The organism is Sporosalibacterium faouarense, from assembly GCF_016765695.1.
GTDB classification, from domain to species: Bacteria; Bacillota; Clostridia; order Tissierellales; family VENL01; genus Sporosalibacterium; species Sporosalibacterium faouarense.
On the sequence record NZ_JAETGO010000086.1, the window covers coordinates 1 to 52,178 of the forward strand.

Genomic DNA, 52,178 nt, shown 5'->3' on the forward strand with positions numbered 1-52,178 from the left:
ATTGAAAAATTGAAATATAAATCCAATATTTCTTCTTCTAAAAATAGATAATTCTTTTTCTGGCAGGTCTACTATATTTCTATCATTTATATAGACTCTACCATTGCTAGGTGTATCAAGTCCTGCTAATAAATGCAGTAGCGTACTTTTACCAGAGCCACTGGGACCTACTACAGCAACAAACTCACCTTTTTCTATTTTTAGTTCTGCATCCTTTAATGCATGTACCTGAGTATCACCTTCTCCATATTTTTTATTTAACTCATAGACTTCTAAAATACTCAATACAATCCCCCCTATTTTATGTATAATATTTCCATTAGGTTTATTATATCAGAGATTTTTTTGAAAATTGTAAATATTAAATTTATTTAATGTTTATATATTCTTATATTTAATATAGATAATTAAAAGAAAATAATAATATTTAACCATATTTACAATAAAAATTATACCTAAAAAACTTAAATTTTATAATTATATGCCAGTAAATCTACTTTCTAAACTAACTAGATAAAAATATTATGATATAACGTTTTATTTCTAACTCACTACGAAGTGTCCGCATCCTCCAACACATGTGCTAGAGCAACTATCCATACACTCGGCATCACAAGTATCTTTGCATGTACCAATACAAAGTGAATCGCATCCTCCCATACACTGCTCAGGACATATATAGCCTTTTACATCATTTCTTGATTTGCTTTCTTTTCTGTTTAAAAATTGTCTCATTAATAATTCAACCCCTTTAATTTAATTAGAATTTATCTGAAATAATATTTAAGATATTTACTGGCATATAATAACCACAATTTATTAGTAAAAACAGCAATGATATATTAGCCTTTTAAAATTATTTTATTTGTATTAAAATCTATTTCCCATACTCCATTTTTTACTTTTTTCCAAGAATATTTTTCTGACTTTTCTCTCCACCAAGTTGATAAATTTTCTTTATTTTTAGTGTACTCTTCTTCTACTTTCTTCCTAAGCTTGTCCCTTTCCTTTTCATTTAACCCTTCATTCTCAAGTGTCAATGCAACTTCTTCTAACGCTATCTTTCTTTCAAACAATCTTAATATCTCGTATTTTTCTTCTTCTAATACTTCACCTACCAATTCTTTTTCCATTTCTATGCCTCCTTTTTGTTTCTTATAATCTTTTCTAATGGATCTAAATAATCAATTTTAGGAATTTTATCTACAGAAGATAAAAGTCTTCTCTCTATTAATCTCTGTTGCAATTCTCTAGTTATATTTCTTTCTATATGACTTATCACACATTGTATTTTAGAAGGTGTGTTTATTTCTTTAGTTAACTTCTCATTAAGAAATTTACATCTCATACAATGATAAGCATCACACTCTGAACAAATTGGAGCATTAGATAATTTGAATAAGTGGTCATTTTTTACCTTAATTCCAGTTTCTAAATCTCCAATATTGTTTTCAGGTTCATCAAAGTAAAAAGCTGGACATATGTATAACTTACCATTTGGTGCAAGAGCAATACTATTTACTCCTGCTTCACATCCATAGTGTTCATTTAAATTCAGCCTGTCAGTCAAGATATTAATTGATAGGTATGTTCCATTTTCATAAGACTCAATAACTAGCTGCGAAACTTGTCTGAGCTGATCTTCATATTCATTAATATCTTCTAACTCCCACTTTTCTACGTCCTGTAAAACAATGTTTATTCTTTTTTTACGATTAAGTTCTTCAATAAACTTATATATTTTAACAATATTTTTTTTAGAAATAAGTATTGTTGCAATATCACTACTGTTACTCGTGTCGGCAACTTCATTATTGTATATGGTGATATTATTTTTTGAAGAAGTTTTATCTTTAGAGTCTAATATAAATATATTATTAGGATAGTTTTCTTCTAAATTTCCATCTTGATTTCCTAAAAAAACAGGAGTATAGTGATTATCTCTAGCAAACTTAAGTCCTTTCTCAATTAATTTTTTACTCATACTTTCCTTAGTTTTAAAATTGTTTCTATAATTACAATGTGGCGTGATGCTATTCCCAGTAATAAACTGTAAATAATGCACTCCTAGTTTTTCTTCTCTTATCTCTCGTCTAGGAGATTTTTTACCAGTAGCTTCTTCGTATTTTTGCCAAAAATATTCACACGCTCTAACATTGGCTTTATGCATTTTACATAAATAAGTAGCTCTTTGATATACAGTATCTGTTTCAGCTACATCATAGTTAAATCCAGAGCACCATGCACAACCTGTTCCAACTTCACAGTTTATACACTCTTGACTACTTTGATTCTCAAGGTTCAGTCCCCAAAATCGTCTCTGCAAATCTTCGTTTATACCATGGTCTACATCTCCGATGCATAATCCCACTTTATTCATCAAAGTAAAATCTAAGAATCTAATACATGGGTAATATCTACCCTCGCAATCAACTGCTAGCATGTGACCTGCTCCACAAAAATTATCTTTCTTTAATTCTTTATCAAGAGGAAAACCAATTCTAGGATTAAAAAAACGAACCGAATAGTCGTTCCATAATTCATTATCTATTACATAATCTGCTAACTCCATTAACTGATTTTCAAATATTTCATCGTCTCCTTCTTCCCATATATCTTCAAAGACAACATTAGCAGATACCCATTTAATTCCTAAATTCCATAAACTAATTATGCTATCTTTTAAATGTGGCAAATCATCATGGGCAAAAGTGGCTTTTGTTTGAACATCTCCAAATTGTTCCATCCATAAAGGTACATTTTTAACTACATCATCATATGAACCTTTACCATTTGGATATACTCTTTGTAAATCATGCTTAACTCTATTCCCATCTACACTTATATTGACACTTATATGACCTTTATTCTTCCTAATGTATTTTTGTACCTTAGGTGTATTATAAAGTAACCCATTTGTAGAAAATGAAAATCTATAATTATTAAAACTAGGGTGGTCTAGAATCAACATTTGTTGTTTGATGTAATCACTTACTTTATCTATTAAATCAATTTCTAGAAATGGCTCTCCTCCTATAAAATCCCATACGATTGCATTATCTCTAAATTCTTCTCTGTCATTCAGAATATAATCAACCGCCTTTTTGGCCACTTCAAATGTCATTCTTTTTCTTTTATTCTTGTGCTCCATATAACAGTATTTACAAGCTAAATTACAGTCTTCTGTAACACAAAATGTTACACTCCTTGTTTTTTTTCCATTACCATTCCATTGAGGTGATAAATTCCCCATATTAGTACTATTTACTCCCATTGGTTACTCCCCCTTAATTGATTTTTATTAATTAAACCTAAAGCTTTAAAGTGATTTCTAATTGGTTCCGATTTTAAATTTGGATATATTTCCATTAATCTACAAATATGTCCAGTAATATATGCAGCTGCAAAGCTATTTCCCTTAACTAATTTATTTCTTAATAGTTCTTGACCATTAATATTGGCTAGATATATAGGTGCATAAAACACTTTATTTCTATAAAAGAATTTTTCTTTGTCGTGAAGATTTATTGCACCAGCTACTCTTATCACATTTTTGTCATTAGATGGATAACTATCATTCCCATTATTGCTCAGTGCGGTAACTACTATTATTCCTTTCCTTCTAGCCTTTTTCATCAATCTCTTTAATTTAAATTTATATCGTAATTTTTCTGTACCCAAACTAAGATGTATTATATCTGGATCTAATTTCATAGCTCTAATAAAAGAGCTAATTAGAATCCTTCCATCAGACAGTAATCTCTCATTAAGAATATTCATACTTATAAAATTGACACTTTTACATAAATCTTTAATGATCATGGCAATTATAGTACCATGTTCTGATGTTGTCTTTCTATCTTTTGATTCAATAATATTTGACCTACTATCTAATTTATACATTAAGTGTGATTCTACACTATCACCTAAGTCGCAAAACTCTGTATTAATCCCACTATCAATCAAAACTACCTTTATATTTTTTTTACTATGCTGTTTCATTTTTATCCGACCTATTCTCAGTATTATTTATGCTTAAATCAGATTCATATAGTCTCTGATATAAGTCGCAATGTTCCAACAAGTAATAATGATCCCCTTTATCTACTAGTCTTCCATTATTCATTACACATATTTCATCTGCATCTATTACAGTTGATAATCTATGTGCAATTATTACGACTGTTCTATTTAAAGATAAATTTTTAATTGCTTTCTTTATAAAATATTGCGACTCATTGTCCAAACTGGAAGTTGCTTCATCAAATAGAATAATTCTAGAATCCTTAAGTAACCCTCTTGCTATAGCTATCCTTTGTTTCTGCCCTCCAGAAAGATTAACACCATTTTCTCCTATAATTGTTTCATATTTATTGGGAAGGGCCATTATAAAATCATGTATGTATGCACATTTACACGCCTGAATTATTTCATTTTCACTTGCCTCCTTCTTAACCAACAAGAGATTTTCCTTAATTGACATATTAAATAGAAAAGGTTCTTGTCTTACAATAGAAATACAATCTCTTAAACTTTTTTCACTAAATTCATTTATTTCAATATCATTAACTAGAATTCTCCCTTGTTGAACTGGATAAAGTTTAAGTAATAAATTAAAAATAGTACTTTTCCCAGCCCCACTTCTACCTACAATGGCAATTGTCTCATTATGCTGTATGTGAAGACTAAAGTCATTGATTACCTTTTTCTCATTATTATAGGCAAAGCTAATATAATTAAATTTTATATCTCCCTTCTTCACATATACTTCTTTGTTTCCAAACCGCTCTGGTTTATATAAAACATCGTCTAATAAATCGAATATCCTCTCTAATGATGATAACAATCGTTGTAATATAGAGTTTAGTTGAGTTATATTTTTTAAGGAATTCGCAAATCTTGTTCCATATGATACTAAAATTACAAATTCTTCAATTGTTAACTCTCCTCTTGCCACTAAATTACCACTGACTAATAATAAAGCAATTGCTGACAAGAAAGACGAAAATCTAGCAAAAGAATTGGAAATCTCTGAAATCACATTAACACGTATAGTTTTTTCCTTAAGAGTGTGAGAAATATTATGGAATTTCTTTAATGCTTGTCCCTTTATGCCTAAACTTTTCAATTCTCTTATAGCAAACAATGACTGTTGCATAGTACTAAAATATAAATCACTTATTTCACGTAGTTCTTTATTTTTTTTTCTTAGTATTTTACCAAAATAATTAAAAATCAAATAAGATAAAGGAAATATAACAATTGATGTTAATGCAACTATTGCATTTATTTTAAGTATAATTATCCCTATAATGATTACATTTATTAAATCTATAATAGTATTTAAAAATTGATTCGTAATAATATTTGATATGACTCCAGTATCTCCATTAATTCTAGAAAGAAAATCTCCTATCCTCATCTCATCAAATGCTTTTACTGGAAGATTAATTACTTTCCTAAATAATTCAATCCTAATGTCATTAATTAAATTATTATTTACATTTGCAAATGTGCACTTTCTAATAAAATTTATTGCAATTTCTAAAATCTTTATTCCACTAAAAATTGCAATTATAGTAATTAAATAATCATATTTTTTATCCAAGAAACTTGTGGTAATCCTACCAATAATAAGAGGTTGAATAAGCCCAAGAGACATTCCTAAAATTATACATATAACTAAAAACGTAAACTTCCAAATATATGGCTTAACATATAATACAGAACGGATTATTAATTTCTTATCTCGCTTATTAAAAGCATTAAATTTCATATAATGATCTCCTTAATGTAACCCTCATTCTTGTTATAAAATTTTATTTACTCACTATTAAGTGTCTATCAGCTAAGAACCTATTAAAAGTTACTGACTCCTTTTTATTCTAAGTGTTTTGCATTATTATACAGTTACGTATAGGCGGCCTTTCATCTTCGCTCGCAAAAGAAAATACAGTAAATAGACAAAGTATCCAGATTATTATAATTGCAACTGAATACTTAAAAATTTTTTGAAAATAAAATTTTTTCACTATTCCCATCCCTTCCGTCAATTATTTTTACTATCTGGGTAAATTTAACTTACAATAATATTTTACATTCTATAACTTGTATGTTCAATAAGAAATCTTCGACTTATTCTCGATTATTTCTTTTGTATTCGACAAATATTTTACAATTGTCAAAAAAACATTTGCCTTCGTACTAAAAATTTGATATTATTTTAGGTAAATACGATTTACTTCATAGGAGAGATAAATTTATGAAAAAACTCACTTTGGGTGAAAAAGTAAGAAATGCTAGGTTAGAAAAAAACCTTACACAACAAGAGGTAGTAGAGGGTTTTATAACTCGAAATATGCTAAGTCAAATTGAGAATAATGTCGCTCGCCCTTCTTTTAAGACAATAGAATTTCTTTCAAAGCGATTAAATAAACCTCTATCATATTTTCTAGATGATTTATATGAGGATAAACTCCACAATGAAAAAAGTTGTAGATTAGCTTTTCAACACTCCTGTTTTTTAATAAAAAATGAAGAATATAAAAAATGTACTGATTACATAAATAAATTAATAGAGACTAATCAATGTGATTATGATGTTTATTATGCTAGACTATTATACAATCTTGCTAATTGTTATATAAACGTGGACAGTATCTCTACTTCATATAAATTATTAAAAGAATCCATAAATTTATTAATTAATTATGAAGACCATTACTATATGTCCAAATCATATTATGACCTTAGCTTTATATACCATACACGAAAACAATTTTCATATTCTGAGGATTGTCTAAACGAAGCAATATCTTTTTTAGATAAATCGCATGTAAATGATACGTTGCTTGAACTGAAACTATACTATAGTCTTGGATATGCATTATTCGAAGAACATAAGTATCATGAAGCGATTATTCAACTTCAACACTCACTTAAACTCTCTCAAAATTCCAAGTGTTACTACAATAATGGTAAAACTAATATGCTGTTAGGACTTATTTACAAACAGCTAAGAGATTTTAAAAATGCAATATATCATACTAAAAGGGCAATTCACTTTTTTAAATTTACTGAAGACTATTTCTTAATGGCTTCATGCCAAAAAAATCTAGGAAATATACTAATCTTAGACAATCAGCTTGAATCAGCTAATAATATTTTACATGAAGCTTTAGAGTATTTTTTAAAAAAAGATATACTAGATAAAGCTAGTGCAATAAAATCAGACTTGCTTAGTATTTTATTGAAAAAAGAAAAATTTGAAGATGCAATAAAATTCTTTAACACAATAGATATTACAACCCTTAGCCACTCTGATAAAAGCAGTTTGCTAAATAATGTTGGGAAATGTTATTTAGAGTTAAATGATTTTAATAAAGCTAATGCTTTCCTTGATCAAGCTTTTAAATTGGCAAAAGATACTAAAGATAACCACATAATATATAGTGTATATAATAATCTGGCAGATTATCATTCTAAAACCAATGATTTTCAAAGTGCTTATTCTTACTCAAGCAAAGCACAAGAGATTCTAAAACATATTTATAATTAATTTAATCATCAAATTTGTAATTAAAATAGTGGCGTATTAGTCACTTTTTTTATAAATTATTATTTATACTATCATTCTACCTTAATAATCAATCTAACATTTAAAGATTCATCTTTGTTAATACCTAATAAATTATATACTTAGATTTATATAAGATTATATATTTGAATAACAAATAAAACCCAGGCATAAACCTGAGTTCTATTAAGATCACTCTCTATTTATTTACTTAATTGAATCTATAATACTAATATCTACTATACGAAAGGAATCATCCTATTAAGAATACCATCTTCGGGAATTAAGTCTTGGATATCATATATTGGAATTAGGAAATATGGAAATCCAACATAGTATGGAGAAATTTCAACTTGTTGGAAGTATATTACTAAACCCTTATCTGCAATATAATAATCCTGATTTGGTTTTATTCCTTTAAACTCACCTAATAGTGGTATATCTCTTTCCTTAATTTGCTTTGCTATCATATCAGATAATACCTTTACATAGTCACTACCTTTTTTAAATAGTTCACTCAATTGATAGATTTCTCCAGTTCTAGTATCGGCAGTAAGAGATTTAACAATAGTTACTGGATGAGCACCGTGGAAATCCCCTAATCCGTTCAAAGTTAAACTTAGAACATTTCTTTGGTTATTTTTTATTTCATAAGACCCTGTTATATAAGTTATCATATCTGGCTGTCTAAGTTCTGCAATAAGCTTATACATCATATTTTGAATATTATAGTTGATGTGCTTTTGAACACTTGGATCTTCTAATCCATATACAAATGGATAATACATATTAACTGTTGGTGTAAAATAAGAATTGGTTTTAATATATACTGGCAATGTCAACATTTACTAACCTCCTTTATAAAAGCTTACTTATTAATAAATTATGCTTATTATCAAAAGAGGTTCAAAAAATCATTCTATATCTTTGCTCGTTCTAAGAAAATCTTATATATAATTAGATTCAAAGCGAGTACATATATTAATCCAATAAAGTAATATTGATTATAAGATAATAGTAATACATCACTGCCCCTTATTATACTACTTATAGCTTTAGCTGGCCAAAATCCAGGAGCAAAAGAAAATAGAAGTTCCTTCTTATCAATGAAGAATAAAGCTATTATTGGAAATATAATTATTGCTCCAGTTCCCTTCATTATTGCAAATCCCTCAATCTTATTTTTCGCCAATGCATTAATCAGTAAACCCGACATAGGCGATGCCAGTGAAGCTAATAGAGAAATTGCAATTATGGCTCCAGCTGAGAAACTCCAAATATCCGAGAACCACATTACAAATGCACATGCAACCCATGATAATATTAATCCCATTATAAGTCTAAAGGATAGAAACTGATGTATGGTTAAAGGAGTAACTTTTATAGATGTTAGTATTTTATCGTCCCTATCATCTAAAATCGAAAATCCAATTAGCGCTCCAAAGATTATAGGTGTCATCAATGTTAACACAACGACTATTATATCTGCATATTGTTCAATATTAAATCCACTATTCTTCGCAATATATGGCAAAAGAAATCTTCCTATTATGGCTAATATTATGGGGTAAAACAACATAAATTTCATTAGTGGATCTCTACTCCATTTTTTGAATTCACTTAATACAAAACTACTATTCATAATTAAACCCCACTTTCTTTAACAGCAAATTTATCGAACTTTTTCGATACAAAATAGTAAATTACTACTGATCCTAAAATCATGTAAGCTGTAGAGAGTAAAATACTCCAAATGTCAATCCCACCTGCCGATGACTTTAACAACACCATAGCACTTTTGCTTGGTATTATATAAAGGATTTTTCCTATTAACTCGCTCTTGATTATTCCAACTTCCTGTAATAAAACAGGGATCATAAATACAAAGCTATACTTTAACATTCCCATTAATAACCCTGTAAAATCCTTTGAATAATAAGTCAATATAAACCCTATTAAAGAGTGAAAAAAGCCAATTAATATCACTGCAGAAAAAATCCCTAAAACATTGATATCAATTTCTTTAAATATTCTAGCATAAGCATATAGAATTCCTAAAGTAATAATGTTTGATACAACATTTGAAAACACTTTTGCAAGTATATATTCATTTTTATTAATTGGTGATATCAATAATGATTTAAGAGTCCCTTCCTGTTTTTCAAAAAACATAGAAACTCCAACTAAAAGCATTGACATTGATGTTGCATCTAAAAATATTAGCAAAGGAAAAATATTACTTACATTTTCAATTTCAGTAAAATGTAGTACTCCTATCCAAATAATCGAAACTAATAAACTAGCTCCTAAGATATTATACTTTTTCATTCTTTGTATTTCACCAGTCAATAAGACAAGAAAATTATTCATCTTTTCCCACTCCTGTCACATTAATAAAGATATCATCAAGGGTAGTCTCCTTGCTATGAATAGTAATTATCTTTTTTTCTTTAATGATATTCAAAAATTCTTCATCTGCTCCTAAACTATCTAAATCAAATGATGCCTTTTCTGTACTTCCATCCTCTGCATATTCTAAATCTACAACTCTTTGACCATGCTTTAACTTAAGGTTCTTAGGTGAATCAATTTCTGCTATCTGACCATCGGCCAAGAAAGCTACTCTATCACATAATTCATCTACATCATTCATGAGGTGAGTTGTTAATAATACAGTTCCTCCATTATCCTTAAAATCTTTTATTATATCCTTAACCACCCTTGCATTCTTAGGGTCTAATCCGCTTGTGGGTTCATCTAAGAAAAGAACCTTAGGATTATTAAGAAGAGCCCTAACGAAGTTTAACCTTACCTTCATACCCTTTGAATACTCATTAACCTGTTTATCTTTATCCTCATAAAGTCCTACTTTTTTTAACAGTTCATCAGTATCAGCGTTAGATTTATATAGTTTTTTAAAGAAAGTTAGATTTTCGTTTGCTGTTAACTTTGAGAAATGTACTGGCATTTCAAAGCCAACTCCTATCTCTTGATAAAACTCTTTTTTGTATTCTTTTAAATCTTTATCCTTATACTTTATTTCTCCACTGTAATTATCAAGTAGCTTTGTCAAAATCTTTTGTGTTGTACTCTTTCCAACTCCACTAGGACCTAATAATCCAAAAATTTCTCCTTCCTTGATTTCAAATGTTAATCCCTTTAGAGTATCTACTTTGTTCTTTGGATATCTAAAAGTTAAATCCTTGACCTTAAACATTTTTTTACCCCCTTCATTTTGAGATGATTCATTAATTTACTGGTTTAGTTAAGAAATCTACTCTTTAATTTAAACTAATACAAAAAGATACCAAGTAAAATTAAAATTATTCCTAAAATAGTTGTTCCAATGCTAATCTGAGTAATAATTCTCCTATCCTCAACTAATGCTTTTGTAACAAAACTTCTAAACTTATTATAATTAAATAAAATTTGTGACACCTTTATAAGTGTGAGAGTTATTAATATACTTAATATTATTGATAAATGTACCTCAGTAGTTATTTCTTTATACCATGTAACTATAACTATAAAGATTGAGAATATCCCAACTCCCCATATCCATTTAGGTTTTTCCTCTGAATATGCCTTATTAAGTTCGAAATTGCTCCACTTTTCTGGTATTAAATGTATTAGTAACCTTACTCCAATCATTATTACCCCCCATACAATACTTAATATTTTAAAGTAATTCATTTTTAAATTCCCCCTCTCTAGTTTTATTACTCCTACATTGATACACCTTAGATTTACTTACTCAGAAACTAAGTTTCTTCAACGTTTTTTTATTCCGTTTCCAATGATATATAAAATCTTATCAGCTTTATCAAGAAATGCATCTATTCCTACTAATTCACCTCCTATACTTAATCCCTTAATAAAATCGTCAACCATTGCTATATTCATATTAAAAAACATAAAAGCCGCAGTTTCTATATCAACATCCTCACTTATATCTCCCTTTTCTTGACCTTTCTTTAAAATTTGATAGAAAAAATCATTTGATTTTCCTTCTAACTCTCCTAAAAATTCTTTCTTTACCTCATCACTTTCTTTTAAGAATTTATTTCCTATTGCAGCTAGTTTTGGATTATCCTTAGCAAACTTTATCCCTGATATATACAGTTCACCAATAATCTCTAGTGTTCCAAGATTATCTAAATTCCCCATGACATAATAAAGATATTTAAGCTTTTTATCACCAATAATATTTAGTATATATTTATAAAAGTCCTTAATATCACTAAAATACTGATAAAAACTTCCCCTAGGTATACCTGCATTTTTAATAATTTTAGATACACTAGAATTTTTTATTGATTGTTGAGAAAATTCATCTATAGCAGCATTAAGAATTCTTTCCCTTTTTTCTTCTGGTAAATTAAAAAATGTTTCTGTAGGCAATTGTATCGATCCCTTTCTTTTACATTTTATATTCTGTATTTTTAAAGTCCCTTTTATAATTAATTTCTATCATTAACTTATTGAATCATATTTCTTCACTTTAGTTAAACTTTTAAACAATAATATGACATCGGTGTCATATTGTATGTTTTTATTATATGACACCGGTGTCATATAGTCAATACTTTTTTTATTTATTAATTTTACTACTATGTATAATATAAAAGCTATTGCCTATATAGTCTATTTTTTCAACATCTATACCTACTTGCTTCAAGCTATCTTTAACTTTATCCACTTCTTTTCTTATCTGGATAGGCGGTCCCATTTCTTCTTCTACTTTATTCCAATCTAAAATTATCAGTCGTCCTTGGTCTCTTAATATTCTTTTACTTTCATTTAAAAATTTTTTTGGATCATCTAATTCATGAAATACAGTAGAAGTAAATACTATATCTGTAGAATTATCTGGTATTTTAAAGTTATTTTCATTTGATAAAATCGTTTCAACATTCTTTATTTCTTCTTCTTCTAACCTTCTATCTGTTTCATCTATCATTTCTTTACTTATATCTATAGCATATACTTTATTATTCTCAGCAATTGACTTTGCCATTGGAATAGTAAAATATCCTATACCACAACCTATATCTGCAATATCAACACCTTCTTTAATTCCTATTCTATTAATCACCTCTTCTGGTGGTAGTACCTTCCTTCTCAATGGATTATCTAATTTTTTCATGTTTTTTGGTTTAAATTTCTTCCCCATTATAATTCACTCCTTGTATTATGCTTATTTCATAACTTTTTTCTTTTCACAGATAATATACCCTTATAAGTTATAAAAATTAAACATATATTTTATTAATCACCAAGAAATTGAATATTTATAAGATAGCCATATTTTATATGATTAAATGCCAAATATGAGGAACATATCTTTAGCAAATAAATTTATCTTTTAATATTAGCAGTAACTTTCTTTTACTCTTTAAAATAGTATAAATTAGAAAATCTAAAAAATATGAAAGGAGTGATAGATATGCTTTACTGTTATGGCGAAAAATCAACTCTTAGGATGCTAGATGAAATCGTTTTTTGGAAACGCCAAGAGGAGGAACATACTGTTGTAATTCGTAATTTAACTAGAGATTTAGAGGAAGAATACATTATCTCCTTAGAGAGTTGGGAGCAGGCCTTTGCTCAATCCGAAGGTTTGGCTGCCAGATATGTGGAAGCGATAATAAGGGCCCATTATAACATAGACTCTAATCTCAGAGGACAGATTTATCAGTTCATAAACTTTTCTTTAAATCAAAGTAAGAAATTCATTCAATTTTTAAATACCTTAACCAAAGAAAGTACTGCAATTAAAAATAACCAAACTGCAATTGTTGTAATAAATCACATTCGTAGAGAGTCAGATTATTTCATTGGAATTACTAAGGCTTTCTTAGAAATATAAAAAATTCTTTTACTATTAATTTAAAATAAAAAAACCCTATCTAGGGTTTTTATCTTTTAAACCTAATATACATTTATATAGCTTCTTCAATCCTTCTGATAACTACTTAGCAATTGCTGATAAATTACTATAATTACTTTTTTTACTTCCTATTTCAACTTTTGATTTATCATTCATATTTTTCATAATCTTTAATATTACTTGATCAGTGATACTCATACCCTCTACAGATAGAACCCTTAAATTTCTTATGGTCTCTTCAGCTGAGTCTCCAACAATACCATTCCTTGAAGGAATTACACTATCACTCAAAGCCAACAGGGCAGATTGAATAGCTGTAGATGCAGATGTTGCTAGCTTTAATGCACATCCTGGCTTTGCTCCATCGCATATCATACCACTTGTATTTCCTATCATATTCATTATAACACCATCAATTTGACTTTCATCAGCTCCCATAAGCCATGCAATAGCTACTGCTGCTCCTGTTCCAGCGGCTACTCCACAACCACATATTGCTGACAACCTATCAATATAATACTTAATATAGCTATTAATTATATGACTTATAGCTAATGCTCTAGCTAATTTTTCATCTGTTACATGGTATTTCTTTCTATAGGCTGCTATTGGTAAAATTGTTGTTAACCCATTATTTCCACTTCCATTACTACTCATCACTGGCATACTGACTCCAGACATTCTTGCATCAGATGCAGCAGCAGTTAACATCATTGCACAATTCATAAGGTCATATGATAAAATTCCATCCTTCATATTTTTATAAAAGCTATACCCTACTCCCATTCCTGCTTTTTCTTTAAGACCAGCTTGAGCTATTTTCTCATTCATTTCTAAACCCTCTAACATAAATTCTATTTTTTCAAAAGGTATGCCTTCTATGGTATTAATAATTTGTCCAATTTCTAAATTATATAACTGATCATTATCGCAACTACAATCTACTTCATCTTTCATTTCAAGAATCACATCACCGTATTTTTCTATATAAAAAAATTTATTATGTTTTTCTTTAATTATAGTTCTTGCAATTCCTTTATTAGTTTTAATTTTAACTTCAATATATATTTTTTCATTAGTATTTTTAATATCTAATTTTAGTTTGCCACTTTCTAAAAGTTTCTCTGCTCTATACACATCATTTTCTTCTATCCCATCTAAAATCCTTAATTCTTTTCTGCTTTCTCCACCTACTATTCCAAGTGCTGAAGCTATATGAAGACCTACTTTGTCAGTACTAGGTATTCCTACTGATAATCCATTCTTATAAATATTAGGACTAACAAATATCTCAATTTTATCGATTACATCATCAACCACTAATTCCCTACATTTAGCACAAGCTAAAGCTACTGCTACCGGCTCTGTACATCCCATTGCTGGCACAACCTCAGACTTTAAAGTTTGAATAATTAAATTTTCTAATCCCATCTATTACACCCCTTTAAATTATCACTATAAATTAATAATGCAAATTCAGTGCCAATCTAGGATGCAGTACCTTACACAAACAAATTTTGCTTTTCTCAAAATGAGACAAATGAAATATAAACAAAGTCTCAAAATGAGAAATTAGTATCATTTTGAGACTTTGTTTATTTAATCCCATATTCTTTAATTTTTCTATATAGAGTTGCTCTACCTATACCTAATGCATTAGATGCTTTTTCCATAGATTTCTTGGTATCTCCATAATATTTTAACGCCTTTTCTATTTCATGTTTTTCCAGCTCTTTAATAGACTTAATTTGCGTAATAGACTTATCAATTTTTAATGAATTATCTTTTCTTAAACGATTAGGTAAATGCTCTTCTTTTATAATATTTTCATTACACATACTAACAGCATATTCCATCGTATTCTCCAGCTCTCTTACATTTCCTGGCCAATCATACTCTTTTAACCTAAATAATAATGCCTCATCTATATCATCAATTTCTTTCTCTAATTTATTACTACATTTCTTTAGCAAATATTTTACAAGCACATCTATATCATCTTTTCTATCTTTTAAAGGAGGTATATTAAGAGGTATGACATTAAGTCTATAAAACAAATCTTCTCTAAACTCACCATCTGATACTTTTTGCTCCAAATCCTTATTGGTAGCAGCAACAACTCTCACATCAACTGGTATAAAGTCTTTTCCTCCCACCTTTTCTATTGCTTTATCTTGAAGTACTCTTAAAAGCTTAGCTTGAAGATGAATAGGCATATCTCCAATTTCGTCAAGAAAAATTGTCCCTTCATTGGCGAGCTCAAATTTACCTGCCTTGCCTCCACGTTTAGCTCCTGTAAATGCGCCGTCTTCATAACCAAATAGTTCACTCTCTAATAACTGTTCAGGAATAGCGGCACAGTTTATAGGAATGAAAGGCTTATTTGATCTATTACTGTGATAATGGATTGCCCTTGCAAATAATTCCTTTCCAGTACCACTCTCTCCTTGAATAAAAACAGTAGAAGTAGATTTAGCAGCCTTCTCTGCTTCTATCTTTACTTTCTCTATACATTTACTATTCCCTATTATACTATCTAAGCTTGTAATAATTGTACTATTGGTAATATTATTAACAGTATTAAGTACATCAGAGATATTATTAAACATAAATACTATCCCTAGATTTTCTTCTCCTACTCTTATAGGACTTGTATTAAAAACTCCTCTAAAGGAGTGATTTAAGCTTTTATATGTAAATTCCCTATTCTTTACTCCTTTTTTATCTCTAATTAAAGAACTTAAATTATAATTTCCTATTAAGTTTTTTATGTTAGTATTTGAAATTTCACTATCTTCTATGGCAAAAAGCTCCAAAGCCTTCTTATTTAGTCTTAATATATCTCCTTTACAGTTAACTGCAATAATTCCTGTATCTACTGAATTTAATACAACTTCTATTTCTTTAGCTAAAAGCTTAATTTTTTCAGTATTCTCTCTCTCTAATAATTTTGACGATATTAAATCAGCCATTCTATTTAAAAACTTCATGAGATTACTTTTATTATTAATAATAGCTTGACGTTGTTTCTCTTCAAAAGCTATTAATCCAATTACTCCAGCTATTTTCCCACTTGCATTTATTGGACAACATACTTCTGCATATTCTTTGCAATTAGTCATTCCTTTACATTTCAGGCAGGCAGAGTGACTTCCTGGATCTTCGATGATAAAGCTCTCTCCCCTACGAAGAGCAAATCCGAATGCGGAATCTTCACTTACAGCTTCTCCTACCCTATTTTTATACTTTCCAGTTCCCGCTATTCTTCTAAATTTATCATCTACTATAGTTACATCAACCATAATTACGCTAGAAATAGCTTCAGATATATTCTGTACACTAGATTCTATTTTGATTAAATCCATTATTATCATCCTCTTTTCTGCGAAACTTCTTTACTCATCTTTATTTTAACATTTTTCTAACATAAATAAAATAACACAAAAAATAAAAGTCTCCCTACCTAATAAAGTAGAAAGACTTTTACTAATAAATATATTATTTCCCAGATATAGTAACTCCAGATACTGATATCCAAGGCAATATAGCAGTTCCAAAGTCAACATATTCTTTAGATATTCCATTTATATTTTTAAATACATCGCATAGATTACTAGAAATCATAGTTTCAGTAATAGGATACTTGATTTCTCCATTTTCAATATAAAAACTATTCTTGGCAACTCCAGAAAAATCTCCATAAGGACTTGGGTTCCCACCAGAAAATCTAGATACTAGTAGACCTTTATCTATATTTTTAATTAACTCTTTTAGTTCTTCATCACCAGTATCAACTATGTAAGCACCACCAACATTTTTTGACCTAGTTAAATTAGTTTTATTAGCACCATATTGACTAAGTAAGAAACTCTTAAGAACACCATTCTTTATTAAAGTTAAGTTTTCAGCTTCAAAACCATCTGGTGTAATGAAGTATCCCTTGCTTATTCCCTCATCTACTGGATTAGTCCTTAATGTCAGCTTATTACTTGCAACTTGTTCGTTTATTTTATCCTTAAATCTACTTGTTCCTGAAATAAGTGCTGAATCACTTAGGAAAATCCCATTATAGTAGGATATAAATCCTTCTAGGCAATCTGGCGTTATTATTATATCTCCAACAAACTTACCTTCTAACGGTTTAGCATTTAGCTGTTCTACAGATTCTTCTAACAAATAAGCAATAGAACTACAATCCATTAACTCTCTTTCCAAATCTTTTAATGAAAAGGCAGTATAATTGAATGAAGTTGTCTTTTCACCATCCTTAGAAGAGAACATTGTTGTAAAGTCATAGGTTCCAGTAGTTGATCTAAAATCCACTTCATTTGAGTTCATTAAATATCTTTCTATTCTATTAAACTCTATAATCACCTGTTCAAGATTAACCTTTGGAAATTTAGTTTTTACTTTCTCTATAAAATTCTTTAATTGTGTATACATTTTATCTAAATCAATTTCCTTATCTCCTGATTTAAAGGTTTTAGCTTCTTGGTGATCTGCAATATCATAAGCTTCATCTATTTCAGATGTTTCCAATATTTTCAAAACATTTTCTATTGCTTTATCAATTGACTCAGTGTCAACTTTGCTTATTGAAATCTCACCCTTACGATTATCCTTTATGGCTATAACTTTTAAATTAGTATCTAAAGTAGTTCTTAATAACGAAACTTCTCCACCATCAACGTTAAGCTCATACTTTTTACTATTAGTTAACCAGGTTTGAGATTTATCAACTCCTGCTTCTGACAGGGAGTTAATGCAATATCTTAGTGTATCCTTTACATTCATATTATCTACCCCCCAGATTAATTTTACTCTTAATTGCTGGTCCTCCCATACCTACAGTTATCATCTGCTTTTTGCCACAGAATCCCCCTGCTGACCAGTTCATTTCATCAGAAACCATGGATACACTTTCCAATACGTCAAAGGCTATTCCTGAAATTGTTGTATCCTTTATTGCTCTACCTATCTTACCATTCTTTATTTCATATCCAAGGGTTACTCCAAACATAAATTCACTTGTTGTATCCGCTTGACCATTACTAGGTTGAATTAGATAATATCCATCTTCAATTGAGGATATCATTTCATCGATACTACTTTTGCCAGGTACAATTGCTGTATTTCTCATTCGTATAAGTGGCTCATCAAAGTATTGATAAGCCCTTGCATTTCCAGTTGGAGAAACATTAAAGTGTTGGGCCGATTCTTTATTATGCATAAAGCTTTTTAAAACACCATCTTCTATAATTACAACATCCTTTGCATCAGTTCCTTCGTCATCAATATAGACTGGTACAGGGCACATTTTTCCATCGTACTCATTTGCATAATCAACCAAGCTTATTAATGGACTGGCAACTTTCTTCCCTAAGTAATCTCCTGCTACTGAGCCTCCAAGAACTAAATCTGCTTCTACTGTGTGTCCAATAGCTTCATGGGCTAAAATTCCTGCAAGCTTAGCATCAAGTATGCATTCCTTAACTCCAGCTTCAGCATATATAGCCTCTGCTTTTTTTAGTAGATGATTATATGTTTTATCAATCTCTTCATATAGATTTCTAGGAGAATCAAAATTATCTTCAAATTGTCCTAATCCTCCAAATGGAACAGTTATTCTTACTGGTTCTCCATTTTTTTCTAAGATCAAAGCTATATAAACTATTGACCTAGGTAACATAGAGAATAAAGAAGCTCCGTCAGAGGTTAAAATCTTTTTCTCCATATCTAGACACTGCATATGAACTTCTCTATTACTAAGCTTAGGATATTTATTTACTATGTAAGAATCTACCTCTTTAATATATTCCATAATTTGTTTCTGAGTAAATTTAGTTTTTTTAGTTGTTAAATCCATTTCAAAGCTTGGATTTGATGGTTGAAATGTTGATTTTGTTTTATTCTCCTTTGACTGTAAAAAATTAGCGTTATAGCTAGCCTGCTCTATTGATTTTTTTATACCATCGGAATTAAAACTTGGAATAGATGAAAAACCCCAGTAACCTTTGTTATTTACTCTAACACTTACTCCCCCTGTAGATTTCTTAGTATTTCTAACTAAATTCCCTTTAATTAATGAAATATTAAGTTCTCTATTTTCTTGTACTCTTAGTTCTGTATATTGCTTAAATAAATCAGAATGCACCTTTAAATTGTGATTTTTTAACACCTACATTCCCCCTTTCTATATGTACAATTATACCATTTCATGCATATTAAGTAAATTGATGGTAATATATGTATGATTGAATACATTTTCTCACACCAAAAAAAAGAACCTACTTTGATAGGCAATTGTAAGTCCCCATTTACCTATCAAAATAAGTTCTGTTATTCTTTATCAAATTCATTTTTAGCAATTTCATATAAAAATTCTCCTAGCATATAAAACTCCTAATTTAGAATATTGTAAGTCTATAATTAAAAGTAATGAAAGGTAATATTGCAAAAACAAAAATAAGTATAATCAAAGGATGTGTATTAATAGTTACCTTACACTTTCTTATCCCTTAATTATACTTATTTACTATAGACTTTAAAAAGTCAGACTTTATATTTTCCCCTGATCTTTTAAGTGCAAATAAAAACAATATACAGAAATTGAAAGTAATACAATACTAAATAAATAGAAACTAGGATTGTACTTCGCTGAGTGTGTGCTTTTTAACCCGTATAGATATATTATCATCCAAAAGGAGCAACACAAAGATATAATAGAACTTAAAAGATTCATGGTAACTCCCCCCCATGATTACATCATAATTTGTCCCAATTATAACATATAATACAGTGGCTCACAACCATAATATACCATATTGCGTAAACTCATTTATGTTATTTTTCTAATTCTATTCTTGAAAAACTATCCAAAACTAATAATGCTCTTAATGTTAATACTCCTATCCATTCATTCCAAGCATTATCCATATCAGAGTTATAAAATTTGCTTCCCCAAGATGGAAGTATTGCATTCTTTTCTTCTAATATTTCAATCAAATAATTAAGGTTTTCCTCAATATATATATCATCAATCCCAAAAGTATTTTCAGGATCTTTTATAAAATCAAGAGGTCTTGCTACATATTGATTTGACCATTCTTTGGAATCTAAACTAACTAGTTCACCTAAAGCTATTTTTAGCTTATCATAAAATCTTGCTGATAATTCTAATGGCAGAATTTTATATAACCTAATATAGCAGTATATTTCATGGAAGGATTGAAATTGATCTTTTTGATTTAAATAATCAATTGAATAATCAACTAATTTATCTGCGTTTAATTTAGCTAAATGCTCTCTATAATTATATAAATATCCAATGATTTCTGCCGAAGGGTTTCCCCAGTGATTATCAATGGGACATTCTCCAGTATCCTCATTAACATGCCACCACGGCGTATGAGGATAGTCATTTACTTTTTGGGGAATAGCCAACCATCCATTTCTTTCTGAAATAAATACTTTTTCCAAATAATCTAATCCTTTTATTATCATCTCCTTAGCTTCAATATTATCATCAAATTTTATTAAATGTTGAAATGCAATTGATGTTGCCATTGGTGATGAACTTGGTAATCTAAAGTCTGGTTCTAAATTATTTCCAAATCCTCCATCTTCATTCTGAAATTTCTTAAGCTCATTGATTATCTTATCTTCGTCTTTTTTAAAGAAATGACTTTGAAAAACAAAAAAATCTATAGGTCTTCCCTTTTCTTTGATTACGTTACTAGCTTTTAAAAAAGTTTCTTTACTAAGTATTTGCATTTAATCACCCCAACCTTAATTATTAGAACTAGTAAACTTACTCATCATTCTTAGCACTATAATTCTCACTTAATTATATCACATTTATTATGGTAAAATTTTCTTTAAATCATTAGTCTAGAATTTTAAAAATTAAAATAAAATTTTACTAGAAATGTATTGAACTACTGTTTTTTTTACTGTATAATTTTTATGTTCTCAGACTAATTTTAGGAGGGATGTAAAGGAAGAAACTATAATTTGCCCTTAATTTAAAATTTAATTTTTGACGAGGTGAATATGATAAAATTTAATTTTGTTGACAACGTTAATGATATTGCGCCTTATAAGGCACAAATGTGGGAATTGTTATGCCTATGTGACAAGGATTTTTATCCAAGCTTGTCATCTAGAGAAAACAATGACGTGGGTCCAGTGAATTATTTTGAAGGTCTTTTTCTAGATAACGCAAAGTTCTTACTAGCATTTGCTGAAGAACAGTTAGTAGGATTTTCAGTTTTCCTTCATGATTATTTCGAACCCTTAATTGCTAAGTTTACTCCATGTAATTATATAAAAATTGCATGTGTTCACCCAAGTTATCGTGGTCTGAGAATTGCTAGTAGCTTTAATTCGTTTATTGAGGAAAATTTACCTACTAATTTAGTTATGCCTTACATCGTAAGGAGAACATGGTCTACTAACTTCCCTCAATTAAAATTACTTGAAAGAAATGGATATAATCTTGTTCATAAATTTGAAAATGATCGAGGAAATAATATTAGTACTGTTTATTTTGCTAAGCTTTTAGAATACACACAACAAAACCTGGCATAATTATGCCAGGTTTTGTTATTACTTAATATATTCAAGAGAATTTTTTTATATTTTCTTATTTTCTTCTACCCTTCAATGGTGCTAAATGGATAGCTGTATCATTCAATCCCATAGTTGCTTCCATGAATGCCTCAGATAATGTTGGGTGAGCATGTATAGTATGACTAATATCCGTTACTGATAATTCTTTATTTATAGCCAATGTACCTTCATGTATCAAATCAGATGCATGGGGCCCCATAATTTGTACTCCTATTATCTTATCATCCATATCTGAAATAACCTTTACAAAGCCTTCAGGTTCACCTAATGCTAAAGCTTTACCATTAGCTCTAAATAGAAACTTACTTGCTTTACATTCAATTTCATTTTCCTTAGCCATATCCTCTGTTATTCCTGAAGCAGCAATTTCAGGAAATACAAATATACAATTAGGAACTACATCATAATTCACTTCATTTGGTAATCCAGCAATATTATCTACAGCAGTAATACCTTGATGAGAAGCAACATGAGCTAACATCATTTGACCATTTACATCTCCTATTGCATATATGCCTTCTACATTAGTCATAAAGTTATTATCAACCTTTATGCCTCTATCATCATATTCTATTCCAATACTCTCTAAGTTTAATCCATCCACGACAGGTCTTCTTCCCGTAGAAATCAAGACAGCATCTGCATCTAAATGTTTTTCACCTTTTTTATCAGTAAAATACACCTTTAATCCTAATTCAGCCTTTTCTATTTTAGATATTCTTGACGATGTAATTACTTTAGTTCCTTGTTTTTTGATATATGAAGCAAAGCGCTTGGATACATCTTTATCGATTTGCTTTAAAAGATATTTTCTAGAATGTATAACAGAGACTTCTGACCCTAGACTATTAAAAATTCCTGCCATTTCCATACCAATTACTCCACCACCGGCAACTACAAGCCTCTTTGGTACTTCTTCAAAGTCTAATAGCTCTTTACTTGTATATACTCCATCCAAATCTATTCCTTCAATATTTGGAAGAAAAGCTTTTGACCCTGTAGCAATTACAATGTTTTTAGCAGATATTTGCTCCTCATTACCATCTGTTTTAATCACTTTAAGAGTGTTTTTATCTAAGAAAGAGGCTGTTCCTTCAATTACCTCTATATTATTACTATTTAATAGCTGTTCAATGCCAGTCACAAGCTGATTTACTACCTCTGCCTTCCTAGATTGTATTTTTTCTATATCAAAACTGTAGTTATCTACAGAAATTCCATATTCATCAATATTTTTTAATGTATTTAAAATTTCTGCATTTCTATATAATGCTTTAGTAGGAATACATCCGTAGTTTAAGCATGTTCCTCCGATCTTGTGCTTTTCGATTAAGGTTACATTATATCCTAATTGAGCTCCTCTTATGGCAGCAACGTATCCACCTGGACCACCGCCTATTATGACAATATCTCTGTTCATAAATAACCTCCTAGCTATCTTTCTCCCATTTTAAGATTGGTTTTCTAGCAGCCTGAACCTCATCTACCCTTTTTACAGGTGTATTGAGTGGGGCATTTTTCACTAGTTCAGGATTTTCTTCTGCATCTTTGCTAATTTTTATCATTGTTTCTATAAACCCATCTATAGTTTCTAAGCTCTCAGTTTCAGTTGGTTCAATCATAATTGCAGAATCAATAATAAGCGGGAAATAAATTGTAGGTGGATGATATCCATAATCTAACAATCGTTTTGCAATATCTAAAGTAGTAACCTCGTTTAAATCTCCCTTTAACCCACCTAATACAAACTCGTGTTTGCAAATATGATCAACTGGCAAGTGATAATATTCTTTTAGCTTCTTCTGCATATAGTTTGCATTTAAAACTGCTGTTTCTGTAGCTTTTTTCAGTCCTTCTCCACCCATAGTCTGTATATATGCATAAGCTCTAACTAGAATACCAAAATTACCATAGTATCCTTTTATTTTACCAATTGAGTTAGGTTTGTCATAATTTAAATTATAAGTTTCTTTTTCTTTTTCTACTATTGGAACAGGTAAGAATTCAATTAAATTCTTCTTCACTCCAACAGGACCACTCCCTGGTCCACCTCCACCGTGGGGAGTTGAAAATGTTTTGTGAAGATTCAAATGAACTACGTCAAATCCCATGTCACCAGGTCTCGTTTTTCCCATAATAGCATTTGTGTTAGCTCCATCATAATAAAGTAATCCTCCTGCTTCATGAACTAACTTTGCAATTTCCTCAATATTTTTTTCAAATAATCCTAGAGTGTTAGGGTTAGTTAACATTAGACCAGCTATATCATCTCCTAAAACAGATTTTAAGCTCTCAATATCAACTTCACCATTCCTATTAGATTTAACTTCTACTACATCAAATCCAGCCACATGGGCACTGGAAGGGTTGGTTCCATGGGCAGAATCAGGAACTATTATCTTAGTTCTATTATAATCCCCATTTTTTTGGTGATAAGCCTTAATAATCATAAGCCCAGTTAATTCACCGTGGGCTCCGGCCGCCGGTTGTAGAGTAAACTCATCCATTCCTGTTATTTCACTAAGCATTGTATTTAAATTGTACATAAGTTCTAGAGCACCTTGAACTGTCTCAACAGGCTGATATGGGTGCAATCTAGAAAACTTACTTAATCCTGCAATCTCTTCATTGATTTTAGGATTATATTTCATTGTGCAAGATCCTAGTGGGTAGAAACCTGTGTCTACACCAAAATTTTTATTGCTTATTAAAGTATAATGTCTTGCAACCTGATTTTCACTGCACTCTGGCAGGTTTAATTCATCTTGTCTACGTAACTCCTTTGGAATTATGTTATCAATGTTAGTGTTATCATCTTCAAACTGTGATAATCTATACCCTATTCTACCTTCTTGAGAGATTTCAAAAATTAATTGATCATAATTTTTCATATTATCTCCTCCATAACTTTAACTAAGTAATCAATCTCTTCCTTGGTCCTCTTCTCAGTAACACATAGAAGAATTTGATTCTTTTGAAGAGGATAATCTCTTTCTATTGAATAACCTCCTAAAATATTATGTTTAAGCAGTTCTTTATTTAACCTTTCAACTTCAATCTCTGATTCTAAAACAAACTCTCTAAAGAAAGGCTTCTGGAAAACTGGCTTAAATTTTCCAGTCTCTATTAACTTGTTATATGCATAATATGCCTTTTGAGCTGTTTGTTCAGCCATCTGTGTCAATCCATTTTTTCCAAGGACAGCCATAAAAATAGTTGCAGCTAAAGCATTTAATGCTTGATTTGAACATATATTTGAAGTGGCTTTTTCTCTCCTAATATGCTGCTCCCTAGCCTGTAATGTCAATGTAAATGCTCTTTTTCCATCCTTATCAACAGTTTGCCCTACTATTCTTCCAGGCATTTTTCTCATAAGCTTTTTAGTGGTAGCCATAAATCCTAGATAAGGACCTCCAAAGTTTAAACTATTCCCTAGTGGTTGGCCTTCGCCAACAGCTATATCAGCCCCATATTCTCCAGGAGTTTTTAACATTCCCAGTGAAATTGGGTCAACATTCATAATTAGTAATGCTTTATTATCATGAGTAACCTTTTCAACCTCAGTATAATCTTCAACTATTCCATAGAAATTTGGATTTTGAACTATTACTCCTACTGTATCTTTACTTAAATTGCTTTCTAATTGTCCAAAATCAGTAACTCCATCCTTTGCGTCTATTTCAATTACATTAATATCTCTAATTTTCATATAAGTCTTAACTACTTCTCTAACTTCAGGATGGACTGTTTTAGAAATAATTACTGTATTTCCCTTTTTCTGAGCCGCAGCTAGTAATGCCGCTTCAGCTGTAGCAGTTGGTCCATCATACATAGATGCATTAGAAGCATACATCCCCGTAATATCAGCTATCATAGTCTGGAACTCAAATATAGCCTGTAATGTCCCTTGACTTATCTCTGCTTGATAAGGTGTATAGGAAGTATAAAATTCACTTCTTGATATTAAATGAGGAACTATTGATGGTATAGTGTGATCATATGAACCTGCTCCTAAAAAGCAAGTATAGTCATCAGCGCTCAAATTTTTCTTTGCCATATCTTTCATAGTCTTTCTTACTTCTTCTTCAGACTTTGATGGATCTAAATCAAGTTCTCTATCAAGTCTAATAGATTTAGGAATATCACTAAAAAGCTCTTCTACTGAATCTATTCCTAAAAAAGACAGCATCTTTTCTTCATCTTTTTTAGTATTAGGAATATATGGATACATGCCTATTCCTCCTTTTCACAATACTCTTTATATTCCTCTGGGCTCATTAACTCTTCTAATTCACTATTATTTGATAATTCTATACATACTATCCAATTTTCATAAGGATCTGCATTAACTGCTCCTGGGTCATCTTCTAAGTCTTCATTTATTTCAACAACTGTTCCTGATACTGGAGTATATATATCTGATGCAGCCTTAACTGATTCAATTGTACAAATGCTATCTTCAGCATCAAATTCTTCTTCTTCCTCAGGTAATTCGATATACACGATATCCCCTAAAGCATGTTGTGCATAATCTGTTATTCCTAGATAAGCTTTATTTCCTTCAACTCTTACCCACTCATGATTCTCTGAATATAATAAACCTTCTAATACTTTCATAAAACACCCTCCTAATTATTAATATTGAAGAAACAATTCAACATACAATTTTAATTTTTAAACTAAATTTTACTTACTTCTTATAATTTTTCTTGTAGAACCTCTTACTAATTACTTCTGCATCAAACATTTTATTTCTAACTTTTATACTAATTTGGTTTCCAATTTGCCCTTGGTCAATATCTATTAATGCTAGGCCTATCTTTTTCTCTAATGTTGGTGAGAAATATCCAGTGGTAACAAATCCAATTTTTTCATCACCCTTGTATACCTCATAACCATGTCTTGGAATTCCTTTTTTCATTTCAAATCCTACAATTTTTCTTTTCAGTCCCTCTTCTTTCTGTTTAACTAACGCCTCCTTTCCTATAAAATCGTCACTATTTAGTTTTACGAAGAATCCTAACCCCGCTTCCAATGGTGTGATTTCTGAACTGATTTCATTTCCATAGAGAGGTAAGGTAGCTTCAAATCTTAATGTATCCCTAGCTCCTAAGCCAGCAGGCTTAAGTCCTTTACTTGCTCCAACATCCATAATTTTTTCCCAAATTTTTGTAATGTTATTATTCTCTGTGTATATTTCAAAACCATCTTCTCCAGTATATCCCGTTCTCGAAACTATACATTTTACTCCAGCAATATCAATATCTTCCTTGAAATAGAAGAACTTAATTTCTGATAAATCTTCCTGAGTTAATTGCTGTAATATCTCTTGTGCCATTGGTCCCTGAAGTGCTACCTCAGAGATCTCACTTGATATATTCTTAATTTCAACATCAAATTGCTCTCCATTTTTTTGTATCCAATTAAAGTCTTTTTCCACATTACTTGCATTAATAACCAATAGATAATGCTTATCACTATACTTATAAACTAGTAGGTCATCAACTACTCCTCCATCTTCATAGCACATAAAGGAATATAGAACTTGCTGTTCTTCTAAAACAGTTATATCATTTGTAACTAAATATTGGACAAAGTCAGATGCTTCCTCTCCTACTACTTCAACTTCACCCATGTGAGAAACATCAAAAATTCCTGCTTTTTCTCTAACTGCTTCATGCTCCGGAATGATTCCCTCATATTGAACTGGTAAAGCCCATCCTTGAAAATCAATTATTTTTCCACCTTGATCTTCATGACACTTAAAAAGAGCTGTCTTTTTTAACCCTTCCATTTACATTCCTCCCTCACATTATTAATAACCACATTAGCAATATTTAATAGCTTCTATGAAAACATTTTCATAGACAATAAAAGGAATATACGGGCACATAAATAAACTATGCCTATATATTCCTCTGTCCTTTTACCTGAAAGACTCATACCCTACAAAAGAAAGCTATAAAGTATTTCCATCTTCGGCGCCTAAAATAGGTCTCTCCAGAGCTCCGTCAGATAATGTTTCTTTTGCCTGAAAGTTTCTACTTTAGGTTGGCTACCTAAAGCATTGCTTCGTCGGCTATCTTTAATAGATATCTCGCATTATCCTCATACGGAACATTATTCATTGTTTTCTTATTCATAATAGTTACTATCTATTCACCTTCGCCATAATTATAGCATAAGAAAAAGGTTTTTAAAATTAGTAATTATATACAAATAATTATAGTTATTATCAACAAAATCTTTTGATTATTTGTAAATATAGCACATGTAAATTTTCGTTAAAATATTATCAAATGCCTTGAAATACCTTAAACCTATTTATTAGCTAATATTAGTTAATATTTTAACATCTTTTCTTTTATCATTTATGTTTAATATTTATTCAATCTATACTCACCTTAATTAGTATTTAAAATTATTATATGCAGTCTCATTGGGTTAATGTGCTCAATTAGGTTATAATAATTATTTTAAATTTCTTCTTACTCTATTTGGCTTTTAACTTAACATATTACCTTCTAAAACATATTATATATAAAACATATATAAGTTATTTTATAAGGATGTGATTTTATGTATTATGACCATAATAGTTATGGAATAATGGCAAGAGCCGATATACAGGGTGGTCCATTAGCCCCTAATCTAAAAGGTTATGTTGTATTTACCCCTGCTCCAAATGGTACTAATGTTTGTGCTCATATAACTGGTCTCCCATCATATAAGCCAGCTGAGAATGGTCAAGCTCCCATTGGTCCCCATGGATTTCATATACATGATAAAGGCAATTGTAGCATTGGTGACTCTGAAGAACCTTTTCAAGATGCAGGAGGGCACTGGAATCCCAATGACCAACCCCATGGCAATCATGCTGGAGATTTTCCAGTTTTATTTTCTAACAATGGAAGGGCTAATATGTGTTTTTTTACAAATAAATTTACCGTTACTGATATTATAGGTAAATCAATAATAATTCATCAAAATCCTGATGATTATAGAAGTCAACCCTCTGGTAATGCAGGTAAACGACTAGCTTGTGGTATTATAAAAGGTTACCAAACACAATACTATCCTAAATTCTGCTTTTAATAATCGAGCAAAACTTATTATTATCATATGTTTTTTCTAATAGAAAAGTCCTAGAAATTTCTAGGACTTTAACTAATACAGTTAATACAACTGTTTCTTTATACTATTTTACTACACTTATATTTTTCTTATAAACTATTTGTGTACTCATTCCATCGCTATAGCTTCTTAATCTACTAAATATATATTCTGCCTCTTCTCCCTTTGCAATACTTGGTTGACAGTCTTTAATTATTATAGGAAATAAAGATATTTCCTTAATTTTATTCTTTTCTATGGATATATTTAAAATAATAGATTTATCTGTTTCTTGATGAATTTGTCTATCAAATATGAAATTTCCTAAACTATAAAATATATACTTATTTTTATACTTTTCAATACCTTGTAGCACATGAGGATGATGTCCAATAATTATATCTGCTCCACTATCTACAGCCATATGAGCTAACATTTTTTGATTTTCACTTGGATAGTTCTCATACTCATTACCCCAATGAAAAGATGCTATCAAAAAATCACATTTCTCTTTGGCTGATTTTATTTCAACTTCTAATTTGTCAAAATCTACTCTGGCTATGTCTGCCTTGTTTGCAAGATAAATATACCCCTCTGGTGGAAATATACTATAGCCTAGAAATCCAATTTTCATACCTTTCTTATTAATTATCAATGGTTTTCTAGCATCTAGATAGTTTTCCCCAGCACCCATATATTTAATATCATATCTTTCTAGCATATCCATTGTGTTCGACAATCCATGACTACCATAGTCCATTGAATGATTGTTAGCAAGATTTAAGATATTAAATCCTGCTTGTTTTAGAGCTGGAACATTTTCTTTAACACCTTTAAAAACCAAGTATGGCGCCTTATAAACTCCATAATCTCCTTCATAAATTGGGCCCTCTAAATTTCCCAAAACTATATCCTTCTTGTGAAGAATCTCCTCAACTTTCTCATAGGGATACTCAATTCCTTTTTGGTTTATTCTATCTTTAACACCTCTAGCCAACAATATATCTCCGACGGCGGTAACTTCTACTTTTCTCTTATCTCTTTGTATATAATAACCTAAAACTAACATCCCGATTATAAAGGCTATAAGTGATATAAACACTATATTTTTCACTCCATATGCCCTCATTCTTTAATCAACATCCTGAACTATAAGGTTCAGTAGGCATAGGAATTTCTTTTTCTTCACCATTAATAAATTTATCCATCCATTTCAGTTGAGATGGTTGCTTATCTTCTTTAAGAATCCTTTGCCATTCTTCATCAGTAAGCCTTTTATCTGAATCAAATTCATAATAGCTAAATACTCCACCCCTTGTAAGATATAGCTTCCCATCAATAGGAACTACTACATAAATTTCATAAGCTGGACCCACTCCTACTTCAAAATATCCTCCTAGGCTAAATTCATTTGGAGCTATAGTATGAATATCTGCTATTATAGCCATATTCTTATCGGTTTCAGAAGTTATTTCAAACCATCTCATACCATCTCCTGCAAAGGAACTAGTTAAATATTCTAATAGCCCTCCATAAGTTAATAACTGATAATACTCATCCTCTGTTAGTTCTTCATTTCTCAATTCTTTTACTGAACAATTTAAAAGAAACTGGAGTAGGTCTTCGAACCTTTGAAGCTTACTTTCTAAACCTCCTGTTAAAATTTCTCGCTCTTTAAGATTTTTTCTTGAATATTGAGTTAGCCATAGTAACTTTTCATAAACCTCTACATTAGGCTCTACATATCCTCTAATCTTAGGTGGCTCTTCTCCTCCTCCACACTCAGCTCCACTTTGTTTTCCATATAAAATGGTATCATGCTTTAACTCAGCCCAACTTGCCAATGCTGTGGATAACGATTTGTCTTCCCATGCTTCATTGGTCATAAAAGAAGGATACCCATCCTCAAACTCCTTAAGTAAGCCTTTCAATGTCCACATCCATCCATAATACATGTTCGATTTCCATTTATCCTCACTTAAAGCATCCATTTTTTCTTTCATTTTATTAAAGTTACTCATATAACCTGGCCATTGCTCATCAACATTATTAATATTAGTCTGAATATCCAAAGCCCTTTCAGAACCTATAACTCCCATAACATCTAATCCTGATGGTATAGGTCTAATAATTGGTTCAACTAGCTCCTGAACGATTTCAGCATCGGGTACATATCTTTGACCCATAAATCTTAGCTGCTTACCTACAGGAGTAGTAACTGCAGTATATTTAGCTTTGATTTTAGGCTCTGGCAGTTTATCTGTTTCTAAATATAACTCATCTAACTTTTTCTCATAATTAAGTGTATTGATATCTGGATTATCTCCATAAACCTTTATTAAAAGATCTTTATAATCATATATTGTTAAATCATCTGAACTTCCTACATAGAAATTAGTTGGATCATAAATATTTTCCCATAACTCAATATCATTTGATCCATCCTTATCCAAGAACACACTATATGTTATTAATAAAGCTTGTAAGGTTTGTTCTATGTTTCTTACCTTATTATTATCATTGCTAATTTTATATAGAGGAAATGGCGCTTGACCATACCACATCATAGCCTTAAAGTATCTTTTGAAATCATCGTTTCTAGTGTAATGACCCCTGGGCTTATATTGACTATAATCTAACTCGTAAGGAAAAATGTTAGATTGCTTAAACCCACTCTGTTCCCTAATTAAATCATATTCATTATTTGCCATTTCAACAGCTCTCTCAGGTAAACCCTCTGGTAGCTCTTTATCAAGACTAATCCATGCTGTTGAAAAGAAGGCTATATTCTTTAATAAAGCTTCCTTTATTTCTTCATTATTTACTTCATTATATAGATAGACTGATTTATCAAGCATGCTTTCTGTTAATTTCTCAACTTTTCCCAATAGTTTTTCCAGTTCTAAAGTTCTTAAAGAATAATCAAAGAATATATGATATACCTGAAGTACAGAATCTGTACTAATAAAGGACGGTACCTTTAGATATTCATTATTCTCATAGATATAAAATAATTGTTCTTCTTTAGTGGGAATAACGACAAATCCATTTTGACTTATAAGACTTTTTTGTTCTTCTGTGAAATTGCCAAATTGATCTAGATTAACTACATCGGATAAATCCTTGTTAATACTGTATGAAGGCACAGTTGTTTCAAAAGAAATTGGCTCATATGGCACTTCTATGGTTTTTCTAGGTCTTTCTGAGATAAAACTAACCTTATCTTTTTGATTATTTTCATCTTCATCAATATTGTTTTCATCACTTTCTTCTTTTTGAGAAACTTTATCTTTCTCAGAATGAGTATTTGTGTCAAGATTATCTTCTTGATTTGATACTTCAACTCCATCTTCACTTTTCTTCTCTACTGTACAGCCAACTGGCAAAACAATGTTAGTAATAATTAAGAAAAAGCATGTCAAATAAGTAATTATTCTCTTTTTATACACTAATATCCCCCCAAATAAATTAATCAAAGAAATTGCACAATACAGTTTTATATAAGGTTATTCTAAATTTGTAAATATGTAGTTTTCTCATTTAAATTAAGCCCTTCTGTATTATGATATAAACTTATTCTAAAATTAGATTTTTCGATATACCCTTTTGCTTTTTTATTTCTTTTAATTCTCCATCATTATATTTAAGAGTTACCCATAAGATAGATTTTCCTTCTTTAATCTGAATATCAATTAAATTATTATTGTTTTTAGCTTTCTTAATATCTATAATGTCATCATATTCCTTGCTTTCTCCCATACTTTCAAATCCGAATCCCTTCCATTGATATAAGTTGATTATCTTTCTACCGTCTTGTAGTAGTTCAATAGAAGCTATATTGTCAGCTTTATCATTATCAATATCGAGGAAAATGTAATCATCAAAAGGTCTTGATAGTCTTGATCCTCTCCATTTAGGAAATATACCTCTGTCTATCCATTCATAAATATATGGTCTATTAGCCATAATCGGATGAAATTCTGTTTTCTTATACATTGTAATCGCTATTTCTTTTCTATCATCTCCATCAATATCACAGACCTGAACCTTCCAGGGATTCATATCTCCAAAGGAGTAATCTAAGATTTTGTTTAAAGAAGAATTCACTTCCAATATAACCATCTTTTCACCATATTTTCCATTGGTCTTTCCTGTTATAATTAAGAGTTCATCTCTTGAATCTCCATTTAAGTCTGAAGAGTCAATACTTAGTATATATCCTATATCTTTTCCTTTTCCAACTTCTATTTCATGTAACAATGTCCCTTCAGAAGAGTATATCTCTATTTCATCTTGATTTTGAAAAATAATGTTATTATCTTTCATATTTTTCATAATTATTGGATTACTTACTTTGTTTTTAGTAAACTTAACTAGCTTTGAATGAAATAAACTTTTATCATTTTTAATTCCTTGTATATTATAATTAAATAATCTTCCTCTAAAGAATGTTGCTTTATTATCAGATTTATCAAATATTGTAATACTCATCTCTGTTTGAAATTCAAATAGAGTTAGCAAAGCAATGATTGTGATTATTATAACAATTAAAAATATTATATATTGTTTTTTCCCCAATTAATCACCCTCTATGTTCCATGCTTATAATATATTTAGACGTAATAATTACCATATTGTTCCTTTTATTTAATCTATTTTAATTCCCATTTGAATTGAGTCGTAAAATTTTCCATTTATGTAGAAATCTCTAGTTATGAGTCCTTCTTTTTCAAATCCAAGGTTAGTATAAAGTCTTATTCCTCTATCATTGTCACTTCTAACTCTCAAATTTATTTTTCTAATCATTTTAGTCTTCTTTGCCCATTCTAGTAAATAAGATAATAATTCTTTACCAATTCCAAATCCCCAATATTCCCTACTAACGCTTATACCAAATTCGCCAGTATGCTCAGTTCTACCTCTGCCACCACCAGAAAAGTTAATTGAACCTTTAATTTGGTTATCTATCAATGCAACTAAATATATTTTGTTTTTTTCTTCAATATATGATTTTATTATATCTTTTTCTCGTTCAACTGTAATTCCAAATTCCCCTGGACCAAAGGTTAAAAATTCAGATTCTCCAGCTATACTATTAACGTAATCAATTAACTGTTGAGAATCCTCCACCTTTGCCTCTCTAATATATAGATTTTTATCATTTTTTAATTTTATATTTTTCATAGTGACCCCCTATATTAAAAATATAATATACTTTTTTAATTTATTTTATTACTATAATTATTTTATAATCATTATCTAAGTTTTACAACCAATATTTGGTTATTTAGCTATTGAAAAAGACCACATTTTGTGGTCTTACATCTTTGACAATAATTTCATAAGTATTGGTCTATGAATATCTACAGCTTCAGCTGGACATAGCTCTTGACAACAAAAACACCTTATACATCCTTCTAAACTAACATGGGGACGATTTTCTATCATATCAATAACTCCAGGTGGACAGCTTTCGGCACAATCTGAACAACCAACACATTTATCATGATTGAATACAGGTTTTGGTTGAATTAAGTTATTGAATAAATTACTCACAAATTTAGGTAGTATTCCATCAAGTAAGTCTAAACTCCTAGTCTCAGGTACAACAAAATCATTTAATATAAATCCTTCTAAACTATCTCCCAACAGCTCTATATCTTCTAGATTTCCCTTACATAGATTCCTCTCTATACATCTTTGTATTGTTGGTACCTTAGAAGATTTCAATCCGATAATTGATGTGGCAACAACATCCAAATGATAGGGACTTGTTGACGCAATTACTGCTCCAACCTTTCTAGTATCTCCTGCACTAGGTCCAGCACCTTCCATTCCCACAATTCCATCCATAAACGATAGCGTAGGAGTAACTGCTAGACAAATGTCTACCAAAGCATTTGAAAATGACTCATAATCTTTAAATCTCACATGATACTCTGCTTTTTCTAGTCCAGGTATAACACCAAACATATTTTTGACTGCACCTGTAAAAGTCATCATTCCATGAGTTTTAAGCTTTGAAACTGATATTACTTTATCTACCTCTTGTAATACTTCTATAGCTGTTATCCTTTTCAGTATTAATCCTTTGTCATTTGCTATTTCCATTGAATTAGTATTATAATTGAGCTCAGCGCCAACTTCTTCAGCAACCTTTTCTATTCCACAAGTTTTATATATCCTTTTTAGAAGTGTGTTATTAAATGGCCCACCAGGACTATCACCAATAATAACTCTTGCTCCATATTCAATTAATACCTGAGCTAAAGCTTTAGTAAAAACAGGATGTGTAGTTGTTGCATCTTCAGGTTTTTTCATCATTAACAAGTTAAGCTTGAGTAAAACAGTCTCACCTTTATCAATATACTTCTCTATTCCTCCTAAGTTATGAAAACTATCGATTATAGAACTTTTTACCTTATCAAAATTATAATCATTACATCTAATCAAAGATACCTTCTCTTTCATCTAAATCCCGTCCTTTTAAATTTAATAAAATAATTTTATCATAAATTGCCATATTATTATACTCTTATAAAGAAGAAATGGCAGTAGGTTTCCCCTACCGCCTTTAGCAATATATTTGAATTTTTTACAAATATGCTTCTAATATCTAAGAATAGCAGCTAAATTCTCTCCAGAAATTTCTTCTGATTCTACCTTATATACTTCTCCTCCATTTATAAGAGTATGAATAGCTGCAAAGTTTAGTAAATCTTCACTAGAACTTTCTTCTTTTTTCATCATATTAATTTTATTTTTAGTTGGGTTAAATTCTCCCCATTTCTGATGTCCATCAGCTACAAATAGCTTATCTATTCGTTTAAAATATGCAGAAGATACTATCTTCTCTAGATTATTTGAAGTAGAGTTAGTATTTCTTAAATTTTTATATTCATCTATTGATTTTATTTTTTCTTCTTTAAAATAAGGGTTAACAATCTCCCAAGCATTATTGTGTAATTTTTCTAGTGAAATATCCTCAGGATTTCCTACTATCCCTTCTTCCATCAAGTTTGAGTATGTGTTTACTTTCTTATATAGAGGAAGTAAAAAATCAACTCCAGCTAATATAATTGGTGCATTTTCTTCATTTAAAATATCATGCAATCCTTTATCTATTTTCCTAAAAAATCTAACAATATCTTGTTTGGAATCTTCGCTACTATCTCCGTTTCCAAAATAAAGAGCTTCATTTCTTCCACCAGTTCCTCTATGGGATGAATATTGAATTTGTTTTTCAGGGTCATCATATTTTAGAGCCTCTGATAAACTAGTTGGTATATCCTTCAATCCAATTTCACTTATATTTTCACGAGTGCAATGTAAAAGTTTTATATCATTTTGGCTTAAAGTTAATATATAAAATATACCATCTTCTGTTACTAAAGGTAACAGTGGTTTAATATAAAAATCATTTTCTATTATCACTTCATCATGAAACTCTAGTGGAAGGTGATAATAGACAAAGTAATCCTCAGATATAAATACGGCTAATCCATCGCTACGATTATTCCAAAAATGACTGTCCTCTACTAAATCTTTAGCTGGCTTAAGTATTTTATCTATATTACTTGATTTTAATCCATTAGACTCTAATTGATCTTCAGACTTCTTTAAAAAATTTTTTAATTTTATTGCTCCTTTTGGGTTTCTCCCGGTACTCTCTTTAGTTGATATAAAAATAGAAATACAATTTCCATCTCCTTTTTCAATTAAATTTTTTAAATCATCTTTTCTAAAAAGTTCCATTTATATCCTCCTTTATTAGTTGATTATAAAAGGTGTATATAAATCACTTACCCTAGTTACTTTCTTATAAACGAAGGTTTAACTTTACTTTATTAGAAATTTAGAATCATATAATTTCTTGATTTCAGTAATTTTTTTATATTTGAAAAAATATATTTTATTTTAAAGGGGGTAAAGTTTATGGGGGAAAACAATTACGTTTGGACAAAAGAAGGCTATATAGGTTGTAATATGCTTCATTCCAATTATAAAAGTTTTAATTATAAGATAACCTTTTTAGGAGCAGAACAATTAAATGAAAATAAATGGAAGATTAATTTACTTTATAGTTGCATTAGCAGTAATGAAGTGAATTCAAATGGTTTAGGATATAGTGCTAATATTAGCATTGTAGTTGAACCGATGGAAAAAATGAGATTTGAAAGCTATCTAGGTATAAAGGAAGGTATTTCAGTTGAGTTTAGAAATGAGGAACAAATAAGCTGTACCAGATTCTTCCCAGTACAATTTGTAAAATTCATATATATTGAAAAAGATTATATTAAGTATGAAGTTCATTGCATTTAAATTTTAAAAAACTGCCTCAAGAATTCTTGAGGCAGTTTTTTTCTTAAGTTCTTCTTATAAAATATTTTAGCGTTTTTCCATATATCAGTATTTTTATATTCTTCTCAATTCATTTTTCTTGTATAGCTCTAATCCTAAGTCTTTCTTTATCAATATTCCTTTAATAAAATTTTCAACAATATCCATCATTACGATTCCCCCTCGATAAGAATTATTATTCTTTCAAGGATAGTATACAAGGATATAAATAATGATTTGTTATGCTGATATTATATAATTGTTAATTCTCAACAAATTAATTAAGACCTATTCATTTCCATTACTCTAAACTCATTTTTAAGAGACTTACTTAACCAAACTGCCATGAGAATTGCAGAAATTCCTTCTGATATAGGGAATGAATACCATATAATATCTAGTCCCCATGTATTATATAAGATATATGCTAATGGTAACAATAATATTATCTGCCTTGAAAAAGATAGAACTAAACTAGGAACGCCCTTACCAATTGCTTGGAAAGTAGTAGAACCAATTATGGCAGGTCCAATAATTGGAAAGGCAATACTTATAGTTCTTAAAGCATGGATAGCAATTCTTAGAAGTTCTTCATCTGAACTAAACAGTTTAATCAATGGTTTAGGGAAAATCTGAAATAAAAGACATCCCAATGTAGTAAACACAAATGCTACAATAAACCCTAGCTTTATGGTCTCCTTCATCCTATTGGGATTATTATGACCATAATTATATCCAATAATAGGCATGTATCCCTGATTCAGTCCAAATACAGGCATAAAAACAAATGATTGTAATCTAAAGTATATACCCATAGTGGATATAGCAATTGCACCTGACTCTGCTAGTATTTTATTCAATCCAGACATCATTAAAGAAGCTAATAGCTGAATAGTCATAGCTGGTAACCCTACAGCATATATACCCTTTATTATTGATAAATCGAATTTAAACTTCTTAAAGTTCAAATTAATCTGATGTTTACCAACGAATAGTATAAATACAATAAAAACTCCACTTAGTAGACGTGAAACTACTGTAGCTACAGCAGCCCCCTCTATTCCTAATTCTGGGAAAAATCCATACCCAAAAATAAAGAATGGGTCTAATACTATATTTATAAGTGAACCTATAAGCATAGATATCATAGGAATAAAAGTATTTCCTTCTCCCCTTAAGACATTGTTTGCTATCATTGGAATAAACATTGCTGTTGAACCTAATAATATAATTCTTATGTAACTGGACCCAAGCTCTATTAGTTCCTTATCTTCAGTAAATAATCCAATTAAATTCTTTGATAGAAGCAGTCCTCCTATTGCCATAACTATGCCATAAACCACTGACATAATTAAAACATGCTCTGCTGCATTTGAAGCTTCTTTATCTCTACCCTGACCTAATAGTCTTGATATAAGTGAACTAGCTCCAACACCAGTTCCAACTGCCACGGCAATTAGAATCATCTGAATTGGAAAAGCTAGAGATAGTGCTGCCAAAGCATTATTACTTATTTTAGCTACCCAAATACTGTCAACTACATTATATGCAGCTTGAATCATCATTGATAATATAGAAGGAACTGACATTTTTATCAATAATGGAACTATTGGCTCGGTTCCTAGCCTATTTCTCTTTGGTTGTCCTTCCACGGATTTTCCTCCTTTACTAATTTATCTTAAAATTTAAAGATAAAATCAAAACATATATCTATATATTATTATATAAATCTAAGAAGTGTCAATTAGTTCTAGTCTCTAACATTCTAATTATTGTCTTTCTATTGGGCAAATGCTATAATTAAATAAGAATTCATTAATATATGGGGTGATAATTTGAAGAAATTTTTTGCTGTCTTCATAATACTATTGTTTGTAGCTACGCCAATTGCATTTGCTGATGGTGACCTTGCTAGCTCTGAGAACACAGATGCATTAACTGAAAGAGGTAAGGTTGTTGAGATTGTTACAGATGTGGATTTAGATGAACTATATGCATCAGAAAGCACTAGTTTTGATATGGCTTCACAGCTAGTAAAGGTAAAGGTGACTACTGGTAAATACAAGAATGAAATTTTTTTAGTAGAGAACAATTTAAGTGGAAATCGAGCCTTTGATATTGTTGTAGAAAAAGGTTCAAATGTTATATTATCTATTCAAGAAACTCCCGAAGGAGTTCCTAATGTGTATATTGCAGATTTTGTTAGAGATACTTACCTTTATATTATTTTAGCGTTATTCGCTATATTACTTATAGTAATTGGTAAAATGAAAGGACTAAAATCTTTAATTACACTTTCTGTTACTGCTTTTGTTGTGCTAAAAGTTATGCTTCCCTTATTCCTAAAGGGATATAACCCTATTTGGGTAACCGTTCTTAGTGCATTTTTTATAACTGTAATTACATTTGTAATTATCGGAGGATTAAATATAAAGTCAATTTCAGCAATAATAGGAACCTTAGGTGGAGTACTTATAGCAGGAACATTAGCTTATGTTATAGGTAAGACTGCTAGATTAACAGGGCTTAGTAGTGAAGAAGCCCACATGTTAATGTTTATTCCTCAAAATATAGATTTTAATTTCCAAGGTCTACTTTTTGCAGGTATTATCATCGGTGCCTTAGGAGCAGTAATGGATGTTGCCATGTCTGTAGCTTCTTCTATGTTTGAAATAAGAGAAATAAATCCTGACATTAGCCCAACTGAGCTTATGAAATCTGGTATGAATGTTGGTAAAGATATAATGGGGACTATGTCAAATACACTTATCTTAGCTTATACTGGTAGCTCTATTCCTTTGATACTTGTTTTTATGGCATATGAGGCCTCTTTAGTTAAAATTCTCAACTTAGATTTAATGGCTACAGAAATTATTAGATCAATTGTAGGTAGTATAGGTTTAATCATCACTATCCCTATAACATCATTGGCAACGGGATTAATATTGAAATATAAAGATTCACTTTAAATGTCATTAATTCCAAGTGATTAATTTGTATATTTCTATTCTATAAAATAAAAAACTTATGCAAACAATAGGACTGTTGATATTTTTATTTATCAGCAGTCTTTTCAATTATTAAGTTATTTTAAAATTTTTCTAATAATATAGTGAATAGCTGAGTATTTATAAGGTATATATATATTTAAGTTAAATAGACTAAGGGAGTGTTCATAATATGAAATATAATATTCTCGTTGGTGGTGCTGCTGGTCAAGGTATGTCAACAATAAGTACATTATTGCAGAAGGTGTTAAAAAGAAAAGGTTTTTACGTGTTTGCCAATAAAGACTATATGTCTAGAGTTAGAGGAGGACATAATTTTGTTCAAATAAGATTTGGAACAACACCTATAACCTCCCATCATCCTACTTTAGATGCAATTATTGCTCTAGACCAATCCACAATTGACAATCATATTAATCGTTTAAATAATAATGGAATTATTATCTGTGATACTGATTTAAATTCAGAAGATAAAAGAGTTATTCAAATACCTATGAGAAAACTATCTCGTGAAATAAAAAATCCAAGAGTATTTGGTTCAATTGGGATAGGTGCCCTATTAAAAATATTTGGAATTTCAATTGATAACATAGAACCTGTACTAAGGAAACGTTTCGATAAAAATACTAGTCAAGCTAATCTTGAGGCATTTAAAAAGGGGCATGAATTAGTAGAGTCTCATTTTAACATTAATTCAAATAATGAAGATAACCATATCATTATTAATGGTAATCAAGCTATAGCTTTAGGTGCTATTGCAGGTGGTGTAACATTTTATTCTGCTTACCCTATGACGCCTTCTACTAGTGTAATGACTTATTTATCTAAAAAACAACAGGAAGCTGGTATTCTAGTTGAGCAAGCTGAAGATGAAATAGCTGCTATTAATATGGCTTTAGGAGCTTCCTATGCAGGCATTCGGTCTATGACTGGTACATCCGGTGGAGGATTTTCATTAATGGTTGAAGGTATTGGATTAGGAGCCGTTGCTGAGATACCTTTAGTTATCGTAAATGTTCAAAGACCAGGACCTGCCACAGGATTACCTACCCGTACTGCTCAATGTGATTTAGACTTTGTTATAAGTGCATCTCAAGATGATTTTCCTAAAATGGTAATAGCAGTTAGAAACCCTGAAGATGCTTTCTATCAAACTGTTAGAGCTCTTAATTTAGCTGAAAAATATCAAATTCAAGTAATAATACTTAGTGATCAGTACTTGGCAGATTATAACCAGACTATAAAGCCTTACAATTTTGATGAAATTTCAATTGATAGATATCTTTCAAGTAAAGATGATATTGGAGAAGGATTCTATAAGAGATATAAGTTCACTGAAAACGGTATATCTCCTAGAATCATTCCTAGTACTATAGAAAGCAAAACGGTTTTAGGAGATAGTCATGAACATAATGAGATTGGTTTTGTTGATGAAAGTATAGAAAATCGTATTGCTATGATGAACAAGAGAATGAAAAGAATAAGCTTGTTGAAATCAGAAATTCAAGAGCCAGAATACATTGGAGTAGAAAATCCTGAAATACTTTTATTAGGATGGGGTTCAACCCATGGTTCTCTTCTAGAAGCCGTTGAATTATTAGCAAATGAGTCAATTAAAATTGGTGCTTTGATATTTGGTGATATTTGGCCACTTCCAACCGGACAGCTAGAATACTATGGTACTAATTCAAAAACTATTGTTAATGTTGAACATAACTTTACTGGACAATTGGCTAATTTAATAGCTCAAGAGACTGGTTTCAAATGTGATAAGAGTATATTGAGATATGATGGTCGTCAATTGAGTGGAACTGATATATACAATAAAGTAAAAAAAGAGGTGTTATAATGGCTACTGATATAAAACTTTTCGAATCAAAATCTGAAAACTCTTGGTGCCCTGGTTGTGGTAATTTTGGAATAGTCAATGCTCTCAAAAAGGCATTCTCTGAATTAGATTTACTCCCCCATAATATCTTGATTGCTTCCGGTATAGGTCAGGCTGCTAAGACGCCACATTACGTAAATGCAAATGGTTTTAATGGTTTACATGGAAGAGGTATTCCTCCAGCAGTTGGGGCTAAGATTGCAAATAAAGATTTAAGAGTAATCGTTACTTCAGGAGATGGTGACTCATATGGTGAAGGTGGAAATCATCTAATTCATAATATTAGAAGGAATATAGATATTACTCATCTAGTGCACAACAACCAAATATATGGTTTAACTAAAGGACAAGGCTCGCCAACTACTGGAAAAGGACATAAAACTAGCATGCAATTTGAAGGAGTGTATGCTGATGAATTTAATCCAATTGCATTCGCCATTAGTCTTGGTTGTTCCTTTGTCGCTAGAAGCTTTTCAGCTGACAAAGACCATCTCTCTGAGATGATTAAAGCTGGAATGGAGCATAATGGCTATGCGCTTATAGATATTCTACAGCCATGTGTTACATTTAATAAAATCAACACTTATAAATGGTATAAAGATAGAGTGTACTATATTGAAGATGATTACAACCCATATGATAAGGTTGAAGCTTTTAAGAAATCTCAAGAATGGGAGAATAAAATTCCAATAGGAGTTATTTATAAAGAAGATAAACCTACTTTTATAGATAGAATTCCTCAAATCAAAGATAATCCTCCACTAATTAATAAAAAATTAGATCCAAAGAATGCTATTAAGTTTATGGAGGAATTTAAATAAAAAGAAATATTTATATAGCTGTTTACAAGTATGTAATAAGAGGTATTCTAAAAAGTTGACTAATTAATTAAAGGAAGGGAATTCCCTTCCTTTTTGTTATACTATATTTGGTTTACAGGTGTTATTGCTCTATTCCCATTTAATACTGCTAAAACATTATCAACAACTAATCTTGCCATTTTAGTTCTAGTTTCATTTGAAGCACTTCCAACATGAGGTGTCATAACTACATTATTCATACTTCTCAACTCTTCTTCTATTTTAGGTTCATTTTCAAACACATCTAATCCTGCTCCCCATATTTGTCCTTCTTTTAAAGCTTCAACTAAAGCTTTTTCATCTATAACTGGACCACGGGAAGTATTAATAATTATCGCAGTATTTTTCATCATCTTAAATTCATCTCTACCTATAGAATGCTTAGTTTCATCAGTCAATGGTACATGTAGTGAAATGAAATCTGCTTCCTTTAATAAAGTTTCTTTATCTACATAGATTGCTCCGTATTCTTTTTCAAATTCTTCATCCCTATTTCTATTATGATAAAGAATTTTCATATCAAAGCCTAAGCTCTTTTTAGCAAATGCCTTGCCTATTCTACCTGCTCCAATCACACCAAGGGTCTTACCAGTAACATCTTGCCCTAATAAAAGATTTGGGTCAAAACTATTCCATTTATTATTCCTTACATATCCATCCCCTTCTGCTACTCTTCTAGTAACAGCAAACATAAGAGCCCATGCAAGTTCAGCAGTTGTATCAGAAAGTACTCCAGGAGTATTAGTTACTTGAATTCCTCTTTTCGTAGCTTCCTCTATATCTATATTGTTATATCCAACTGCAAAATTTGATATAACCTTTAAGTTATCTGCATTGTCCAATACTTCTTTATCTATCTTATTTGCAAGCTGAGTTATTAATGCATCTTTACCTTTTACCTTTTCTATAAGTTCTTCCTTAGTTAAAGTTCTGTCCATAGGGTTGATTTCTACATCAAAATGTTGTCTTAATAAATCCACTTGCATCAATGGTACTTCTCTAGTTATGTATATTTTTTTTCTATCCATGTGCTACCTCCTTATGTATTTTAAAGTTTCTTACCTTCTTACTATATTATAATATATCCATACAGGATTATCATAATCATTTAGTATATTTAAGAAATCTATATTTTTTAGAGAATTGAATAAAATTTTATCTAATTCCCTTATCTACCTTTAAGTAAAATTAACTCTTAATATTTGGCTATTCAGTTGCTTTTCACTTAATTGTTTTCTTTCATATTTTATTTAGAATCAATAAGGTTTAAATCAGTTAAGAAATCTTGGATTTTATCTCCTAAATCATCTCTATCCATTAAAGGATATTTCACTTCTTCTTCGTTAAAAATCAAAGTAAGTTTTCCTTCTATATTTTTAGTAAGATCCATAGTAGTTGTATCAAATATTTTCCATCCATTTTCATTAAAAACTACATAGGATTTTTCATCAGTAAATAAAATATATGCTGGTATATCATTATTGATCATAAAACTCTTTAATAATAATGCTTTATCCTTAGGCCCTCCTTTTCCAGTTACAATTACCTCTTCTGGATCCATGATTCTATGAGCTTCTTTAAATATACTTCCTCCTTCAATATTTTCATTAATGTAATTAATCATGTCTTTAGATGTACTTAATTCCTTAGAGTATTTTTTTGTTAGCTGAGTTTTAGCACTTTCGCTAACATAAAATTCTGGATGCTTAACTATTAATGTCTGATATCCATATTTTGCAAGGGTGTATTGGGATTCAGGTGTATCTTTACTTAGGGTATATACTTGATTGACAATATTCTCAGATATATCCTTAGCTTTATCTCCCTTTTTTATTTCAATGTTTACATGGGGAAAATCTGTAGGGAAACCTTTTTTATCTGGCTCTAATTGAAAATAGTTAATATCAGCTTCATATTTATCCTTAAAATCATACCTTTCAATGAAGCTTTCATAGGCCTCTTGAGTCATTCTTCCTTCCATAGTAAATCCAGTAGTATAATATGCATCATTACAGATTCCAATAACCTTGTTGTAATTAGGTAGCTGTCCATAATCTACATCTTGAAACATTCCCATAGTATCATTATAGATGTTATGATCTTTATGCTTTAAAAAATATGCATTATCTGAAAGATAGTCATCACCTTTGTAGCTAAAGCTAGTAATGGCATGCTCAGGTATTGTTAATAAAACAACATCCTCTGGCTCTACTCCCATTAGTCTCATCATTGCAACATTCATACTGGATATATCAGCACATGCTCCAATTACATTGCCATAATTCTCTTGTAGATTTGCCATAACATCATAGTTAAGAAATTTTAGATAGGATAGGATTAAGGAATACCATTCTTGTATAGGGTCTTCCTCGGGAGTCCTTTCAGCAACATGGGTCAAATGTTCAATATTCCTACGATTATATATACTTAATCCTTTTATTAAATCACCATTATTTGATTTAATATCTATAGCTTTTTCAATTGTATTCTCTGACATCATATTTGTTAATATCATTGCTGAATAGACTTGCATATAAAGAGCATCCATAAAATATCCAGTTATACTTCTTTTTATCAATCCATCAAATTCATATTCAGTACCTTTCTCAAGTTGTGCCAGCTCTTTGTATTCCTCTAATATCGGAAATCCATTGTTTAAGCTTTGTGTAGACACCTTTGTTTCCCCCGTAGTGCAACTTGCTAACAGCAAGGATAAAATAATAAGTATAATCATTATCTTTTTCATGCAGTTCCCCCCTAATATAGTATGTTTAGAACCCCTCACAAAGGTGTTTTAAATATATTATTTCATTTCTTTCTTATTACACTTTTACAAAAACATATCCTATGGCTAAAATATACTTATAGAATAATTAGCGAAGGATAATTCTTTTCCCTTTGCAACACTTTTTGCATATTAAAAAAGTAGAATCTATGAATATAAAAACCTGTCTGTTTTAAAGTAAGACTATCCTGATAATCTGCTCAACATTACTCTCAATAAGAAGTTTAGCCTTATCTTTGTTCATTGCTTCTTCTATATACATAGGATAATTCATGATTGAAAAAACTGCATCTATTCCATATTTATTTACAATATATCCTTTATCAGAAACACTTCCTGCTATTGCAATAACTGGTTTATCATACTTTTTTGATAACTTAGCAACTCCAAATGGAACCTTTCCATAAATAGTCTGATCATCAATCTTACCTTCTCCAGTTATAACTAGATCACAATTTTTTATATCATCTTCTAGCTTCATATTCTTCATTACCAAATCTATTCCAGATTTTAATTGAGCATTTAGAAAGGCCATCATTCCTCCACCTAATCCCCCAGCTGCTCCTGCTCCAGGCTCATTTTTTATATTTATGGATAATTCTCTAGAAATAATATCGCCTAGATGATTAAGCCCTTTATCCAACTCTAATACCATTTCTTCATTTGCCCCTTTTTGGGGCCCATATACGTAGGATGCTCCCTTTGGACCACATAATGGATTATCTACATCACAGGCAATTACAAAATTAGATTTTTTTATTCTATTATCAATATTCTCTAGTTTAATTCTCTTTATATCCTTTAATGAACCTCCACCAAATCCTACCTCTTGACCTTTATCATCTAAAAAGCTTATTCCTAAGGCTTGTGCCATTCCTACTCCTCCATCATTGGTAGCACTTCCTCCAATACCTAAAATAAATTCTCTACATCCTTTATCTAAGGCTATTTTTATTAATTCTCCCGTTCCATATGTAGTGGTTACCATTGGATTTCTTTTTTCTTCTGGAACTAATGGTAATCCTGAAGCTGCTGCCATCTCTATAACTGCTGTCTTTTTATCACCTAAAATTCCAAAAAACGAATCAAGCTTGTCTCCCAAAGGTCCGATCACTTGTACATTGTGTATCTGTCCATTTGTTGCATTTACTAAAGCCTTTACTGTTCCCTCTCCACCATCAGCCAAAGGCTTCCTAATTATTTCTATCTTTTGATTTGCTTTTTTTATTCCCTTTTCAATAGATTCCGCTACTTCAAATGTATCTAAGCTCCCTTTAAATGAATCATTAGCTATTAGAACCTTCATTCTAAAGCTTCACCCCCATAAAAACAAACTATTTTTATATATTTATTTTACATTTATAGTCTTATTATAATATATAAGTTTATTTTTAAGCAAAATTATTCTAGAAATAGTGGAATTTTTAAAAGATTTCATCCCAAGTGAAAATGACTTATTCAGTCACTTTTTCCTTAAACTAATTACTAAAGTAGCTAAATACCTCAGTCACGAGGATATAACCTTGAATAAAATTTTAATATGCAATTCCCTTAAATAATGATTTCTTGTTTTTAAATTTTAATCTGTTTAATATTTTCTTTTTTACAAATACTAATTTAAGAATAGATTAAGAGGAGGATTAAGATGGATTATAAAATGCCAAAGCATCATTATAACCTATTAAAAACTGTTGAAGGTACAGGTTGGATTCTTTGTGATGCATTAAACACAATGGTTCGTAATAATATTTCTTCAGACTTATCTTCTGGAGGAAATATGGATTCTTTACTAGCAAATAACATAAGTGAGATTTTCCAAGTAGTTGCAGAATGTGAGGAGCAAGAAGTAATTGATCATCTAGCAGATAAAATAATTGAATTTGCTGGTGAAGACATTAATAGCTTCTTGGATTACATGGGTCAGAATATGGGGGATAACCCTCTCTATAAGAAAGTTTATACAGTGGCTAATAACGAAATGAGATAATTACAAGGTAGGGAATTAACCTACCTTGTTTTATTTAGCTTAATTGTCACAAAATTCAAATAGTTGACTAATATAGTTATTAGAATTATAATCTTATTGAGAATTTTTATCAAATACTTGGAGGTTTACATATGGAAAATAAATCAAAGGGAATTGTACTTATATTGCTATCTGCTTTATTTTTTGCGTTAATGGCAGCTACTGTTAAGTCTTTAGATAACATTCCAACTGCTGAAAAAATATTTTTTAGAAATATTTTTGGATTTATTATAGCTTTTTCAATGGTAAGAAAAAAGAAAAAGCCATTATTAGGTAATAATATCCCCATTCTATTATTAAGAAGTACTTTTGGACTGTTAGGTGTTGCTTGTTATTTTTATGCTTTATCTCAAGTTCGCCTAGCAGATGCTGTTATCCTTAATAAAATGTCACCATTCTTTGTTCTAGTTTTATCGGCTATTTTCCTAAAAGAAAAAATCAAGAAATTACAGTTTGTATCTTTAATATTAGCTGTTGGTGGGGCTATGCTAGTAATAAAGCCTGAGTTTAACTCAAGTATTTTACCATCTGTTATTGCTCTAGGATCCGCATTTTTTGCGGGAGCTGCATATACAACTATTAGACATTTAAGACATACAGATGCAGCTGAAACTATAGTTTTATATTTTACCTTTGTCTCAACCGTTGTTATGATACCATTTATGATATTTGGGCAATTCGTTGTACCATCACCAACTGAAATTTTAGGATTACTAGGATTAGGACTATTTGCTACAACGGCACAATTCTTGATGACAAATGCTTACAGATTTGCTCCAGCTGGAGAACTATCAATATATACCTATACTAATATAGTTTTCTCTACCTTTATAGGATTGATTATTTGGGCAGAAGTTCCCGATTCTATAACTATAATAGGAGCTACGCTTATAGTAGCCGCTGGATTCTTCAATTACTATGCTAATAGAAAGGTCAAGTTAAAAGGTAATTAAAATATTAAATTTTAAATATGCAATTTTCTCAAATAGCAGGTATAACATTCTCTATGAATGTTATACCTGTTTAATTATATTCAAAGCCTCTAGCAAATAGTTTATTGAAATATATTTTTTTCCATTTAGATCATTATAATTAATACTTGAGATAAATATTTATGTTTATTGTATTCCATAATATACTTAATTTATAATTATATGTTGACTTTAACATAATGATAAGGTTTATAATAAAATCATAATCCGGATTTATTCAATCATGGGAGGTGCTATTATGTTCAAGATAGGAGAATTCTCTAAGTTTACAAAGGTATCTACAAGAATGCTTAGATATTACGATGAAGTTGGACTATTTAAGCCTAAAAAAATTGATAAGTTTACAGGATATCGTTATTATTCTGCTAGTCAAATGCCAGAGCTTATTAAAATAGTTACACTAAGGGACGTTGGTTTCACCATATCAGAGATATCTAGGTTGATTAAGGTAAGGGACGATCAAGATTTTATAAAAGAATTAAAAAGAAAACAATTGGAAATTAAAGATACTATTACAGTTGAAGAAAAAAAGATTTCAGATATTGATAAAATTATTTCAAATTTAGGTAAGGAGATGTATACAATGAATTATGAAATAATCATAAAAGAAATACCAAGCTATAAAGTTGTGTCTGTAAGAGGAATAGTGGACAGCTATAGTAATGAGGTTAATTTATGGGAAAAGCTAGGAAAATTTGCTCAAGGTAGTCAACTCCAACCCAATGGGGCCCCCTTTGCTATATATCATGATGGAGAGCATAAGGATAGTAATATAGATATTGAAGTAGTAATGCCTGTGGATGAATTACAGGATAGTAAAGGTGAATTTGTTTTCAGAGAGGTCGAGGCCATACCTACTATGGCAACTATCCTATATAAAGGACCCTATGAAAATATTGATGAAGCTTTTTACTTTCTTGCTAACTGGATTGAAGATAGTAAATATGAGTCCTATGGAAATGCAAGACAAATATCAATTAAGGGTGCATGGAATGAGCCTAACCCAGATAATTATCTAGTTGAGATACAAATTCCAGTAAGGAAGCTATAAACTCTACATAAGTTACATTATGCACTAATATAGGGATGGTAAGTAAGTCATCCCTATATTAGTGTTTCTTATAAATTGTTTTAATCTAAGATTTACACCATGTCTAGCACATAATTTTCTTAGTTTTAGAGTATTGTTTTATAATTTTTAGCTAATATCCATCCATTTAACCCATAAGAAGAAGAAATTACATAATATGAATATTCTTCTCTTACAAGTTTCTCTCTTAGTTCTTCAATAGTATCATAGTTCATTGGCCAACTATAACTTTTGTGTTTTTCCAATAAATCACTATTGTTCTTTATAAAGTAATCTATACTGTATTTCTCTATATCAAATATTATACTTCCCCTATATTTTAGCAAGTATCTTGCACTATGCATTCTTACTTTCCCTTTGATTCAAAAATGTAGAAAGGTCAAGGGTAATTTTTTACCCTTGACCTAGTGGATGCTTCTTATTAGCTATTACTAATAATTTCTATTTCAAGCTTTTTTATTTTTAGACAAAAATTTAAATATCACTAATAGTTCTATAAGAACTAAGCATATGTTGAATGTAATAGCAATAGATTCATAATTAGTTATCCATTCTTGAGATAATATATTTTGGTAAATATCAGGTAATTGCTCATGATTCTCTACTACTACTGGAATAATTGATAAAGCTGATGTTAAAATCATAAAACCTGCAATAAATATAATTGGAATCAACTTAATAGTAAGTGAGGTTATACCTTCTATATTACCTTTCTTATTAAAAATCTTTTTTCTAATGAAGTATACTATATAAGGAACAAATAGTATCCAAATCATAAGCATATTAATAGAAATCAATAACAACTTCGCTGAATCTTGACTCAAACAATCTCCCCCTTTACGCAACAATACAATTATACTTTTAACTTAAATACTTATTTTTCTTTACTTTTACCCTTAAAGAAATAAAAGTAATTGTCATCTGCTCCTTTTGTAATCCAGAGGAATTGAAATACTCTAAGAAAAATATACGTAAATAAAATTGCTACAAAGAATCCTAGTGCCTCTAAAAAATCTCCTGCAAATAAGCTTATAACAATAAGGTAAATACACATAATTAAAAAACATGTAAATCCTACAACATGGAGAATCATAAATTTCTTAAATTTTAGCAAATATAGATAATTTTCGAGGACGGTATTTTCTTTATTTCTCATAAAGCTCTCCTTTCATATTTATTACATCGTAATTCTATTGTTCTTATAGAATGCATACTTATTTTTAATGTGCAAACTCTATCGTCATGTCAGATGGATCTCTATAATATTCTTTTCCATCACCTTCATCTGTAATATCAATTTCGGCAATAACCCCTATTCCCCATGCTCCTCCAACCTCTAAATCAAAATAATGTCTAATTTCGTTTTCATCAACATAATTAACACCTGCCTTAAAATGACCACCTACAGAACCCAGACCTGGAGATAATCCTATTTTCACTCTATGATTTGTTCCTTGTGCATCAAAGGTAGCACTTCCTTCTACAATAGCAGCATAGGCTTCAACATTAAGAACACCACCTCGCCCATCTTGGCGATTTTGTATATCTGCCATTATTCCTGCACTTCCTCTTGCATAGGAACCATCCAAGTCTAAAATATCATCATAATTTCCTAAATCTAAATTATGAATTTTAGCTTTTACTATACTCCCATCCATAACTGCACCAAAATCACCTCCTGTTGCAGTCACTCTACCAACTTTAATATATATATCATCTTCTTCTGGACTTCCTAATCCTTCAAGTTTAACTGATTCTACTAAGTCAACTGGTCCATTATCCTCATAACTACTATATGGGTAAGAGCCAGTATAATATGCTCTAGGTGAATTCTGCGAACTATTTCCTGCTCCATCCTTACAATGTCCACTAGGGTAAACATACTTCACAGGATTATTTGACACATATACATATAGGTTCAGTCCATCTCCCCTAAATGTATCCTCTTGAGTAAACCTTCCTATGTTAGGTGCATAATA

At 30.2% G+C, this 52,178-nt stretch carries 48 protein-coding genes and 1 riboswitch; of the genes, 11 read left to right on the plus strand and 37 right to left on the minus strand.

The annotated features are described in order from the left end of the window. The 6 genes from JMO20_RS16085 to JMO20_RS16110 form a co-directional block, all read right to left on the minus strand. Window positions 1-285, minus strand: a 285-nt coding sequence (locus tag JMO20_RS16085) for an ATP-binding cassette domain-containing protein (protein ID WP_202710728.1), incomplete at its 3' end; no start/stop codon positions are given. 258 nt (window positions 286-543) lie between these two features. Beyond that, complete coding sequence (locus JMO20_RS16090; RefSeq protein ID WP_202710729.1) at window positions 544-735, minus strand: hypothetical protein; 192 nt, start codon at window positions 733-735, stop codon at window positions 544-546. Between the two features lie 107 nt (window positions 736-842). Then, on the minus strand, window positions 843-1,133 hold the full coding sequence (locus JMO20_RS16095; RefSeq protein WP_202710730.1) for a CXXX repeat peptide modification system protein: 291 nt from the start codon (window positions 1,131-1,133) through the stop codon (window positions 843-845). Between the two features lie 2 nt (window positions 1,134-1,135). Then, window positions 1,136-3,274 carry a radical SAM peptide maturase, CXXX-repeat target family gene (locus JMO20_RS16100; protein ID WP_202710731.1) on the minus strand — a complete coding sequence of 713 codons (2,139 nt, stop codon included), beginning with the start codon at window positions 3,272-3,274 and terminating at the stop codon, window positions 1,136-1,138. Further along, window positions 3,265-4,002: a S8 family serine peptidase gene (locus JMO20_RS16105; protein WP_202710732.1), complete on the minus strand. Its 738-nt coding sequence runs from the start codon at window positions 4,000-4,002 to the stop codon at window positions 3,265-3,267. The genes JMO20_RS16100 and JMO20_RS16105 overlap by 10 nt, the downstream gene beginning before the upstream one ends. After that, window positions 3,989-5,776: an ABC transporter ATP-binding protein gene (locus JMO20_RS16110; RefSeq protein ID WP_202710733.1), complete on the minus strand. Its 1,788-nt coding sequence runs from the start codon at window positions 5,774-5,776 to the stop codon at window positions 3,989-3,991. The genes JMO20_RS16105 and JMO20_RS16110 overlap by 14 nt, the downstream gene beginning before the upstream one ends. A 486-nt stretch (window positions 5,777-6,262) precedes the next feature. Between JMO20_RS16110 and JMO20_RS16115 the strand changes: the two genes are divergently transcribed. Next, on the plus strand, window positions 6,263-7,558 hold the full coding sequence (locus tag JMO20_RS16115) for a helix-turn-helix transcriptional regulator (RefSeq protein WP_202710734.1): 1,296 nt from the start codon (window positions 6,263-6,265) through the stop codon (window positions 7,556-7,558). A gap of 257 nt (window positions 7,559-7,815) precedes the next feature. Here JMO20_RS16115 and JMO20_RS16120 read toward each other — a convergent pair whose 3' ends face one another. From JMO20_RS16120 to JMO20_RS16150, 7 genes are all read right to left on the minus strand, one after another. Further along, window positions 7,816-8,421 (minus strand): DUF3298 and DUF4163 domain-containing protein, encoded by a 606-nt coding sequence (locus JMO20_RS16120; protein WP_202710735.1) that lies wholly within the window; start codon window positions 8,419-8,421, stop codon window positions 7,816-7,818. A gap of 74 nt (window positions 8,422-8,495) precedes the next feature. After that, window positions 8,496-9,218: an ABC transporter permease gene (locus JMO20_RS16125; RefSeq protein ID WP_202710736.1), complete on the minus strand. Its 723-nt coding sequence runs from the start codon at window positions 9,216-9,218 to the stop codon at window positions 8,496-8,498. Window positions 9,219-9,220: 2 nt separating this feature from the next. Further along, window positions 9,221-9,946 (minus strand): fluoroquinolone export ABC transporter permease subunit, encoded by a 726-nt coding sequence (locus JMO20_RS16130; RefSeq protein WP_202710737.1) that lies wholly within the window; start codon window positions 9,944-9,946, stop codon window positions 9,221-9,223. After that, window positions 9,939-10,793 (minus strand): ABC transporter ATP-binding protein, encoded by an 855-nt coding sequence (locus JMO20_RS16135; RefSeq protein ID WP_202710738.1) that lies wholly within the window; start codon window positions 10,791-10,793, stop codon window positions 9,939-9,941. Before JMO20_RS16135 ends, JMO20_RS16130 begins: the two co-directional genes overlap by 8 nt. 74 nt (window positions 10,794-10,867) lie before the next feature. Next, window positions 10,868-11,227, minus strand: a complete 360-nt coding sequence (locus tag JMO20_RS16140; protein ID WP_202710739.1) for a hypothetical protein — start codon at window positions 11,225-11,227, stop codon at window positions 10,868-10,870. 120 nt (window positions 11,228-11,347) lie between these two features. Continuing rightward, window positions 11,348-11,977, minus strand: coding sequence for a TetR/AcrR family transcriptional regulator (locus tag JMO20_RS16145; RefSeq protein ID WP_202710740.1), 630 nt, complete (start codon window positions 11,975-11,977; stop codon window positions 11,348-11,350). A gap of 190 nt (window positions 11,978-12,167) precedes the next feature. Continuing rightward, window positions 12,168-12,749, minus strand: coding sequence for a class I SAM-dependent methyltransferase (locus JMO20_RS16150; protein ID WP_202710741.1), 582 nt, complete (start codon window positions 12,747-12,749; stop codon window positions 12,168-12,170). Between the two features lie 273 nt (window positions 12,750-13,022). On the opposite strand from JMO20_RS16150, the gene JMO20_RS16155 reads away from it, so the two are divergent. Then, window positions 13,023-13,445: a DUF2935 domain-containing protein gene (locus JMO20_RS16155; protein ID WP_202710742.1), complete on the plus strand. Its 423-nt coding sequence runs from the start codon at window positions 13,023-13,025 to the stop codon at window positions 13,443-13,445. Between the two features lie 102 nt (window positions 13,446-13,547). Here JMO20_RS16155 and JMO20_RS16160 read toward each other — a convergent pair whose 3' ends face one another. The 5 genes from JMO20_RS16160 to JMO20_RS16180 form a co-directional block, all read right to left on the minus strand. After that, entirely contained in the window at window positions 13,548-14,897 is a 1,350-nt protein-coding gene (locus JMO20_RS16160; protein ID WP_202710743.1) for an L-cysteine desulfidase family protein, read from the minus strand. 164 nt (window positions 14,898-15,061) lie between these two features. Next, on the minus strand, window positions 15,062-16,831 hold the full coding sequence (locus JMO20_RS16165) for a sigma 54-interacting transcriptional regulator (RefSeq protein WP_202710744.1): 1,770 nt from the start codon (window positions 16,829-16,831) through the stop codon (window positions 15,062-15,064). 133 nt (window positions 16,832-16,964) lie between these two features. Beyond that, complete coding sequence (locus tag JMO20_RS16170) at window positions 16,965-18,260, minus strand: TldD/PmbA family protein (protein WP_202710745.1); 1,296 nt, start codon at window positions 18,258-18,260, stop codon at window positions 16,965-16,967. A 1-nt stretch (window position 18,261) separates the two neighbouring features. Then, complete coding sequence (locus JMO20_RS20665; protein ID WP_341534049.1) at window positions 18,262-19,644, minus strand: TldD/PmbA family protein; 1,383 nt, start codon at window positions 19,642-19,644, stop codon at window positions 18,262-18,264. Window positions 19,645-20,309: 665 nt separating this feature from the next. After that, entirely contained in the window at window positions 20,310-21,239 is a 930-nt protein-coding gene (locus tag JMO20_RS16180) for a hypothetical protein (RefSeq protein WP_202710746.1), read from the minus strand. Window positions 21,240-21,518: 279 nt separating this feature from the next. On the opposite strand from JMO20_RS16180, the gene JMO20_RS16185 reads away from it, so the two are divergent. Then, a complete protein-coding gene (locus JMO20_RS16185) occupies window positions 21,519-22,055 on the plus strand; it encodes a GNAT family N-acetyltransferase (RefSeq protein ID WP_202710747.1) in 537 nt (178 codons plus the stop codon). A 55-nt stretch (window positions 22,056-22,110) separates the two neighbouring features. On the opposite strand, the gene lpdA is transcribed toward JMO20_RS16185, so the two are convergent. The 5 genes from lpdA to gcvT all read right to left on the minus strand — a co-directional run bounded on the left by lpdA (window position 22,111) and on the right by gcvT (window position 27,891). Further along, window positions 22,111-23,517, minus strand: coding sequence for a dihydrolipoyl dehydrogenase (gene lpdA, locus JMO20_RS16190; protein WP_202710748.1), 1,407 nt, complete (start codon window positions 23,515-23,517; stop codon window positions 22,111-22,113). 10 nt (window positions 23,518-23,527) lie between these two features. After that, complete coding sequence (gene gcvPB, locus JMO20_RS16195; protein WP_202710749.1) at window positions 23,528-24,988, minus strand: aminomethyl-transferring glycine dehydrogenase subunit GcvPB; 1,461 nt, start codon at window positions 24,986-24,988, stop codon at window positions 23,528-23,530. Beyond that, window positions 24,985-26,328, minus strand: coding sequence for an aminomethyl-transferring glycine dehydrogenase subunit GcvPA (gene gcvPA / locus JMO20_RS16200; RefSeq protein ID WP_202710750.1), 1,344 nt, complete (start codon window positions 26,326-26,328; stop codon window positions 24,985-24,987). The genes gcvPB and gcvPA overlap by 4 nt, the downstream gene beginning before the upstream one ends. A 2-nt stretch (window positions 26,329-26,330) precedes the next feature. Next, the gene (gene gcvH, locus JMO20_RS16205; protein WP_202710751.1) at window positions 26,331-26,714 is read right to left on the minus strand and encodes a glycine cleavage system protein GcvH; all 384 of its coding nucleotides are present in this window, start codon (window positions 26,712-26,714) and stop codon (window positions 26,331-26,333) included. Between the two features lie 73 nt (window positions 26,715-26,787). Further along, window positions 26,788-27,891 (minus strand): glycine cleavage system aminomethyltransferase GcvT, encoded by a 1,104-nt coding sequence (gene gcvT / locus JMO20_RS16210; RefSeq protein ID WP_202710752.1) that lies wholly within the window; start codon window positions 27,889-27,891, stop codon window positions 26,788-26,790. Window positions 27,892-28,005: 114 nt separating this feature from the next. After that, window positions 28,006-28,111, minus strand: a riboswitch (glycine riboswitch). A 565-nt stretch (window positions 28,112-28,676) separates the two neighbouring features. On the opposite strand from gcvT, the gene JMO20_RS16215 reads away from it, so the two are divergent. Next, window positions 28,677-29,192 carry a superoxide dismutase family protein gene (locus tag JMO20_RS16215; protein ID WP_202710753.1) on the plus strand — a complete coding sequence of 172 codons (516 nt, stop codon included), beginning with the start codon at window positions 28,677-28,679 and terminating at the stop codon, window positions 29,190-29,192. A gap of 103 nt (window positions 29,193-29,295) precedes the next feature. Here JMO20_RS16215 and JMO20_RS16220 read toward each other — a convergent pair whose 3' ends face one another. From JMO20_RS16220 to JMO20_RS16245, 6 genes are all read right to left on the minus strand, one after another. Beyond that, on the minus strand, window positions 29,296-30,324 hold the full coding sequence (locus JMO20_RS16220; protein ID WP_202710754.1) for a CapA family protein: 1,029 nt from the start codon (window positions 30,322-30,324) through the stop codon (window positions 29,296-29,298). 22 nt (window positions 30,325-30,346) lie between these two features. After that, window positions 30,347-32,659, minus strand: a complete 2,313-nt coding sequence (locus tag JMO20_RS16225; RefSeq protein WP_202710755.1) for a DUF3160 domain-containing protein — start codon at window positions 32,657-32,659, stop codon at window positions 30,347-30,349. A 124-nt stretch (window positions 32,660-32,783) separates the two neighbouring features. Then, window positions 32,784-33,788 carry a hypothetical protein gene (locus JMO20_RS16230; protein ID WP_202710756.1) on the minus strand — a complete coding sequence of 335 codons (1,005 nt, stop codon included), beginning with the start codon at window positions 33,786-33,788 and terminating at the stop codon, window positions 32,784-32,786. A 69-nt stretch (window positions 33,789-33,857) separates the two neighbouring features. Continuing rightward, on the minus strand, window positions 33,858-34,394 hold the full coding sequence (locus JMO20_RS16235) for a GNAT family N-acetyltransferase (protein ID WP_202710757.1): 537 nt from the start codon (window positions 34,392-34,394) through the stop codon (window positions 33,858-33,860). Window positions 34,395-34,529: 135 nt separating this feature from the next. Next, on the minus strand, window positions 34,530-35,681 hold the full coding sequence (locus JMO20_RS16240) for a DUF362 domain-containing protein (protein WP_202710758.1): 1,152 nt from the start codon (window positions 35,679-35,681) through the stop codon (window positions 34,530-34,532). A 138-nt stretch (window positions 35,682-35,819) separates the two neighbouring features. Then, complete coding sequence (locus JMO20_RS16245) at window positions 35,820-36,965, minus strand: baeRF7 domain-containing protein (protein WP_202710759.1); 1,146 nt, start codon at window positions 36,963-36,965, stop codon at window positions 35,820-35,822. A gap of 180 nt (window positions 36,966-37,145) precedes the next feature. On the opposite strand from JMO20_RS16245, the gene JMO20_RS16250 reads away from it, so the two are divergent. Then, entirely contained in the window at window positions 37,146-37,532 is a 387-nt protein-coding gene (locus tag JMO20_RS16250) for a hypothetical protein (protein WP_202710760.1), read from the plus strand. 299 nt (window positions 37,533-37,831) lie between these two features. Here JMO20_RS16250 and JMO20_RS16255 read toward each other — a convergent pair whose 3' ends face one another. Then, entirely contained in the window at window positions 37,832-39,202 is a 1,371-nt protein-coding gene (locus JMO20_RS16255) for an MATE family efflux transporter (RefSeq protein ID WP_341534050.1), read from the minus strand. 183 nt (window positions 39,203-39,385) lie between these two features. On the opposite strand from JMO20_RS16255, the gene JMO20_RS16260 reads away from it, so the two are divergent. From JMO20_RS16260 to JMO20_RS16270, 3 genes are all read left to right on the plus strand, one after another. Then, window positions 39,386-40,519 (plus strand): YibE/F family protein, encoded by a 1,134-nt coding sequence (locus JMO20_RS16260; protein ID WP_202710761.1) that lies wholly within the window; start codon window positions 39,386-39,388, stop codon window positions 40,517-40,519. Between the two features lie 211 nt (window positions 40,520-40,730). Then, window positions 40,731-42,407 carry a 2-oxoacid:acceptor oxidoreductase subunit alpha gene (locus JMO20_RS16265; RefSeq protein WP_202710762.1) on the plus strand — a complete coding sequence of 559 codons (1,677 nt, stop codon included), beginning with the start codon at window positions 40,731-40,733 and terminating at the stop codon, window positions 42,405-42,407. Next, a complete protein-coding gene (locus JMO20_RS16270) occupies window positions 42,407-43,267 on the plus strand; it encodes a 2-oxoacid:ferredoxin oxidoreductase subunit beta (RefSeq protein ID WP_202710763.1) in 861 nt (286 codons plus the stop codon). Before JMO20_RS16265 ends, JMO20_RS16270 begins: the two co-directional genes overlap by 1 nt. Before the next feature lie 101 nt (window positions 43,268-43,368). On the opposite strand, the gene JMO20_RS16275 is transcribed toward JMO20_RS16270, so the two are convergent. The 3 genes from JMO20_RS16275 to JMO20_RS16285 all read right to left on the minus strand — a co-directional run bounded on the left by JMO20_RS16275 (window position 43,369) and on the right by JMO20_RS16285 (window position 47,397). After that, on the minus strand, window positions 43,369-44,334 hold the full coding sequence (locus tag JMO20_RS16275) for a 2-hydroxyacid dehydrogenase (RefSeq protein ID WP_202710764.1): 966 nt from the start codon (window positions 44,332-44,334) through the stop codon (window positions 43,369-43,371). Between the two features lie 218 nt (window positions 44,335-44,552). After that, window positions 44,553-46,052 (minus strand): hypothetical protein, encoded by a 1,500-nt coding sequence (locus JMO20_RS16280; protein ID WP_202710765.1) that lies wholly within the window; start codon window positions 46,050-46,052, stop codon window positions 44,553-44,555. Between the two features lie 211 nt (window positions 46,053-46,263). Continuing rightward, window positions 46,264-47,397 (minus strand): glycerate kinase family protein, encoded by a 1,134-nt coding sequence (locus tag JMO20_RS16285; protein ID WP_202710766.1) that lies wholly within the window; start codon window positions 47,395-47,397, stop codon window positions 46,264-46,266. Between the two features lie 339 nt (window positions 47,398-47,736). Here JMO20_RS16285 and JMO20_RS16290 point away from each other — a divergent pair, with 339 nt between their 5' ends. The 3 genes from JMO20_RS16290 (at window position 47,737) to JMO20_RS16300 (ending at window position 50,160) form a co-directional block, all read left to right on the plus strand. Further along, complete coding sequence (locus tag JMO20_RS16290) at window positions 47,737-48,078, plus strand: hypothetical protein (RefSeq protein ID WP_202710767.1); 342 nt, start codon at window positions 47,737-47,739, stop codon at window positions 48,076-48,078. A 131-nt stretch (window positions 48,079-48,209) separates the two neighbouring features. Continuing rightward, entirely contained in the window at window positions 48,210-49,070 is an 861-nt protein-coding gene (locus JMO20_RS16295; protein ID WP_202710768.1) for a DMT family transporter, read from the plus strand. A 277-nt stretch (window positions 49,071-49,347) separates the two neighbouring features. Next, complete coding sequence (locus JMO20_RS16300; protein ID WP_202710769.1) at window positions 49,348-50,160, plus strand: MerR family transcriptional regulator; 813 nt, start codon at window positions 49,348-49,350, stop codon at window positions 50,158-50,160. A gap of 125 nt (window positions 50,161-50,285) precedes the next feature. On the opposite strand, the gene JMO20_RS16305 is transcribed toward JMO20_RS16300, so the two are convergent. The 4 genes from JMO20_RS16305 to JMO20_RS16320 form a co-directional block, all read right to left on the minus strand. Beyond that, window positions 50,286-50,543: a hypothetical protein gene (locus tag JMO20_RS16305; protein ID WP_207753536.1), complete on the minus strand. Its 258-nt coding sequence runs from the start codon at window positions 50,541-50,543 to the stop codon at window positions 50,286-50,288. 102 nt (window positions 50,544-50,645) lie between these two features. Beyond that, window positions 50,646-51,023 carry a hypothetical protein gene (locus JMO20_RS16310; protein ID WP_202710771.1) on the minus strand — a complete coding sequence of 126 codons (378 nt, stop codon included), beginning with the start codon at window positions 51,021-51,023 and terminating at the stop codon, window positions 50,646-50,648. Window positions 51,024-51,073: 50 nt separating this feature from the next. Next, entirely contained in the window at window positions 51,074-51,355 is a 282-nt protein-coding gene (locus tag JMO20_RS16315; protein ID WP_202710772.1) for a hypothetical protein, read from the minus strand. Window positions 51,356-51,419: 64 nt separating this feature from the next. Next, window positions 51,420-52,178 (minus strand): RHS repeat-associated core domain-containing protein (locus JMO20_RS16320; protein ID WP_279380161.1); only part of this gene is annotated, 759 nt, incomplete at its 5' end.

Coding starts and splice junctions, on each gene's coding strand:
- JMO20_RS16245 (WP_202710759.1), bottom strand. CDS start 36,965: ATGGAACTTTTTAGAAAAGATGATTTAAAAAATTTAATTGAAAAAGGA.
- JMO20_RS16270 (WP_202710763.1), top strand. CDS start 42,407: ATGGCTACTGATATAAAACTTTTCGAATCAAAATCTGAAAACTCTTGG.
- lpdA (WP_202710748.1), bottom strand. CDS start 23,517: ATGAACAGAGATATTGTCATAATAGGCGGTGGTCCAGGTGGATACGTT.
- JMO20_RS16285 (WP_202710766.1), bottom strand. CDS start 47,397: ATGAAGGTTCTAATAGCTAATGATTCATTTAAAGGGAGCTTAGATACA.
- JMO20_RS16135 (WP_202710738.1), bottom strand. CDS start 10,793: ATGTTTAAGGTCAAGGATTTAACTTTTAGATATCCAAAGAACAAAGTA.
- JMO20_RS16300 (WP_202710769.1), top strand. CDS start 49,348: ATGTTCAAGATAGGAGAATTCTCTAAGTTTACAAAGGTATCTACAAGA.
- JMO20_RS16095 (WP_202710730.1), bottom strand. CDS start 1,133: ATGGAAAAAGAATTGGTAGGTGAAGTATTAGAAGAAGAAAAATACGAG.
- JMO20_RS16235 (WP_202710757.1), bottom strand. CDS start 34,394: ATGAAAAATATAAAATTAAAAAATGATAAAAATCTATATATTAGAGAG.
- JMO20_RS16165 (WP_202710744.1), bottom strand. CDS start 16,831: ATGGATTTAATCAAAATAGAATCTAGTGTACAGAATATATCTGAAGCT.
- JMO20_RS16090 (WP_202710729.1), bottom strand. CDS start 735: ATGAGACAATTTTTAAACAGAAAAGAAAGCAAATCAAGAAATGATGTA.
- gcvPA (WP_202710750.1), bottom strand. CDS start 26,328: ATGTATCCATATATTCCTAATACTAAAAAAGATGAAGAAAAGATGCTG.
- JMO20_RS16170 (WP_202710745.1), bottom strand. CDS start 18,260: ATGAATGTAAAGGATACACTAAGATATTGCATTAACTCCCTGTCAGAA.
- JMO20_RS16250 (WP_202710760.1), top strand. CDS start 37,146: ATGGGGGAAAACAATTACGTTTGGACAAAAGAAGGCTATATAGGTTGT.
- JMO20_RS16265 (WP_202710762.1), top strand. CDS start 40,731: ATGAAATATAATATTCTCGTTGGTGGTGCTGCTGGTCAAGGTATGTCA.
- JMO20_RS16160 (WP_202710743.1), bottom strand. CDS start 14,897: ATGGGATTAGAAAATTTAATTATTCAAACTTTAAAGTCTGAGGTTGTG.
- JMO20_RS16280 (WP_202710765.1), bottom strand. CDS start 46,052: ATGAAAAAGATAATGATTATACTTATTATTTTATCCTTGCTGTTAGCA.
- JMO20_RS16295 (WP_202710768.1), top strand. CDS start 48,210: ATGGAAAATAAATCAAAGGGAATTGTACTTATATTGCTATCTGCTTTA.
- JMO20_RS16215 (WP_202710753.1), top strand. CDS start 28,677: ATGTATTATGACCATAATAGTTATGGAATAATGGCAAGAGCCGATATA.
- JMO20_RS16125 (WP_202710736.1), bottom strand. CDS start 9,218: ATGAATAGTAGTTTTGTATTAAGTGAATTCAAAAAATGGAGTAGAGAT.
- JMO20_RS16110 (WP_202710733.1), bottom strand. CDS start 5,776: ATGAAATTTAATGCTTTTAATAAGCGAGATAAGAAATTAATAATCCGT.
- JMO20_RS16155 (WP_202710742.1), top strand. CDS start 13,023: ATGCTTTACTGTTATGGCGAAAAATCAACTCTTAGGATGCTAGATGAA.
- JMO20_RS16115 (WP_202710734.1), top strand. CDS start 6,263: ATGAAAAAACTCACTTTGGGTGAAAAAGTAAGAAATGCTAGGTTAGAA.
- gcvH (WP_202710751.1), bottom strand. CDS start 26,714: ATGAAAGTATTAGAAGGTTTATTATATTCAGAGAATCATGAGTGGGTA.
- JMO20_RS16180 (WP_202710746.1), bottom strand. CDS start 21,239: ATGCAAATACTTAGTAAAGAAACTTTTTTAAAAGCTAGTAACGTAATC.
- JMO20_RS16120 (WP_202710735.1), bottom strand. CDS start 8,421: ATGTTGACATTGCCAGTATATATTAAAACCAATTCTTATTTTACACCA.
- JMO20_RS16105 (WP_202710732.1), bottom strand. CDS start 4,002: ATGAAACAGCATAGTAAAAAAAATATAAAGGTAGTTTTGATTGATAGT.
- JMO20_RS16305 (WP_207753536.1), bottom strand. CDS start 50,543: ATGCATAGTGCAAGATACTTGCTAAAATATAGGGGAAGTATAATATTT.
- JMO20_RS16150 (WP_202710741.1), bottom strand. CDS start 12,749: ATGGGGAAGAAATTTAAACCAAAAAACATGAAAAAATTAGATAATCCA.
- JMO20_RS16275 (WP_202710764.1), bottom strand. CDS start 44,334: ATGGATAGAAAAAAAATATACATAACTAGAGAAGTACCATTGATGCAA.
- gcvT (WP_202710752.1), bottom strand. CDS start 27,891: ATGGAAGGGTTAAAAAAGACAGCTCTTTTTAAGTGTCATGAAGATCAA.
- JMO20_RS16130 (WP_202710737.1), bottom strand. CDS start 9,946: ATGAATAATTTTCTTGTCTTATTGACTGGTGAAATACAAAGAATGAAA.
- JMO20_RS16240 (WP_202710758.1), bottom strand. CDS start 35,681: ATGAAAGAGAAGGTATCTTTGATTAGATGTAATGATTATAATTTTGAT.
- JMO20_RS16315 (WP_202710772.1), bottom strand. CDS start 51,355: ATGAGAAATAAAGAAAATACCGTCCTCGAAAATTATCTATATTTGCTA.
- JMO20_RS16140 (WP_202710739.1), bottom strand. CDS start 11,227: ATGATTGGAGTAAGGTTACTAATACATTTAATACCAGAAAAGTGGAGC.
- JMO20_RS16100 (WP_202710731.1), bottom strand. CDS start 3,274: ATGGGAGTAAATAGTACTAATATGGGGAATTTATCACCTCAATGGAAT.
- gcvPB (WP_202710749.1), bottom strand. CDS start 24,988: ATGAAAAATTATGATCAATTAATTTTTGAAATCTCTCAAGAAGGTAGA.
- JMO20_RS16185 (WP_202710747.1), top strand. CDS start 21,519: ATGATAAAATTTAATTTTGTTGACAACGTTAATGATATTGCGCCTTAT.
- JMO20_RS16290 (WP_202710767.1), top strand. CDS start 47,737: ATGGATTATAAAATGCCAAAGCATCATTATAACCTATTAAAAACTGTT.